Annotated in this window: 48 protein-coding genes, 4 pseudogenes and 2 riboswitches (2 of these 54 running past the window's edge); of the genes and pseudogenes, 25 read left to right on the top strand and 27 right to left on the bottom strand. The window is 73.6% G+C overall.

From position 1 onward, the window contains the following. Both ET471_RS09250 and galK read left to right on the top strand, forming a co-directional pair. A protein-coding gene (locus tag ET471_RS09250) for an Mrp/NBP35 family ATP-binding protein (protein ID WP_129187705.1) crosses the window boundary here: on the top strand, nucleotides 1-435 show its end. It extends 690 nt beyond the left edge of the window; the window shows 435 of its 1125 coding nt (coding positions 691-1125); the start codon falls outside the window, past its left edge; its stop codon occupies nucleotides 433-435. Between the two features lie 142 nt (nucleotides 436-577). Beyond that, nucleotides 578-1864 carry a galactokinase gene (galK, locus tag ET471_RS09245; RefSeq protein WP_129187703.1) on the top strand — a complete coding sequence of 429 codons (1287 nt, stop codon included), beginning with the start codon at nucleotides 578-580 and terminating at the stop codon, nucleotides 1862-1864. 134 nt (nucleotides 1865-1998) lie between these two features. Here galK and ET471_RS09240 read toward each other — a convergent pair whose 3' ends face one another. From ET471_RS09240 to chvE, 7 genes are all read right to left on the bottom strand, one after another. Beyond that, complete coding sequence (locus ET471_RS09240; RefSeq protein ID WP_129187702.1) at nucleotides 1999-2823, bottom strand: exodeoxyribonuclease III; 825 nt, start codon at nucleotides 2821-2823, stop codon at nucleotides 1999-2001. Nucleotides 2824-2872: 49 nt separating this feature from the next. After that, nucleotides 2873-3349 (bottom strand): VOC family protein, encoded by a 477-nt coding sequence (locus tag ET471_RS09235; protein WP_129187701.1) that lies wholly within the window; start codon nucleotides 3347-3349, stop codon nucleotides 2873-2875. Between the two features lie 166 nt (nucleotides 3350-3515). Continuing rightward, entirely contained in the window at nucleotides 3516-4394 is an 879-nt protein-coding gene (locus tag ET471_RS09230; RefSeq protein ID WP_129187700.1) for a bifunctional methylenetetrahydrofolate dehydrogenase/methenyltetrahydrofolate cyclohydrolase, read from the bottom strand. Next, entirely contained in the window at nucleotides 4394-5686 is a 1293-nt protein-coding gene (glyA, locus tag ET471_RS09225; protein WP_129187699.1) for a serine hydroxymethyltransferase, read from the bottom strand. The genes ET471_RS09230 and glyA overlap by 1 nt, the downstream gene beginning before the upstream one ends. Before the next feature lie 63 nt (nucleotides 5687-5749). Then, a riboswitch (ZMP/ZTP riboswitch) is annotated at nucleotides 5750-5864 on the bottom strand. Between the two features lie 67 nt (nucleotides 5865-5931). Continuing rightward, nucleotides 5932-7104 (bottom strand): multiple monosaccharide ABC transporter permease, encoded by a 1173-nt coding sequence (mmsB, locus tag ET471_RS09220; RefSeq protein ID WP_129187698.1) that lies wholly within the window; start codon nucleotides 7102-7104, stop codon nucleotides 5932-5934. Then, nucleotides 7101-8723 carry a multiple monosaccharide ABC transporter ATP-binding protein gene (mmsA, locus tag ET471_RS09215; protein WP_129187697.1) on the bottom strand — a complete coding sequence of 541 codons (1623 nt, stop codon included), beginning with the start codon at nucleotides 8721-8723 and terminating at the stop codon, nucleotides 7101-7103. The genes mmsB and mmsA overlap by 4 nt, the downstream gene beginning before the upstream one ends. A 152-nt stretch (nucleotides 8724-8875) precedes the next feature. Then, on the bottom strand, nucleotides 8876-10003 hold the full coding sequence (gene chvE / locus ET471_RS09210; RefSeq protein WP_129187696.1) for a multiple monosaccharide ABC transporter substrate-binding protein: 1128 nt from the start codon (nucleotides 10001-10003) through the stop codon (nucleotides 8876-8878). A gap of 218 nt (nucleotides 10004-10221) precedes the next feature. On the opposite strand from chvE, the gene ET471_RS09205 reads away from it, so the two are divergent. Both ET471_RS09205 and ET471_RS09200 read left to right on the top strand, forming a co-directional pair. After that, a complete protein-coding gene (locus ET471_RS09205) occupies nucleotides 10222-11403 on the top strand; it encodes an ROK family transcriptional regulator (RefSeq protein WP_129187695.1) in 1182 nt (393 codons plus the stop codon). Continuing rightward, the gene (locus ET471_RS09200; RefSeq protein WP_242496219.1) at nucleotides 11400-12194 is read left to right on the top strand and encodes an ATP-binding cassette domain-containing protein; all 795 of its coding nucleotides are present in this window, start codon (nucleotides 11400-11402) and stop codon (nucleotides 12192-12194) included. The genes ET471_RS09205 and ET471_RS09200 overlap by 4 nt, the downstream gene beginning before the upstream one ends. Nucleotides 12195-12197: 3 nt before the next feature. On the opposite strand, the gene ET471_RS09195 is transcribed toward ET471_RS09200, so the two are convergent. Then, nucleotides 12198-12731, bottom strand: coding sequence for a GNAT family N-acetyltransferase (locus tag ET471_RS09195; RefSeq protein WP_129187694.1), 534 nt, complete (start codon nucleotides 12729-12731; stop codon nucleotides 12198-12200). A 59-nt stretch (nucleotides 12732-12790) separates the two neighbouring features. On the opposite strand from ET471_RS09195, the gene purU reads away from it, so the two are divergent. Continuing rightward, entirely contained in the window at nucleotides 12791-13651 is an 861-nt protein-coding gene (gene purU, locus ET471_RS09190; RefSeq protein ID WP_129187693.1) for a formyltetrahydrofolate deformylase, read from the top strand. Nucleotides 13652-13702: 51 nt separating this feature from the next. Here the strand turns inward: purU and pulA are convergent. The 3 genes and pseudogenes from pulA to ET471_RS09175 all read right to left on the bottom strand — a co-directional run. Next, nucleotides 13703-16546, bottom strand: a pseudogene (gene pulA / locus ET471_RS09185) (pullulanase-type alpha-1,6-glucosidase); the annotation flags it as partial. 7 nt (nucleotides 16547-16553) lie between these two features. Then, nucleotides 16554-20141 (bottom strand): ATP-binding cassette domain-containing protein, encoded by a 3588-nt coding sequence (locus ET471_RS09180; protein WP_129187692.1) that lies wholly within the window; start codon nucleotides 20139-20141, stop codon nucleotides 16554-16556. A 75-nt stretch (nucleotides 20142-20216) separates the two neighbouring features. Continuing rightward, a pseudogene (locus tag ET471_RS09175) lies at nucleotides 20217-21202 on the bottom strand (malate dehydrogenase). Nucleotides 21203-21477: 275 nt separating this feature from the next. On the opposite strand from ET471_RS09175, the gene ET471_RS18840 reads away from it, so the two are divergent. Continuing rightward, nucleotides 21478-22494, top strand: a complete 1017-nt coding sequence (locus ET471_RS18840; protein ID WP_129187691.1) for a glycoside hydrolase family 11 protein — start codon at nucleotides 21478-21480, stop codon at nucleotides 22492-22494. Nucleotides 22495-22624: 130 nt separating this feature from the next. Next, nucleotides 22625-23647 (top strand): MIP/aquaporin family protein, encoded by a 1023-nt coding sequence (locus tag ET471_RS09165; protein WP_129187690.1) that lies wholly within the window; start codon nucleotides 22625-22627, stop codon nucleotides 23645-23647. A 73-nt stretch (nucleotides 23648-23720) separates the two neighbouring features. Here the strand turns inward: ET471_RS09165 and ET471_RS09160 are convergent, their stop codons facing one another. Then, complete coding sequence (locus ET471_RS09160; RefSeq protein WP_129187689.1) at nucleotides 23721-24095, bottom strand: DUF3017 domain-containing protein; 375 nt, start codon at nucleotides 24093-24095, stop codon at nucleotides 23721-23723. A 96-nt stretch (nucleotides 24096-24191) separates the two neighbouring features. Here ET471_RS09160 and ET471_RS09155 point away from each other — a divergent pair, with 96 nt between their 5' ends. After that, the gene (locus ET471_RS09155) at nucleotides 24192-25691 is read left to right on the top strand and encodes an NAD(P)/FAD-dependent oxidoreductase (RefSeq protein ID WP_129187688.1); all 1500 of its coding nucleotides are present in this window, start codon (nucleotides 24192-24194) and stop codon (nucleotides 25689-25691) included. Between the two features lie 103 nt (nucleotides 25692-25794). On the opposite strand, the pseudogene purH reads toward ET471_RS09155, so the two are convergent. Together purH and ET471_RS09145 are read right to left on the bottom strand one after the other, a co-directional pair. After that, nucleotides 25795-27413: pseudogene (purH, locus tag ET471_RS09150) on the bottom strand (bifunctional phosphoribosylaminoimidazolecarboxamide formyltransferase/IMP cyclohydrolase). A gap of 48 nt (nucleotides 27414-27461) precedes the next feature. Then, nucleotides 27462-27559, bottom strand: a riboswitch (ZMP/ZTP riboswitch). Between the two features lie 118 nt (nucleotides 27560-27677). Continuing rightward, a complete protein-coding gene (locus tag ET471_RS09145) occupies nucleotides 27678-28949 on the bottom strand; it encodes an MFS transporter (protein WP_165350460.1) in 1272 nt (423 codons plus the stop codon). A gap of 81 nt (nucleotides 28950-29030) precedes the next feature. On the opposite strand from ET471_RS09145, the gene ET471_RS09140 reads away from it, so the two are divergent. Beyond that, the gene (locus ET471_RS09140) at nucleotides 29031-29597 is read left to right on the top strand and encodes a helix-turn-helix domain-containing protein (RefSeq protein ID WP_207207245.1); all 567 of its coding nucleotides are present in this window, start codon (nucleotides 29031-29033) and stop codon (nucleotides 29595-29597) included. 9 nt (nucleotides 29598-29606) lie between these two features. Here ET471_RS09140 and purN read toward each other — a convergent pair whose 3' ends face one another. The 4 genes from purN to sucC all read right to left on the bottom strand — a co-directional run bounded on the left by purN (nucleotide 29607) and on the right by sucC (nucleotide 33807). Continuing rightward, on the bottom strand, nucleotides 29607-30248 hold the full coding sequence (gene purN / locus ET471_RS09135; protein ID WP_129187686.1) for a phosphoribosylglycinamide formyltransferase: 642 nt from the start codon (nucleotides 30246-30248) through the stop codon (nucleotides 29607-29609). Nucleotides 30249-30348: 100 nt separating this feature from the next. Then, nucleotides 30349-31551 (bottom strand): cell division protein PerM, encoded by a 1203-nt coding sequence (locus ET471_RS09130; protein WP_129187685.1) that lies wholly within the window; start codon nucleotides 31549-31551, stop codon nucleotides 30349-30351. Nucleotides 31552-31682: 131 nt separating this feature from the next. Continuing rightward, nucleotides 31683-32579 (bottom strand): succinate--CoA ligase subunit alpha, encoded by an 897-nt coding sequence (gene sucD / locus ET471_RS09125; protein ID WP_129187684.1) that lies wholly within the window; start codon nucleotides 32577-32579, stop codon nucleotides 31683-31685. Nucleotides 32580-32616: 37 nt separating this feature from the next. Next, the gene (sucC, locus tag ET471_RS09120) at nucleotides 32617-33807 is read right to left on the bottom strand and encodes an ADP-forming succinate--CoA ligase subunit beta (protein WP_129187683.1); all 1191 of its coding nucleotides are present in this window, start codon (nucleotides 33805-33807) and stop codon (nucleotides 32617-32619) included. 193 nt (nucleotides 33808-34000) lie between these two features. On the opposite strand from sucC, the gene ET471_RS09115 reads away from it, so the two are divergent. From ET471_RS09115 to ET471_RS09105, 3 genes are all read left to right on the top strand, one after another. Then, nucleotides 34001-34648: a DedA family protein gene (locus ET471_RS09115; protein WP_165350459.1), complete on the top strand. Its 648-nt coding sequence runs from the start codon at nucleotides 34001-34003 to the stop codon at nucleotides 34646-34648. Between the two features lie 144 nt (nucleotides 34649-34792). Beyond that, on the top strand, nucleotides 34793-35002 hold the full coding sequence (locus ET471_RS09110; protein ID WP_129187681.1) for an RNA polymerase subunit sigma-70: 210 nt from the start codon (nucleotides 34793-34795) through the stop codon (nucleotides 35000-35002). Next, nucleotides 34999-35565, top strand: coding sequence for a Clp protease N-terminal domain-containing protein (locus ET471_RS09105; protein WP_207207244.1), 567 nt, complete (start codon nucleotides 34999-35001; stop codon nucleotides 35563-35565). The genes ET471_RS09110 and ET471_RS09105 overlap by 4 nt, the downstream gene beginning before the upstream one ends. A gap of 81 nt (nucleotides 35566-35646) precedes the next feature. Here the strand turns inward: ET471_RS09105 and ET471_RS18540 are convergent, their stop codons facing one another. The 3 genes and pseudogenes from ET471_RS18540 to pcrA all read right to left on the bottom strand — a co-directional run bounded on the left by ET471_RS18540 (nucleotide 35647) and on the right by pcrA (nucleotide 40053). Continuing rightward, nucleotides 35647-36087, bottom strand: coding sequence for an SDR family NAD(P)-dependent oxidoreductase (locus ET471_RS18540; protein WP_280949936.1), 441 nt, complete (start codon nucleotides 36085-36087; stop codon nucleotides 35647-35649). After that, the gene (locus tag ET471_RS18535; RefSeq protein WP_242496218.1) at nucleotides 36084-37454 is read right to left on the bottom strand and encodes a YjiH family protein; all 1371 of its coding nucleotides are present in this window, start codon (nucleotides 37452-37454) and stop codon (nucleotides 36084-36086) included. Before ET471_RS18535 ends, ET471_RS18540 begins: the two co-directional genes overlap by 4 nt. Next, a pseudogene (pcrA, locus tag ET471_RS09095) lies at nucleotides 37451-40053 on the bottom strand (DNA helicase PcrA). Before pcrA ends, ET471_RS18535 begins: the two are co-directional and overlap by 4 nt. A 100-nt stretch (nucleotides 40054-40153) precedes the next feature. On the opposite strand from pcrA, the gene ET471_RS09090 reads away from it, so the two are divergent. Further along, nucleotides 40154-40495, top strand: coding sequence for a hypothetical protein (locus tag ET471_RS09090; protein WP_129187679.1), 342 nt, complete (start codon nucleotides 40154-40156; stop codon nucleotides 40493-40495). Nucleotides 40496-40500: 5 nt separating this feature from the next. On the opposite strand, the gene ET471_RS09085 is transcribed toward ET471_RS09090, so the two are convergent. Together ET471_RS09085 and ET471_RS09080 are read right to left on the bottom strand one after the other, a co-directional pair. After that, nucleotides 40501-40980 (bottom strand): DUF456 family protein, encoded by a 480-nt coding sequence (locus ET471_RS09085; RefSeq protein ID WP_129187678.1) that lies wholly within the window; start codon nucleotides 40978-40980, stop codon nucleotides 40501-40503. 36 nt (nucleotides 40981-41016) lie between these two features. Then, the gene (locus ET471_RS09080; protein ID WP_129187677.1) at nucleotides 41017-41385 is read right to left on the bottom strand and encodes a hypothetical protein; all 369 of its coding nucleotides are present in this window, start codon (nucleotides 41383-41385) and stop codon (nucleotides 41017-41019) included. Nucleotides 41386-41674: 289 nt separating this feature from the next. On the opposite strand from ET471_RS09080, the gene ET471_RS09075 reads away from it, so the two are divergent. The 10 genes from ET471_RS09075 to cobA all read left to right on the top strand — a co-directional run bounded on the left by ET471_RS09075 (nucleotide 41675) and on the right by cobA (nucleotide 51750). Beyond that, entirely contained in the window at nucleotides 41675-41860 is a 186-nt protein-coding gene (locus ET471_RS09075) for a hypothetical protein (protein WP_129187676.1), read from the top strand. Continuing rightward, entirely contained in the window at nucleotides 41860-43011 is a 1152-nt protein-coding gene (locus ET471_RS09070) for a YeiH family protein (RefSeq protein WP_129187675.1), read from the top strand. The genes ET471_RS09075 and ET471_RS09070 overlap by 1 nt, the downstream gene beginning before the upstream one ends. A gap of 83 nt (nucleotides 43012-43094) precedes the next feature. Next, entirely contained in the window at nucleotides 43095-44813 is a 1719-nt protein-coding gene (locus ET471_RS09065; protein WP_129187674.1) for a nitrite/sulfite reductase, read from the top strand. 245 nt (nucleotides 44814-45058) lie between these two features. Beyond that, nucleotides 45059-45760: a phosphoadenylyl-sulfate reductase gene (locus tag ET471_RS09060; protein ID WP_129190843.1), complete on the top strand. Its 702-nt coding sequence runs from the start codon at nucleotides 45059-45061 to the stop codon at nucleotides 45758-45760. 23 nt (nucleotides 45761-45783) lie between these two features. Next, nucleotides 45784-46716 carry a sulfate adenylyltransferase subunit CysD gene (gene cysD, locus ET471_RS09055; protein WP_129190841.1) on the top strand — a complete coding sequence of 311 codons (933 nt, stop codon included), beginning with the start codon at nucleotides 45784-45786 and terminating at the stop codon, nucleotides 46714-46716. Further along, on the top strand, nucleotides 46716-48023 hold the full coding sequence (locus tag ET471_RS09050; RefSeq protein WP_129187673.1) for a sulfate adenylyltransferase subunit 1: 1308 nt from the start codon (nucleotides 46716-46718) through the stop codon (nucleotides 48021-48023). The genes cysD and ET471_RS09050 overlap by 1 nt, the downstream gene beginning before the upstream one ends. A gap of 53 nt (nucleotides 48024-48076) precedes the next feature. Continuing rightward, nucleotides 48077-49174 (top strand): ABC transporter substrate-binding protein, encoded by a 1098-nt coding sequence (locus ET471_RS09045; protein WP_129187672.1) that lies wholly within the window; start codon nucleotides 48077-48079, stop codon nucleotides 49172-49174. Nucleotides 49175-49177: 3 nt separating this feature from the next. Next, on the top strand, nucleotides 49178-49924 hold the full coding sequence (locus ET471_RS09040; RefSeq protein WP_129187671.1) for an ABC transporter ATP-binding protein: 747 nt from the start codon (nucleotides 49178-49180) through the stop codon (nucleotides 49922-49924). Continuing rightward, the gene (locus ET471_RS09035) at nucleotides 49914-50834 is read left to right on the top strand and encodes an ABC transporter permease (protein ID WP_129187670.1); all 921 of its coding nucleotides are present in this window, start codon (nucleotides 49914-49916) and stop codon (nucleotides 50832-50834) included. Before ET471_RS09040 ends, ET471_RS09035 begins: the two co-directional genes overlap by 11 nt. Before the next feature lie 133 nt (nucleotides 50835-50967). Further along, nucleotides 50968-51750: a uroporphyrinogen-III C-methyltransferase gene (gene cobA / locus ET471_RS09030; RefSeq protein ID WP_129187669.1), complete on the top strand. Its 783-nt coding sequence runs from the start codon at nucleotides 50968-50970 to the stop codon at nucleotides 51748-51750. A 3-nt stretch (nucleotides 51751-51753) separates the two neighbouring features. On the opposite strand, the gene ET471_RS09025 is transcribed toward cobA, so the two are convergent. Together ET471_RS09025 and ET471_RS09020 are read right to left on the bottom strand one after the other, a co-directional pair. Beyond that, nucleotides 51754-52431 carry a LuxR C-terminal-related transcriptional regulator gene (locus ET471_RS09025; protein ID WP_129187668.1) on the bottom strand — a complete coding sequence of 226 codons (678 nt, stop codon included), beginning with the start codon at nucleotides 52429-52431 and terminating at the stop codon, nucleotides 51754-51756. Continuing rightward, a complete protein-coding gene (locus tag ET471_RS09020; protein ID WP_129187667.1) occupies nucleotides 52428-53999 on the bottom strand; it encodes an ATP-binding protein in 1572 nt (523 codons plus the stop codon). The genes ET471_RS09025 and ET471_RS09020 overlap by 4 nt, the downstream gene beginning before the upstream one ends. A gap of 213 nt (nucleotides 54000-54212) precedes the next feature. On the opposite strand from ET471_RS09020, the gene ET471_RS09015 reads away from it, so the two are divergent. Together ET471_RS09015 and ET471_RS09010 are read left to right on the top strand one after the other, a co-directional pair. Further along, on the top strand, nucleotides 54213-55811 hold the full coding sequence (locus ET471_RS09015) for a PspC domain-containing protein (protein ID WP_129187666.1): 1599 nt from the start codon (nucleotides 54213-54215) through the stop codon (nucleotides 55809-55811). An 88-nt stretch (nucleotides 55812-55899) separates the two neighbouring features. Beyond that, a complete protein-coding gene (locus ET471_RS09010; protein WP_129187665.1) occupies nucleotides 55900-56652 on the top strand; it encodes a hypothetical protein in 753 nt (250 codons plus the stop codon). Between the two features lie 77 nt (nucleotides 56653-56729). On the opposite strand, the gene ET471_RS09005 is transcribed toward ET471_RS09010, so the two are convergent. Together ET471_RS09005 and guaA are read right to left on the bottom strand one after the other, a co-directional pair. Next, on the bottom strand, nucleotides 56730-57308 hold the full coding sequence (locus ET471_RS09005; protein ID WP_207207243.1) for an aromatic ring-opening dioxygenase LigA: 579 nt from the start codon (nucleotides 57306-57308) through the stop codon (nucleotides 56730-56732). Between the two features lie 109 nt (nucleotides 57309-57417). Beyond that, nucleotides 57418-57500, bottom strand: the end of a protein-coding gene (gene guaA, locus ET471_RS09000) for a glutamine-hydrolyzing GMP synthase (protein WP_129187664.1). The gene runs 1501 nt beyond the window's last position; only the last 83 of its 1584 coding nucleotides appear in the window; its start codon lies off the right edge, out of view; its stop codon occupies nucleotides 57418-57420.

Below are 57500 nucleotides of genomic sequence, written 5' to 3'. Positions count from 1 at the left end.
GGCGACATCGCCATCTCCGTGGCGCAGCTGCTGCCCGGCTCCGAGATCGTCGTCGTCACGACGCCGCAGGCGGCCGCGGCCGAGGTCGCGGAGCGCGCCGGCTCGATCGCGCTGCAGACGCACCAGGGCGTCGTCGGCGTCGTCGAGAACATGTCGTGGCTGGAGCAGGCCGACGGGTCGCGCCTGGAGGTCTTCGGCTCCGGCGGCGGCTCGCGCGTGGCGGAGTCGCTCGGCAGGGCGCTCGGCACGGAGGTGCCACTCCTCGGCCAGGTGCCGCTCGACCCCGCCGTCCGCGAGGCCGGCGACGACGGCACCCCCGCCGTGCTCGCCGCTCCGGACTCCCCCGGCGGCCGCGTGCTGCGCGACGTGGCCCGCAGCCTCGCCGCCCGCAAGCGCGGCCTGGCGGGCATGCGCCTGGGAGTCACGCCGGCCTGATCCCCCGCGCGGCCCGCCCCCGCGGACCCGGCGCGCCCGGTCCGCGCCCACGTCCACGACGGCGCTGAGGTCTCATGCCGCCACCTGGGCGGTCCACCTGGAAGACTGCAGGCACGCATCCCCCGTCATCAGGAGATCCCGTATGTCCGCACCGCAGTGGCTGCCCGCGTGGGACCGTGCCGAGGGCACCGAGCGTGTCCGCGACCTCTTCGCCCGCACCTTCCATGACGACAGCGACCTCGGCCCGGTCCCCGGGACCCCGGACGGCGTCTGGTCGGCCCCGGGCCGCGTGAACCTCATCGGCGAGCACACCGACTACAACGCGGGCCTCTGCCTGCCCACCGCGCTGCCGCACCGCACGTTCGTCGCGCTGGAGCGGCGCGACGACGACGTCGTGCGCATCGCGTCGGCGCAGACCGACGAGCCGTGGACCGCGCGCCTCGCCGACGTCCACCCGGGTGCCGTGCACGGCTGGGCCGCGTACGTCGCGGGTGTCGCCTGGGCGCTGCGGGAGGCCGGCTACGCCGTCGGCGGGTTCGACGCCGTCATCGACTCGTGCGTGCCGTTCGGGGCGTCGCTGTCGAGCTCGGCGGCGATCGAGTGCGCCTTCGCGGCCGCGCTGTCCGACGTCTTCAGCCTCGGCCTCACCGACGACGACGCGGGCCGCACCGCGCTGGTGGACGCCGCGCGCCGCGCGGAGAACGAGATCGCGGGCGCGCCCACGGGCGGGCTCGACCAGTCGGCCGCGATGCTCTGCGACGAGGGCCAGGCGCTGCTGCTCGACTTCCGCCCGGGCCTGGCCCCGGCGGACTTCGCGCAGCACGTGCCCTTCGACCTGGCCGCCGTCGGGCTGACGCTGCTGGTCGTGGACTCGCGCGCCCCCCACCAGCTCGTGGACGGGCAGTACGCCGACCGCCGCGCCTCGTGCGAGACGGCAGCGAACTACCTCGGCGTGCAGGACCTGCGGGAGATCGCGCCCGCGGACCTCGACGCCGCGCTGGACCGCCTGGCGGAGTACGACGTCCAGGACAGCCTGCGCCGCCGCGTGCGGCACGTGGTCACGGAGACGGCCCGCACCGCGGAGCTCGTCGACCTGGTCCGCGGCGGCCTGGGCACCGGCGGCGTGCCCGACGAGGCCGTCGTCGCGCGTGTCGGGGAGCTCATGAACGCGTCGCACGCCTCGCTGCGCGACGACTACGACGTCACCGTGCGCGAGACGGACCTCGCCGTGGAGGCCTCCATCGCGGCGGGGGCGATCGGCGCCCGCATGACGGGCGGCGGGTTCGGCGGCTCGACCATCGCGCTCGTCCGCGTCGCGGACGTCGAGCGCGTCGCCGAGGAGGTCGCGGCCGCGTTCGCCGCCCAGGGGCTCACGGCCCCGGCGTTCCTCCTCGGGCCGCCGTCGGCGGCGGCGGGACGGGACGCCTGAGCCTCGTCCTGGAGCGACGTCGCGGGGCCCACGGCACGTCCTGGGTCCCGCGACTCCGCGCAGGATGACGGGCGCTGCGCTCGCCGGACGACGGGCGCAGCCCCCGCAGGACGACGGGCGCGCTGCCCGCTCGGCTACAGGTCGTACGTGGCGACGACGGGTGCGTGGTCGCTCCAGCGCTCCTCGTACGTCGGCGCCCGGTCGACCTCGACCTTGAGCGCGCGCGGCGCGAGCGCGGGGTTCGCGAGCTGGTAGTCGATGCGCCAGCCCGTGTCCTTCTCGAACGCCTGCCCGCGCCACGTCCACCACGTGTAGGGGCCGGGACCCTCGCCCCCGTGCGCCCGGCCGAGGTCCGTCCAGCCGAGCTCGCCGAACCAGCGGTCCAGGTACGCGCGCTCCTCGGGCAGGAACCCCGCGTTCTTGAGGTTGCCCTTCCAGTTCTTGATGTCGACGCATCGGTGGGCGATGTTGAGGTCGCCGGCCACGAGCGCCGGCGTCGTCCCCGCGCCGAGCTCGGCGAGCCGCGCTGTGACCTTCTCCAGGTAGGCGTACTTCTCGACCATCTTGACCGGGTTGTCCGCCGGCCACGTCGAGCCGGAGTGGATGTAGGCGGACACGACCGTCACCAGCCCACCGCCGGGCACCTCGAGGTCCGCCTCGACCCACCGCCCGGTGTCGACGGGCGGCTCCGCGCCGCCGTCGGGGTGGTGCGCCGACAGGCCGACGCGCACCGCGTGGACGGGGAGCCGGGAGGCGACGGCCACGCCGGCGCGCCCCTTGATGTCGCTGGCCTGCTGCGCCACGTGCCACCCGTCGAAGAACCCGTCGAGCACGGCGTCCGGCGCGCGGACCTCCTGCAGGAGCAGCACGTCCGGCGCGCGGTCGGCGATCCAGCGGTCCATGCCCCGCCGCATGGCGGCCCGGACTCCGTTGACGTTGGCGGTGGCGACGGTCAGCACGCGCAGGATTCTGCCCTACGCCACCGACACGCGGCCCGCCCGGGCCGGGTCAGGCGCGCGCGGCGGCCTCCAGCGCGGCGATGTCCAGCTTCGTCATCGTGAGCATCGCGGCCAACGCCCGTTTGCTCCCCTCGGAGCTGTAGTCGCCGAAGATCTTCTCGATCTCCTTCGGCACCACCTGCCACGAGACCCCGAACCGGTCGGTCAGCCAGCCGCACTGGCCGGGCTCCCCGCCGTCAGCGGTGAGCGCCTCCCAGTAGTGGTCGACCTGCTCCTGGTCGTCGCAGTCGACGACGAAGCTGAACGCCTCGTCGAGCGTGAACGCCGACCCGGCGTTGATCATGTCGACGGGCATCCCGTCAAGCTCCATGTTCACGATGAACGGCTCCCCCTCGGCGACGTCGGGGACGCCGGCGGGTGCGTTCACGACGTGGGTGACCCGCGAGTTCGGGATGACGCTCGCGTAGAACGCGGCGGCCTTCTCGGCGTCCTTCGCGAACCACAGGTGCGGCCTGACGATGCCCATCTCCACAGCCCTCCGCCCATCGATCCAACCACTGTCACCCGTTCGGACGACACCGACCGCGACAACTCATCGCACGACGCACGAGCGACCCTGGATGTCCGGGTATGGGGTGCCATACCCGGACATCCAGGGTCGCTCGGCGGGGGTCAGGCGGGGTCAGGCGGGGTTAGGTGAGGCGTTCGGCCGTGTCTACCACGTTCGCGAGCAGCATCGCGCGGGTCATCGGGCCTACGCCGCCCGGGTTCGGGGAGTACCAGGCCGCCACCTCCAGCGCCGACGGGGCTACGTCGCCGACGACGCGGGACTTGCCCGTCTCCTCGTCGACCTCGCGCGAGACGCCGACGTCGATCAGGATCGCGCCCGGCTTGACCATGTCGGCCGTGACGATGCCCTTGACGCCCGCCGCCGCGACGACCACGTCGGCCTGCCGCACCAGGTCCGCGAGGTCGCGCGTGCCGGTGTGGGTCAGCGTGACGGTCGCGTTGACGGCCCGGCGCGTGAGCAGCAGGCCGATGGGCCGACCCACCGTCACGCCGCGCCCGAGGACGACGACGTGCTTGCCCGCGAGGTCGACCCCGTGCCGGGCGATGAGCTCGATGATGCCGCGCGGCGTGCACGGCAGCGGCGAGGTGATCTCCTCGTTGACGCGCAGCACCAGGCGGCCCAGGTTGGTCGGGTGCAGTCCGTCGGCGTCCTTGGCGGGGTCGACGAGCTCGAGCACGCGGTTCGTGTCGATGCCCTTCGGCAGCGGGAGCTGCACGATGAACCCGGTGCAGGCCGGGTCCTCGTTGAGACGACGCACGGCCGCCTCGATGTCCTCCTGCGTGGCGTCCCCGGGCAGGTCCTCACGGATCGAGGCGATGCCGACCTCGGCGCAGTCCTTGTGCTTCCCGGCCACGTACCACTGCGAGCCCGGGTCGTCCCCGACGAGCAGGGTGCCGAGGCCCGGCACGACGCCGCGCTCGGCGAGCGCCGCGACACGGTCCTTGAGCTCCGCCTTGATGGCCGCCGCGGTGGCGGTGCCGTCGAGCTTCTGGGCGACCATCAGTACTGCACCAGGTCCGGGTACAGCGGGAAGTCCGCCGTGAGCGCGTCCACGCGGGCGCTCAGCGCGTCGACGTCGGCGGCCGCACCGTCACGCAGCGCGACGGCGATGATGTCGGCCACCTCGGTGAACTCGGCGTCGCCGAAGCCGCGCGTGGCGAGCGCCGGGGTGCCGATGCGCAGGCCCGAGGTCACGCGCGGGGGGCGCGGGTCGAACGGGACGGCGTTGCGGTTCACGGTGATGCCGGCGTCGTGCAGGAGGTCCTCGGCCTGCTGGCCGTCGAGCGCGGACCTGCGCAGGTCGACGAGCACCAGGTGCACGTCGGTGCCGCCGGTCAGCACGGACGCACCCGCGGCCGCGACGTCGGGCTCCGAGAGCCGCGAGGCGATGATCTGGGCGCCGCGCAGCGTGCGCTCCTGACGGTCCTTGAAGGAGTCCGACGCGGCGATCTTGAACGCCACGGCCTTGGCGGCCACGACGTGCATGAGCGGGCCGCCCTGCTGGCCCGGGAAGACGGCCGAGTCGATCTTCTTCGCCCACTGCTCCTTCGAGAGGATGAAGCCGGAGCGGGGGCCGCCGATCGTCTTGTGCACCGTGGACGACACGACGTCGGCGTGCGGCACGGGCGACGGGTGCAGGCCCGCGGCCACCAGGCCGGCGAAGTGGGCCATGTCCACCCAAAGCTTGGCGCCGACCTCGTCCGCGATCTCGCGGAACGCGGCGAAGTCGAGGTGGCGCGGGTAGGCGGACCAGCCCGCGATGATGACCTCGGGACGGTGCTCGATGGCCTTCTTGCGCACCTCGTCCATCTCGACGCGGTACGTCTGCGGGTCGACGCCGTACGAGGCGACGTCGTACAGGCGGCCCGAGAAGTTGATCTTCATGCCGTGCGTGAGGTGGCCGCCGTGGGCCAGCTCGAGGCCGAGGATGCGGTCGCCGGCCGTGGCCAGCGCGTGCAGCACGGCGGCGTTGGCCTGGGCGCCCGCGTGCGGCTGCACGTTGGCGTGCTCGGCGCCGAACAGGGACTTGGCGCGAGCGATCGCGAGGTTCTCCGCGACGTCGACCTGCTCGCAGCCGCCGTAGTAGCGCTTGCCGGGGTAGCCCTCGGCGTACTTGTTGGTGAGCACCGAGCCCTGCGCCTGGAGGACGGCGGTGGGCACGAAGTTCTCGGACGCGATCATCTCGAGGGTGTCGCGCTGGCGGGCCAGCTCCCCGTCGAGGACGGCGGCGATCTCGGGGTCGACGTCGGCGATGTTGCCGGTCAGGAGGGGGTCGGGGGTGTGTGCGCTCATGAGCGTCTCCCTGCTGCGGAGCACAGCGGACGCGCGCCGCTGTGACGGACGGTGGACATGGCGACCCCGGGCCCAGGCGTTCGACCCGTCGTCTGCACAGCGTTGTCGCTCCCTGGTGGTGACCCACCCGCCCCGGTGCCTGTGGACCCACGGGGCTGCGCCAGTCGCGACCGTCACAGGGTAACGCACCGTGCCCGGCGACCACAGGGGTGGCGCCGGGCACGGTGCGTGAGGTGCGGTACAGGTCAGACGAGCGCGCCCCGGCGCTTCGAGACGATGTCGAGCGCGACGGCGGCGAGCAGCACGAGGCCCTTGATGGCCTGCTGCCACGCGGGGTCCACCGCGAGGATCGACAGGCCCATGTTGAGCACGCCCATGATGAGCGCGCCGACCATGGCGCCCGAGATCCGGCCGACGCCGCCCGTGACGGCGGTGCCACCGATGAAGCAGGCGGCGATGGCGTCGAGCTCGAAGTTCTGGCCGGCGGCGGCCACACCGGAGCCGGCGCGAGCCGTCGTCGCGATCGCGGCGACCGCGGCGAGGAGGCCCATGTTGACGAAGATCTGGAAGTCGGTGCGCTTGGTGTTGACGCCCGAGAGGATCGCGGCGTTGCGGTTGCCGCCCACGGCGTACACGTGCCGGCCGAACCGCGTGCGGTTCAGCACGAACGTGAAGCCGAGGATCAGGACGCCGACGACGATCAGGATGATCGGCGTGCCGCCGGTCGAGAGCGACAGGCGCCAGGCGACCAGGCCGATCAAGACGGCCATGACGACGTTCTTGGCGACGAACGCGCCCCACGCCTCGGTGTGCAGGCCGTGCGAGATCATCGCGCGGCGCGCGCGGAGCTGCGAGAAGACCAGGCCGACGATCGCGATGGCGCCGATGACGATGGTCACGACGTCGAGGTTGCCGGCGAAGCCGAGGAAGTTGGGCAGCGAGCCGTTGCCGATCTGGTTGAACGACGGCGACCCGGTGGCCACCGTCTGGCCCACGAGCAAGATCGCGAGGCCACGGAAGAGCAGCATGCCCGCGAGTGTCACGATGAACGCCGGGACCCCGACGTAAGCGATCCAGAACCCGTGCCAGCAGCCGACGAGGGCGCCGACCACGAGGGCCGCGAGGATCGCGACCGGGACGGGCCAGCCCCAGTGCGCCAGCATGATCGCCGTCAGGCCGCCGATGAAGGCGACGACGGAGCCGACCGACAGGTCGATGTGCCCGGCCACGATGACCGCGACCATGCCGATCGCGAGGATCATCACGTACGCGTTCTGCTGCACGAGCGCCGCGATGTTGTTCGGCATGAGCAGACGGCCGTCGGTCTGCCACTGGAAGAAGAGGACGATGACGATGAGGGCGCCGACGATGCCGTACTGACGGACGTTGCGGCCCAGCGCTTCGCGGATGACGTTCATTCCTGGTTTCCTTCCGTGGCCGCGGCCGAGCGAGCGGGGGCCTTCTCCATGGTCATGTAGCGCATGAGCTCTTCCTGCGTGGCGCGCGCGCGCGGCACCTCGCCCGTGATCCGGCCCTCGGCGACCGCGTAGATGCGGTCGCACGTGCCGATGAGCTCGGGGAGCTCGGACGAGATGACGATCACGGCCTTCCCGGCGTCGGCGAGGGCGTTGATGATGCCGTAGATCTCGTACTTCGCGCCGACGTCGATGCCACGCGTCGGCTCGTCGAGGATGAGGACGTCGGGGTCGGTGTTGACCCACTTGGACAGCACGACCTTCTGCTGGTTGCCGCCCGAGAGCTTGCCGACGAGCGCCTCGACGTTCGGCGTCTTGATGCGGAACTCCTTGCGGTACTTCTCCGCGACGACCTCCTCCGCGCCGGGCTTCATGACGCCCCAGGCGCTCGAGACCTTGCCGAGCGCGGAGGCCGAGATGTTCTCGCGGATCGTCTGGATGAGGTTCAGGCCCAGGGCCTTGCGGTCCTCGGTCGTGTACGCGATGCCGTGCCGGATCGCGTCGCCCACGCTGCGGATCTGGATCTCCTGGCCCCGCTTGTACACGCGGCCGGAGATGTTCGAGCCGTAGGTGCGGCCGAAGAGGCTCATCGCGAGCTCGGTGCGCCCCGCGCCCATGAGCCCCGCGAGGCCCACGATCTCGCCCGCGTGCACCGTGATGTTCGCGCCGTCGACGACCTTGCGCTCCGCGTCGATGGGGTGGTGGACCGTCCAGTCCTCGATGCGCAGCATCTCCTCGCCGATCGTCGGCGTGTGGTCGGGGAAGCGCGCGTCGAGCGGGCGGCCGACCATGCCACGGATGATGCGGTCCTCGGTGATGGGCTCCGGGCCGTGGAAGTCGAGCGTCTCGATGGTCTGGCCGTCGCGGATGACGGTGACGCGGTCGGCGATCGCGGCGATCTCGTTGAGCTTGTGGCTGATGATGATCGACGTCATGCCTTCCTTGCGGAAACCGTCGATGAGGCCGAGCAGGTGTGCGGAGTCCTCGTCGTTGAGCGCCGCGGTGGGCTCGTCGAGGATCAGCAGGTCGACGTTCTTGGACAGCGCCTTGGCGATCTCGACGAGCTGCTGCTTGCCGACGCCGATGTCGAGCGGCGTGAGGTCGGCGTTCTCGGTGAGGCCGACCCGGCGCAGCAGCTCGGTGGCGCGCGCCCGCGTCTGGTGCCAGTCGACCAGGCCCTTGGGGCCCTGCTCGTTGCCGAGGAAGATGTTCTCGGCGAGGGACAGGCGCGGCACGAGCGCGAGCTCCTGGTGGATGATCACGATGCGGGCGGCCTCGGAGTCGCGGATGCCGCGGAAGCGCACCTCCTCACCGTTGTAGACGATGTCGCCCTCGTAGGTGCCGTGCGGGTACACGCCCGACAGCACCTTCATCAGGGTGGACTTGCCCGCCCCGTTCTCGCCGCAGATGGCGTGCACCTCGCCCCGGCGCACCGTGAAGGTGACGTCGGAGAGAGCCTTGACGCCGGGGAACTCCTTGACGATGTTGCGCATCTCAAGGATGAGATCGGCACTCTCGCCCGAGCGCGGCTGCTCGGTGGTCGCCGTCGTGTCCGTGGTCATGACCAGTCTTCCTCGTCGAAGCTAGACGCCCTTGCTCGCAAGGTAGCGCGCCGCTTGAGCTCTTGCCGGTGGGGTGGTCCGGGGCGCGTGCGTCCCGGGCCGCAGCGCTGGGTCCGGGGCGGTGCGCCCCGGACCCAGCGCGTGGGTGTGGCTCAGAGGCCGTGGACGGCGTCCGCCTTGAGGAAGCCGGAGTCGATCAGCTTCTCCTGGATCTGGTCGCGCACGACGACCTGAGGCTCGAGCAGGAACGCGGGCACGACCTTCACGCCGTTGTCGTAGCTCTCGGTGTCGTTGACCGACACCTCCTCGCCGGCCACCATCTGGCCGACCATCTTGGCGACCTGGTCGCCGAGGGTGCGGGTGTCCTTCCAGACCGTCATCGACTGGGTGCCGTCGATGATGGACTGCACGTTGGCAACGTCGCCGTCCTGGCCGGTCAGGATCGGGAAGCCGTCACCGGCGGTGTAGCCGGCGCCGAGCAGCGCCTGCGTGATGCCGAGGGCGAGCGAGTCGTTCGGGGACAGGACGACGTCGACCTTCTTGCCGTCCGTGTAGAACGAGTTGAGGCGGTTCTCCATCTCGGACTGGGCCGTGGCCGAGACCCAGCCCTGGATGCCGATCTGCGTCCAGCCGTCGATGTTCGCCGGGACCTTGCCCGAGGGCGAGACGAGCTTGCCCGAGTCGAAGTACGGCTTGAGGACGTCGAACGCACCCTTGAAGAAGAAGCGTGCGTTGTTGTCGTCCGGCGAGCCGGCGAAGAGCTCGATGTTGAACGGGCCGGCCGCGTTGTCGAGGTCGAGCTGGTCGACGATGAACTTGCCCTGGAGGGTGCCGACGAGCTCGTTGTCGAACGTGGCGTAGTAGTCGACGTTCTCGGTGCCGTTGATCAGGCGGTCGTAGGCCAGGATCTGGATGCCGGCGTCGGCGGCCTGCTGGAGGACCGGGCCGAGCGCGGTGCCGTCGATGGCCGCGATGACCAGGACGTCGGCGCCGTCGTTGATCATGTTCTGGATCTGCGAGATCTGCTGGTTGACCTGGTTGTCGGCGTACTGCAGCGACGTCTGGAAGTCCTGCTTCTTGAGCAGGCCCTCGAGGTGGGCTCCGTCGTTGTTCCAGCGCTCGAGCGACCGGGTCGGCATGGAGATGCCGATCAGCGTGTCGCTGGGGGCAGCGCTGCCGTCCCCGCCGGCGTCGCCGGTGCGCTCCGAGGAGCACGCGCCCAGCGCGCCGAGGGTGAGCGTGGCGGTGGCGATCGCCACCAGCTTGCGCCAAGACCTCATCGTCTATGTCCTTCTTCGTTGGAGAGTGGTGACGGCCGTCTGGCCGACTGTCAAGCCGACTGTCGCCGTGGTGACGACAGTGTGACCAGGCGAGAACCTAACCCTCCTGCGTTCGACTTTCAACGCCAAGGAGGCCTCGCTGGCACTCTGAGATCGAATCGTGCTCAAAATGCCTTCAGGCTTCGAACTCAACGACCAACGGCGGTACCCTCGGCCTCGTGCCCCGGGACAACGTCGCGTCCCCCGGTTCGCAGACATCCCTGAGGGAGGCGAACCGGAGCCGGATCGTTGCTGCGGTCAAGCGGTTCGGGGGCCTCACCCAGGTGGAGCTCGCCGCCGCGACCGGCCTGTCCGCCGCGACGGTCTCGACCATCGTCAAGGAGCTCGCCGCCGCCGGGGTCGTCGAGACCGCGACCACCTCGCGCTCCGGCCGCCGCGCCCTGCGCGTCACGATCGCCCGCCAGGCCGGCCTCGTCGCCGGGGTCCACGTCGGCCCGCGCAGCCTCGCCGTCGCGCTCGGCGACCTCGCGCACGACGTCGTCGCCGACCAGACGCTCCCCCTGCCGGTCGACCACCGCGCCGACACCACGCTCGACCGCGCCGCGCTGCTCGTCGTCGACCTGCTCGAGAAGGTCGGCGCCTCCCTGGACGACCTGCTGTCCGTCGGCGTCGCACTGTCCTCCCCCGTCGACGCCGGGACCGGGCTCGTCACCGTGCGCGGCGCCCTGCGGGGCTGGGACGACGTCGCCGTCGGGCAGGTGCTCGAGAAACGGCTGGCCCGGCCCGTGCACGTCGACGCCGACGCCTCGCTCGGCGCGCTCGCCGAGCACCGGCTCGGCGCCGGCCGCCACACGCGCGACCTGCTCTACGTCCGGCTCTCCTACGGCACCTCGGCCGGGCTCGTGCTCAGCGGGCGGCTGTACCGGGGCGGCTCCGGCACCGCCGGGCAGCTCGGGCACGTCCAGGTCGACCCGACCGGCCCCATGTGCCGGTGCGGCAACCGCGGCTGCCTCGACACCGAGGTGGGCGAGACGGCGCTGCTCGACCTCGTCCGCCCCGCGCTCGGCGAGGTCACGCTGCGCGACGTCGTGCGCCGCGCCCGCGACGGCGACCCCGGCTGCGCGCGCGTCCTCGCCGACGCGTCGCGACGCGCCGGGCAGGTCGTCGCCGGGATCGTGACCGTCGTCGACCCCCAGCTCGTCGTCGTCGGCGGCGAGCTGGCGCAGGCCGGCGACGTCGTGGTCGGCGCCCTGAGAGAATCCGTGCGAAGGCACGCGCTGCCGCACCGCTTCAGCTCCGCCGACGTCGTCGCGGGGAGCCTCGGCACGCAGGCCGAGCTCATCGGGGCGCTCGAGCTCGCCCGCACCGAGACCGACGTCGTGGAAGGAGTCGCCAGGTGACCGAGCCTGTGACCAGGCCCGCCGAGACGCCCGTGCTCTCCCTGCGCGGCATCCACAAGTCCTTCGGGCACGTCGAGGCGCTCACCGACGTCGACCTCGACGTCCACCGGCACGAGGTCGTCGCGCTCGTCGGCGACAACGCGGCCGGCAAGTCGACGCTCGCGAAGATCGTGGCCGGGGTGCTCCAGCCCGACGCCGGGCTCGTCGAGATCGACGGCCGCCCCGTGACCATCCCGTCCGCCGCGGCCGCCCACGCCCTCGGGATCGCGACCGTCTTCCAGGACTTCGCCCTGTGCGACAACCTCGACGTCGTCGGGAACCTCTTCCTCGGCCGCGAGGTGCGCCGCCCCCGGCGCACGTGGTTCGGGCGCGACACCCGCCCCGGGCTCGCTGTCGACGACGCCGCGATGGAGGACGAGGCGCGCGAGCTCCTCGCGTCGCTCACCTCGCGCATCCCGTCGGTCCGCACGCCGCTGCGCGTCCTGTCGGCGGGGCAGCGGCAGACCGTCGCCATCGCCCGCACGCTGCTCGGGCACCCGCGCGTCGTCGTGCTCGACGAACCGACGGCGTCGCTCTCCGTCGCCCAGACGGCGGAGGTGCTCACCCACATCGAGTCGCTGCGCGAGCTCGGCCACGCCGTCATCCTCATCAGCCACAACATGGCGGACGTGCGCGCCGTCGCCGACCGCGTCGAGGTGCTGCGCCACGGCCGCAACAACGGCAGCTTCCAGGCGTCGCGCGCCAGCTACGAGGAGATCCTGGCGGCCATCACGGGCGCGACGCGGGCGTAGCTCTCAGCCGGGTCGGCTGTCGGCTGAGCCTGCGGTTCCGCTCCGGGCCTCGACCTCGTGCAGCACGCGGCGCAGGTACGTGTACGTCAGCGCGCCCGCCGTCTCGTCGTGGTGCTGCTCGAAGCCGTGCTTCGCGTACATCGAGATGTTCTCCTTGGAGTCCTTCCCGGTGAACACCCAGATCTCCGTGACCGCCTCGGGCAGGTACGGGATGATCGCGAACAGCAGCGACGTGCCGATGCCGCGGCCCTGCATGTCGGGCGCGACGGCGAGGCGGCCGAGCGTGGCCTTGTTCTCCTCGAGCTCCACGCGGATCGACCCCACGAGCCGGGGGCCCTCCCAGGCGCCGACCGTCACGACGTCGTCGCGCGCGAGGTCCGCGCGCAGCTCCGCGAGCGTCTGCGTCAGCGGCGGGATGAACGGGTCGTTGTACTGCTGCGCCTCGGTGACGAACGCGGCACGGCGCAGGGTGAGCAGCTCACCCGCGTCCGCGTCCGGGACGAGCGTGATCCGGGAAGCCTGCGTGGCGTCGGTCATAGCGCACATCCAACCAGGCGGAGGCCGTCGGGTGCGCGCGATGGCCGTACCTTGGTCCCGTGACCGACGCCACCACCCCCACCGAGTGGGTCCTGACGATCTCCTGTCCCGACGGCCCCGGCATCGTCTCCGCGATCACCGGGGCGCTCGCCGCGCGCGGGGACAACATCACCGAGTCGCAGCAGTTCGGCGACCCGACGTCCGGGCTGTTCTTCCTGCGCCTCCAGGTGGTCTCGTCCGCCACGCGCGAGGAGCTCGTCGCGGCGCTCACCCCCGCGTTCGAGGGCTTCGGCATGACGTGGCAGCTCGACGTCGTCGGGCGCCGGATGCGCACGCTGCTGCTGGTCAGCAAGGCCGCGCACTGCCTCGTGGACCTGCTGTACCGCGAGCGGTCGCAGGGCATGCCCATCGACGTCGTCGGCGTCGTCGGCAACCACCCGGACCTGGCGGACATCGCCGCGTTCTACGGCAAGCCGTTCCACCACATCCCCGTGACCAAGGACACCAAGGCCGAGGCGGAGGACCAGCTCCGGGCCCTGGTCGAGGAGCTCGACGTCGAGCTCGTGGTGCTGGCGCGCTACATGCAGATCCTCTCCGACCAGCTGTGCCGCGACCTCGCGGGCCAGGTCATCAACATCCACCACTCGTTCCTGCCGTCGTTCAAGGGCGCGCGCCCGTACGCGCAGGCGCACGAGCGGGGTGTGAAGCTCATCGGCGCCACGTCGCACTACGTGACCGGCGACCTCGACGAGGGGCCGATCATCGAGCAGGACGTCGAGCGCGTGGACCACTCGCGCGCCGTGGCCGACCTCGTCGCGATCGGCGAGGACGTCGAGCGCGCCACGCTCGCGCGGGCCGTGCGCTGGCACGCGGAGCACCGCGTGCTGCTCGACGGGCGCCGGACGGTCGTCTTCCGCTGACGCGACGCGGCGGGTTCCCCGAGGCCGGGCGGCCCCGGGGAACCCGGGGCGTCACTTCTGGAGCAGCACCGCCACCGTGCGCGGCGGGACCGTGACCGTGCCCGTCGTCGCGTCGTACGTCGTCGTGCGGACCACCGGGTCGGCGCCCTGCTGCTGGACCGGCGACAGCGCGAACCTGCGGCCCGCCAGGGCCGGGACGGTCTGCGTCGCCGACGACGGCGAGGCGTTGAAGACCACGAGCGCGCCCTTCAGGGCCGGGTCCACGTCCGGGCCCACCGTGTCGTCGATGAGCATCGTGATGACGCCCGGCGTCGCGGACGGGCCGGCCAGCGGGAAGCTCACCTTCGCGTTGACGAGGTCGGCCGACCCGAGGCGGAACAGCCGCGTCGAGCTGCGCAGGCGCAGCAGGTCGAGCGCCTGGGCCTGCGCGGCGGCGATGTCCGCGGGCGCGGGCTTGAGCGCCGGGTCCGCCAGCAGGGGGCCCTCGAGCTCCCAGCGGTCCCCGTTGTCCGCCTGCATCGGCAGGCCGCGCGCGAACCCGTTGTCCTGGCCGGTCCAGTCGATCGCGTTGAACCAGTCGCCCGAGTCGTACGAGTTCTTGTCGAGCGACTTGGAGCGCAGCAGGTCGGTGCCCGCGTGCCAGAACGACGGGGTCTGGGCCAGCGCGGTCGTCGCGAGCGAGACGGTGTTCATGCGCACCCGGTCCGCCATCGGCGTGCCGACGGGTAGCTTGAGGATGCCCAGGTCGAACAGGGTCTCGTTGTCGTGGGCGTCGACGTAGGTGACGACCTCCTCGGGCGAGTCCGCGTAGCCTGCGGGCTGGCCGTTGTAGTCGAGCTCGTCGCCGCGCTTCGTCTCCCCCGCGCCGGTGACCAGGGTGAACGACCGCAGGTTGCCCGCGAGGCCCAGCTCGACCAGGTCGGTCTGGTGCCGCAGGTCGGCCAGCTCGTCGTCGCCACCGTCGTTGACCGTGCCGGCGTTGCCGCGGGACGACGGGAGCCCGTTGGGGTCGGTGTACAGGCCCGTGCCGAAGCCCTGCTTGAACACGGTGCTCCCGTCGACGGGCGAGCCGCCGTGGACCGCGTCGCGCAGGCGGTCGGTGAACGTGCCGATGCCCGTGCCGCCCAGGTTGCCCTGCGTGGCCTGCTCGAACAGCGCCCCGCCGGCGACCTCGCCGAAGTCCCACCCCTCGCCGTACAGGTACACCTTCGACCCGTCGACGCCGTCCTTCGTGACCGTGAGCGCATCGAGCGCGGCGCGCACGTCGAGCATGTTCTGCCGCGAGTGGTGGCCCATGAGGTCGAAGCGGAAGCCGTCGACCTTGTAGTCGCGGGCCCAGGTGACCACCGAGTCGACCATGAGCTTGCCCGCGAGGGCGTGCTCGGTGGCGATGTTGGAGCAGCACGTCGAGGTCTGCACGGCACCCGTGGCCGGGTCGAGGCGGTGGTAGTAGCCCGGCACGACCCGGTCGAGGACCGAGGTGGGCGCCTGGCCGTCGGCGGCGGTGTGGTTGAACACCTGGTCGAGCACCACCTGCAGGCCCGCCTGGTGCAGCGCGCCCACCATGGTGCGGAACTCCGCGGTGCGCTGCCCGCCGTCGGCCCGGACGGCGTACGAGCCCTCGGGCGCGGACCAGTGCAGCGGGTCGTAGCCCCAGTTGAAGCCGTCGGTCGCCTGGGCCGCGGCGACGGCGGCCTGCTGCTGGGACGAGTCAGGGGCGAAGCCGCTCAGGTCGCCCGGTGACCGCTGCGCGGCGCGGTCCTCGGGGACCGTCGCGATGTCGAACGTGGGCAGCAGGTGCACCGTCGTCATGCCGGCCCTGGCCAGCGCGCGCAGGTGCGTCATGCCGGCCGAGCCCTGCTGCGCGAACGCGAGGTAGGTGCCGCGCAGCGGGGCGGGCACCGTCTCGTCGGAGATCGAGAAGTCGCGCACGTGCAGCTCGTAGATCGTCTGGTCGACGGGGCGGACCTTGGGCTGCGGGGCCTTCTCCCACGCCTGCGGGCGCCACGCCTTGTCGTCCAGGTCGATCGCGACCGAGTGCGTCGAGCCGGTCGTGAGCGCGACCGACGACGGGTCGGTGACGACGTTCGTCTCGACCTGCCCCGTAGCCGGGACGTAGACGCGCACCTCGTAGCGGTAGCGCACGCCGTCCCAGTCGAGCTTCTTGTCGGCCGCCTTGCCGTCGACCGTCCAGGCGCCGTCGGCCTGCCGCTGCGCGGGGAAGCGACGGGGTGCGTCGACGAGCGACGCACCGGCGGGCCAGGCGAGCAGCGTGACGTCCTGGGCGGTGGGCGCCCAGAGGGCGAAGGAGGCTCGGTGGCCGCTGTTGTCCCAGGTCACACCGAACGTACGTTTCGCGGAATCGCCGCTGTACAGGTCGTCGAGGACGCCGGGGAGCTGCACGCCGGTGGCCGCCGTGAGCGTGGCCCCGTCGACCCGGGTGAGCATCAGCTGACCGGTGAGGGCCCTCTCGAGCTCGGCCCGGGAAGCGCCGGGTTCCAGCGTCAGCGGCACGTCCCCGGCGAGCGCCGGGAAGTCCGCCGCCACGTCTCCCGGGACGGCGTCGGCCGGCTCCAGGGCGTACGACGTCGCCCCCTCCGGCACGCTCAGCGCACCGTCGACGACGGCGAGGCCGCCCTCCGGGGCCGACCACAGCGTCCACGTCGGCCCCGCACCCAGCGAGGCGGGCGCGAGCACCAGGCCCGAGCGCACCCAGTGCGCGGCCTGCTGCCCCGTGCCCGCGAGCGGCGGGTTGCTGACCTCGACCGTCAGCTCGTGCGTCATCATGACGCCAGTGAACGCGACTTGCTGGCCGCCGGCCACGGAGAACGCGCCGTTCGCACCGTCGCGCGCTCCCCCGGCGCCGTCGTTCTCTGCCAAGGAGAGGCCGTGCGACCGGGCGTCAGCCGGCCAGGTGCCCCCACTGCGAGGCCAGGTCGCGCCACGGGCCCGTAGCCGCGACCGTGCCGCCCACGAGGACGACGACGCGGTCCGCCCGCGCGAGCGCCGCGTGCTTCGACGTCGACCCCAGCACCGTGGTGCCGCGCTCGCGCAGCGACTCCCACAGCTCGATCTCCGTCGCGGCGTCGAGCGCCGACGACACGTCGTCGGCGAGCAGCACCTCGGCGTCGGCCGCGAGCGCCCGGGCCAGCGCGAGGCGCTGCACCTGGCCGCCCGAGAGCCGCACGCCGCGGTGCCCGACGAGCGCCTCGGGTCCGCCCGCGTCGGCGACGTCGCGGCTCATGCGGGCCACGTCGAGCGGGCCCTCGATCGCGCGCGACGAGTGGTCGAGCCGCACGTTGTCCGCGAACGTGCCCGAGAGCACGCGCGGCACCTGCGCGACGTAGGCCACCCGGCCGGGCCGGAGGAACTCCTCCGGGTCGGCGACGCGGGCGCCGTTCCACAGCACGGAACCGTCGTGGTGCACCAGGCCCGCGAGCGAGGCGAGCAGGCTCGACTTGCCCGACCCGACCTGGCCGAGCAGCAGCACGAGCTCGCCGCGCTCGACGGTCAGGTCGACACCCTCGACGCCGATGGTCCCGTCGTCGTGCAGCGCGGAGACGCCGCGCAGCTCGAGGCGCTCCAGCGGCTCGCGCACCGGAGCCGTGACCGCGGGCGCGGTGCCCGCGACCAGGTCGACGCCCGGCGGCGGCGTCGTGAGGTCGGCGCCGTCGGCGAAGCTCGCCGTGGCGCGCAGCCAGGCCCGCGTGCCGGGCGCCTCGGTGACGACCGCACCCGCGACGACGCCGAACCAGCCGAAGCCGGTCACGGCCGAGGCGACGAGCAGCGTCGTCGGGAGGCTCCACGACCCGCGCAGCAGCATGTACCAGGCGGCGACCAGGCCGAGCTGGATCATCACCGTGGGCACGCCGTCGAGCACGGCCTGGATGCGGTGCTCGAAGATCGCGGCCCGGACGCGGCCCGCGTCCACGTGCCGCAGGTGCGCGTGCACCTGCGGGATACGGGCGGCGAGCTTGACCGTGCGTGCCGCGTCGAGGCACGACACCAGCGCGCGGCCGAACCGCGCCCGCGCCGTCGAGGAGCGGGCGACGGAGCGCCCCGCCACGGACCGGCCGGCCGTCGCGGCCAGCGCCGACGCCGTCATGACGGCGAGCAGCACCGCGCCGGCCTGCCACGACCCGCCGAGCACCGCGGTGACCACCACGATGGCCAGGCCGTTGGCGAAGTCGACCCAGCGGTCCGCGTACCGCACGAACCGGTCGGCGTCCATGGAGCGCGCGACGATCTCGCCCGGCGGCGTCGGCGGCAGGCGGCGCTGCTGCGTCTGGCCGGCCATGACGACCATGCGCACGCGCAGCAGCACCTCGACCCACCAGCGCGGGTAGATGTAGATGGCCCGCGCGAGCACGACGGGGTTGACGAGCAGCATCATGACGAGCAGCACCGTGAGCGCGACGGTCCCGCCGCCGGTGCGCAGCGCGTCGACGACGTGCCCCCACAGGAAGCCGGTGATCGCGCCCTGCGCGGACAGCAGGCTGGAGACCAGGAACCCGACGCCGCCCGCGAGGCCCCACCACGGGCGCACGCGCAGCTGCCTGACCACCGCGCGGGCGAGGCTCATGCCCTCGCGGGGTGCGCGGCGCTCCGGCGGGGTGCCGGTGCGGCGGCGGCCGCCGACGGACTGGGGCTCGGCCGGCTTCTCACCCCCGGCGGGCTCGTCCACGACGGGGACCTCGTCCACGACGGGGACCTCGTCCACCTCGTCCGGGTCGCCCTCGAGCAGCCCCGACCTGCCGGCCTCCAGCAGCGTGCGGAACCGTCCGGGCTCCGCGGCGAGCTCGGCGCGCAGGCCCTGCTGGACCACGCGGCCGCGCTCGAGCACGGCCACGAGCTCGGCGCGCTCGATGGTCGAGAGCCGGTGCGCGACCAGCACGCCCGTGCGGCCGTGCAGCAGCCGCTCGGACGCGGCCACGACGCGGGCCTCGGTGAGCGGGTCCATGCGCGCGGTCGCCTCGTCGAGCACGACCACCTGGACGTCGCGCACCAGCAGGCGCGCGAACGCGACGAGCTGCTCCTCGCCCGCGGACAGGCGCGTGCCGCCCGGGCCGAGCAGCGTCTCGAGCCCGTCGGGCAGGCCGGCGACCCAGTCGTCGAGCCCGAGGTCGTGCACGGCGGCCTCGACGACGCCGGGGTGGGCGTCGTCGAACAGCGTGATGTTCTCGCGCAGCGTGCCGGCCACGAGCTCGGTGCGCTGCGTGACGACGCCGACGGCCGCGCGCAGCTGCTGCAGGTCGAGGCCGACGACGTCGGCCCCGCCGAGGAGCACGGACCCTGCGGGCGGCTCGACGCCGCGCGAGAGCATCGACGCGAGCGTCGACTTGCCCGACCCGGTGCGCCCGACGAGCGCGATGGTGTGACCGGCCGGGACGAGCAGCGAGACGTCCTGCAGCGCGAAGGTGCCCTCGTCGTACGCGAAGTGCAGCCCGCGCACCTCGAGGCCCAGCGGCCCGGACGGCACGGGGTCGCCGCCCACGGGCTCCGGCTCGACGGCGAGCATCTGCCGGATGCGCGTGACGGCCCCCAGGCCCTCCTGGATGTCCGGGAGGTGGTGCACGAGCTGGTCGATCGACCCGACGAAGCCCGACGTGATGAGGAACAGCGTCACCAGGCGCGCGATCGACAGGTGGTCGCTCGACGCGAGCGCGACACCGGTGACCGCGACGGCGGCCAGCACCGCCGCGAGCAGCAGCCCGCTGCGGCGCAGCAGGCGAGTCTCGACGTGGAGCACCCGCTCGAAGAGCCGGTGGCACGCGGCCGACAGCTCGGCGAGGCGGCGCACCGCGAAGGGCTGCCCCAGGCTCGTGCGCAGGTCGTCGCGCGCGGCGACGGCCTCCTCGAACGCGGCGGCGTGCTCGGTCCAGGCGGCCTCCTCGACCACCTTGCGCTTCGTGATCTCGCCCAGCAGCGGCCGCGCGACGAGGAACACGACGACGGCCAGGGCCGGGAAGATGCCCCACGCGGGCGCCCAGGTGAGTCCCGCGACGACCCACATCGGCACGACGCCGAACACGGTGCGCCCGGCGCCCCACAGCTGCATGCGCACCAGGAACCCGACGGCGCGCGTGTCGTCGTCGACGCGGTCGAGGATCTCGCCCACGGCGGTCGCGCCCAGCTCGTGCAGGGGCTGGTGGAGGGCGGCCGTGAGCAGGTCGGCACGCAGCCTGCCCTCGGCGCGGTCGACGACGCCGGCCCAGGCGATCCGCCCGGCGGTGTCGAGCAGCGCGCCGCCGACGACGCACCCGGCGAGGAGCGCGAGCGTCGTCGCGGTCGGGGTCTCGGCCATGCGGCCGGCCGCGACCGTGCCGAGGGACGCCGCGACCGTGGCGATCGCGAGCGCGGCGAGCGACAGGACGCTCGTGACGGACCGGACGCGCCGCCAGTCGAGGCGGCGGGCAGGGTCGGTCGCACGGGCCGGCTGCGGGGTGGCCGCGGACAGACCTGTGTCAGGGGAAAGGGTGCTGGTGGACATCACCGATGACAGTAGGCGTGACCACCCACAACCCCCGCAGCTTTTTCGGCGGCGGCGCCCGCTGAGCGGCCCCGCTCAGATCAGCCCGAGCGCCCGCACCGCGTCCCGCTCCTCGATCAGCTCCGCGATCGACGCGTCGATGCGGGCCTGCGAGAAGGCCCCGTGCTCGAGCCCCTCGACGACCGTCCAGCCCTTGCCGTCGCTCGTCACGGGGAACGAGCACATGAGCCCGTCGGGTACGCCGTAGTGGCCGGTGGACCAGACGGCCGCCGAGGTCCACTCCCCTCGGGCGTGCCGCCGAACCAGTCGCGCACGTGGTCGATGGCGGCGTCGGCGGCCGAGGCCTGCGACGACGCGCCGCGCGCCTCGATGATCGCGGCGCCGCGCTGCGCGACCGTGGGGATGAAGTCGTTCGCGAGCCAGTCGGTGTCGGCGGCGAGCTCCGCGCCGGGGCGTCCGGCCACCTGGGTGTGGAACACGTCGGGGTACTGCGTGCCCGAGTGGTTGCCCCAGATCGACATGCGGCGCACCTGCGACTGGTGGACGCCCGCGTGCTTCGCGAGCTGCGCGATCGCCCGGTTGTGGTCCAGGCGCGTCATCGCGCTGAACCGCTCCTTGGGCACGTCGGGCGCGTTGGACGCCGCGATGAGCGCGTTGGAGTTCGCCGGGTTCCCGACGACGAGGACGCGGACGTCGTCGGCGGCGGTGTCGTTGAGGGCCCGGCCCTGGGGGGCGAAGATCGCCCCGTTGGCCTGGAGCAGGTCGGCGCGCTCCATGCCCTTGCTGCGGGGGCGCGCGCCGACGAGGAGGGCGACGTTGGCCCCCTCGAACGCCTGGCGCGGGTCGTCGAAGATGTCGATCGAGGCGAGGTTCGGGAACGCGCAGTCGTCGAGCTCCATGGCGACGCCCTCGGCGACGCGCAGCGCGGCGGGGATCTCCAGGAGACGCAGCCTGACGGGGGTGTCGGAGCCGAGGAGCTGGCCCGCGCCGGTGCGGAACAGCAGCGAGTACCCGATCGACCCGGCGGCCCCGGTGACGGTGACGGTGACGGGTTGTGTCATACGGGTCACTCTGTCCCACGCGGCCCCGGGAAGCCAGGGGTGGTGTCGCTCACCGGGGCGTGTCGTCCCGCGAGCCGGCGAGCAAATGTGACCTTGATTACGCGCATCCGTTGACTTATTCACCCGCTCTCGCCAGACTGGACCCCGCGGACGACGGTCCGCGCGTCGAGGACGCTCGACGCGTTCGGCGCCCCGGGTCGATGTCGACCGGGCCGCCGGCAGCTCCTTGCGTCGCAACCATCCACAGTGAACAGCACCGCACAAGGGAGTCAACGATGACGAAAACGATTTCGACGACGGCTTCCCGGCCGTCGTCGCGGCACGGGCGCCTGACCCGGGCCCTCGCCGCGGTGGGCGCCTCGCTCGCCATGATGGTGGCCGGCGTCGTGGCCGCGCAGCCGGCCGCCGCGATCGGCACCGGCACCGGGTCGGACGGCGGGTACTTCTACTCGTTCTGGACGGACTCGCCCGGCACCGTGACCATGAACGGCGGCTCGGGCGGCAGCTACTCCACCTCGTGGAGCAACACCGGCAACTTCGTCGCCGGCAAGGGCTGGTCGACGGGCTCGGCGCGGACGATCACCTACTCGGGCTCGTTCAACCCGTCGGGCAACGCCTACCTCGCCGTCTACGGCTGGTCGCACAACCCGCTCGTCGAGTACTACGTCGTCGACTCCTGGGGCACCTACCGCCCCACGGGCACCAACATGGGCACCGTCACCACCGACGGCGGCACCTACGACATCTACAAGACGACGCGCACCAACGCGCCCTCGATCGAGGGCACCAAGACGTTCACGCAGTACTGGAGCGTCCGGCAGTCCAAGCGCGTGGGCGGCACCATCACGATGGCCAACCACTTCAACGCGTGGGCGTCCAAGGGCATGAACCTGGGCACGCACGACTACCAGATCGTGGCCACCGAGGGCTACCAGTCCTCCGGCTCGTCGAACATCACGGTCGGCTCGTCGGGCGGCGGCACGACGACGCCCCCGAGCGGCGGCGGCACCACGACCCCGCCGCCGTCGGGCGGCTGCACCGTCTCGGTGAGCAAGGGCTCCGACTGGTCCGACCGGTTCAACGTCAACCTCTCCGTCTCCGGATCGAGCACCTGGAAGGTGTCGATCAAGCTCGCCAGCGGCCAGACGCTGCAGAGCTCGTGGAGCGCGTCGGTGTCCGGCACCTCAGGCACGCTGACGGCCACGCCGAACGGCTCCGGCAACAGCTTCGGGATCACCGTCTACAAGAACGGCAACAGCACCGTCCCCACGGCGACCTGCTCGACGAGCTGACGGGCGCCTGACGGGAGGCGGGCCGGAGGGGACCGCGTCGCGACCCTCCGGCCCGCCTCTCGACAATCCCCCAGGGCCGGACTGTACGGTGCCCCAGACATCACCGGACGATCACCGAAGGACCTTCGCAATGTCCCAGGACTACGCCGCCCCCGCCGGCGTCTACCAGGCCGACGACGCCGTCGACGCCCCGGCCGAGGCCCCCTACTCGCTCGCGACCCGCATGGCTGCCGAGGCCTTCGGCACGTTCATCCTCGTGCTCGGCATCGTCGGCACCGCGACGTTCAACTTCCTCAACACCCAGGGCACGATCCTCACGGTCGCCCTGGCCGGCGGCATCATGCTCCTCGCGGGCATCGCGGCCGTCGGGCACGTCTCGGGCGGCCACTTCAACCCGGCCGTGACGTTCGCCCAGGCGCTCGCCGGCCGCTTCTCGTGGAAGGACCTGCTGCCGTACTGGGTCGCGCAGCTCGTGGGCGCCACGGTGGCCGCCGGCGTCATGTGGGCGGTCATCCCCAGCACCCTCGTGACCGCGATGGGCCTCCAGGGCCGCGGCGACGTGCTGCTGCGCACCGCGAACGGCTGGGGCTCCGCCTCGCCGCTCTCGGGCCTCACGCAGGCGCAGGCGACGTTCCCGTTCCTCAACGCGCTGATCATCGAGGTCGTCATCGCCGCCGTGTTCGTCGGCGTCGTCCTCGCCGTGACGGGCAAGCGCGCCCGGGTGCCCTACCCGGCCGTCGTCATCGGCCTCACGCTCGCGGCGCTGCACATCATCTCGTGGCCCATCACGAACACGTCGTTCAACCCGGCGCGCTCCTTCGCGTCCGTGGTGTTCGCCGGCGACGGCACCGCCTGGAAGCAGCTGTGGCTGTTCGTCGTCGCCCCGCTGGTCGGCGCCGGCCTCGCCGCGCTCTTCACGCTGGTCTTCGCGCCGGCGACGTCGGTCGCGTCGAGCGAGGTCGTCGACGAGATCGAGGAGACCTACGAGATCTCCCCTGCCGACGAGTCGGCCGAGTCGGCGGGCTCCGCTCCGGAGGTCGCGGACGAGGCGCCCGTGGCGGAGCAGGTCGCCGAGCCGGTCGCGAACGCCGCGGCCGACGACGTCGCCACCCCCGAGGGCGGCACGGACGAGCCGGAGAAGCCGCAGGCCTGACGCCTGACGCAGCCGCGGCCCTCGTCGTCGTCCCGCGGGACGACGACGAGGGCCGTCGTGCGTCGCGGACCGGTCAGCCGAGGTACGGCACCGTGACCGCGAGGACCAGGATCGCTGCCGCGGTGGCGAGGTACAGGAACGCGTCGATCGTCTTGGACCGCACGGCGATGCCGGCCGCGTGGGTGGCTCGGGGCGCGACCGCCCGCCACGTCCCGGCGACGCCCAGCGTGACGGCGACGGCGACAGCCCCGAGCCGCGCGCTGACGAAGGTGCCGAGGACGGCGGCCGCGGACACCCCCACCACGGCCAGCACGAGCCCGCCCTTGACGCTCGGTCCGCGGTACCCCGGCGGCGTCGGCCGCGACGACGTCGGGCCTGACGACGTCGGGCCTGGCGTCGGTCCCGGTGGCGGGACGGCCGGGCCGGGGAAGAGGGGGCGCTGGTCCACGGCGAGAGCCTACCGGCGCGCCGCACCGGCCTCCGCGCGCGTGGCTGCTCCGCGCCGGGGCCCGTCCGCCGTCGTCCTGCCCGCTAGCGTGAGGACGTGCCTCGCCCCGCGCCCCGCCGCTTCCCCACGATCCCCGTCCCGCCGCTGCCGGCGCCGGTGCCGCCGCGCAGCGTCGTCGTCGTCGGCGCGGGGCTGGCCGGGGCGCAGACGGTCGGCGCCCTGCGCGAGCACGGCTTCGACGGGCACCTGACGGTGCTCGGCGCCGAGGGCGTGCCGCCCTACGACCGCCCGCCGCTGTCCAAGGAGCTCCTGACCCGCCCTGCTCCGGTGTGGCTGCACGAGGACCTGGGCGTCGACGTCGCCGCGCTCGCCGACGACGCCCGGCTCGCGGACCACGCCACCGCGCTGGCGGTGACGGCCGACGGCGTCCGGGTCACGACGGCGTCCGGCACCGTCGTCGAGGCGGACGCCGTCGTGCTCGCCACGGGCTCGACGCCCGTGCGCCCGGCCGGCTGGGAGTCCGCATGGACGCTGCACACGGCCGACGACGCCGCCCGGCTGCGGGCGGCGCTGCGGCCGGGCCTGCGGCTCGTCGTCGTGGGCGCGGGGTGGGTCGGCGCGGAGGTCGCCGGGGTGGCAGCCGGCGAGGGGGCCGAGGTCACCGTCGTGGAGGCCGCCGCGACGCCGCTGGAGCGGCAGCTCGGCACCGTGGTCGGCGCGCACCTCGCACCCTGGTACGCCGCCGCCGGGGTACGCCTGCGCACGGGCGCGCTGGTGACGTCTGTCGACGCGGGCGGCGTCTGGCTCGACGACGACGGCGAGGAGGTCCCGGGCGCCGAAGGCCACGCGGACGACGCGCCGGGGGGCGGCGGCGTGGACGCCGGAGCCGAGACCCGACGTGGCGAGCGGATCGACGCGGACGTCGTCCTCGCCGCCGTGGGCGTCCGGCCTGCGACCAGGTGGCTGGCAGGGACCCTGCCGCTGGACGCGGCGGGTCGGCTCCGCGTGGACGCCGCCGGGCGGCTCACGGGGCACGCCTCCCCCACCGATCCCGCGGGGCGGCTGGCTCCGGCCGCCCTCAACCGCGTCTGGGCCGTGGGCGACGTCGCGGTGCGCGAGCATCCCGTGTTCGGTCCGGTGCCGGGCGGGCACTGGTCGGCAGCCCTGCACGACCCGGAGGTCACCGCCCGCGCGATGCTCGGCGTCGACCCGTCGCCGTCGGACCCCGAGGAGCTGCGAGCCCGGTTCGGCCTGGCGCCGGTGACACGGCACGCGCCATACGTGTTCTCCCGCCAACTCGGGCACGACCTCGCGCTGCTGGGCCTGCCGACGCCTGCCGACGCCGTCGTGCTGCGCGGCGACCCGGCCGCAGGCCCGTGGGCGGCGCTCTACCTGGAGCGCGCGCTGGACCGCCACGCGCAGATGACGCCGGAGGGCCACCCCGTGGGGCTGCTGCGCGCGGTGCTGCTCGTCGACTCCCCGCGCGAGGTGGGCGCGGTGCGCCGCCTCACAAACGGCCCGGCCCCGCTCCACGTCGACCTGACGCTCGCGCTGGACCTGACGCGCCGCCTGCGCGACGCGGTGCTCCCCCGCTGAGGGTCAGCCCGGCAGTCCGTCGTCAGACCGGCAGCCCGAGGGCACGGTGTGACGACGAGCTGCCGGGCTGACCGGCGCCTCGGCGCGTCAGTGTGTCGGCGCGTCAGTGGGCGAAGTGCCGCGTGCCCGTGAGGTACATCGTCACGCCCGCCGCCGTCGCGGCGGCGACGACCTCCTCGTCGCGGATCGAGCCGCCCGGCTGGACGACGGCGCGGACGCCGGCGTCGAGCAGCACCTGGAGGCCGTCGGCGAACGGGAAGAACGCGTCGGACGCGGCGACCGCGCCGCGGGCCCGCTCGGCGTCGCCCGCGAGGGTGTTGGCGCGCTCGACCGACAGGCGGCACGAGTCGACGCGGTTGACCTGGCCCATGCCGATGCCGACGGCGGCGCCGTCCGCGGCGAGCAGGATCGCGTTGGACTTGGCGGCGCGCACGGCCTTCCACGCGAAGGCGAGGTCTGCGAGCACCTCCGGGGAGGCCGGCTCGCCGGCGGCGAGGGTCCACGACGCCGGGTCGTCGCCCGCGGCCTGGAACTCGTCGCGCTCCTGGACCAGCACGCCGCCCGAGACGGGTCGCACCTCGGTGCCGCCGCGCGCGGGCGGCTCGGCGACCAGGAGGCGCAGGTTCTTCTTGGCCTGGAGGATCTCGAGCGCCTCGGGCTCGAAGCCCGGAGCCACGACGACCTCGGTGAACACCGGGGCGATCTGCTCGGCCGCGGCCTTGGTGACGACGCCGTTGGCGGCGATGACGCCGCCGTAGGCGCTGACCGGGTCGGTCGCGTGGGCGCGGCGGTGCGCCTCGGCGATGTCGGCGCCCACGGCGATGCCGCACGGGTTGGCGTGCTTGATGATCGCGACGGCGGGGCCCTCGTGGTCCCAGGCGGCGCGCCAGGCGGCGTCGGCGTCGACGTAGTTGTTGTACGACATCTCCTTGCCGTGCAGCTGCTGCGCGGCGGCGAGACCCGTGCCCGTGCCGTCGACGTAGAGCGCGGCACCCTGGTGCGGGTTCTCGCCGTAGCGCAGCGTCGCGGACCTGGTCCAGGAACCGCCGGTGAAGTCGGCCCAGCCGTCGGCGGCGGGCACGTACTGGTTCGCGAACCAGTTCGCGACCGTGACGTCGTACTCGGCGGTGTGCGCGAACGCGGCCGCCGCGAGCGCCTTGCGCTGCGCGAACGTGAAGCCGCCGGCGTTGACGGCCTCGATGACGGCGGGGTAGCGCGCCGGGTCGACGACGACGGCGACGGAGGGGTGGTTCTTGGCGGCGGCGCGGACCATGGAGGGCCGCCGATGTCGATCTGCTCGACCATGGTGTTCTCGTCGGCACCCGTGGCGAGCGTCGCGGCGAACGGGTAGAGGTTCACCACGACGAGCTCGAACGGCTGGATCTCGAGCTCGTCCAGCTGGCGCAGGTGCTCGGCCTTGCGGGAGTCGGCGAGGATGCCGGCGTGCACGCGCGGGTGCAGCGTCTTGACGCGCCCCTCGAGGCACTCGGGGAACCCGGTGAGGTCCTCGACGCGCGTGACGGGCAGGCCGGCGTCGGCGACGGTCGACGCCGTCGAGCCGGTGGAGACGAGCTCGACGCCGGCGGCGTGCAGCGCGGTGGCGAGCTCGACCAGGCCGGTCTTGTCGAAGACGGAGAGCAGCGCGCGGCGGATCGGGCGCTGGGAGTCGTCCGCGAGGACGACGTCGGGGGCGGTCGAGTGGACCTTGTCGATGCCAGACATAGGGGCTCCTGTGGTCGGCGGTCGTTCGGGCGTGAGCACTTCGAAGGACCCCGGCGCCCAGGCGGGCGGCGCACGAAGGCGAGCGACACGTGGTGTCGAGGCCGCTCCCCGGTGGTGCCCCACCTTCGCCAGTCACGGCCGCTCGGAATTCTACGCGGCGCCCCTGAGGACCGGCACCGTCATGTCGGTCACTGCCGCGAGCCAGACCGGCAGTCCGTCGTCAGACCGTCACCCCGGGCGCACGGTCTGACGACGAGCTGCCGGTCAGGCCTCGGCGTCGTCGGGCAGCGCGTCGGCCGCCCACGTGTCCGGGGTGCCGATGCCGGCCGCGGCGCGGGTCGCGGCGAAGGCCGCGACGGCGACGGCGAGCACGCCCGCGAAGACCCACAGGGTGACCTGGAGCCCCGTCGCCGCGAGGAGGCCGCCCGCGAGGGCGGGCGTGAGCGGCGCGGAGAGCAGGTACGACAGGCTCATGACGGACGCGAGCCGCCCCTGGAGGCGCGGCGGCGTGACCGCCGCGACGTAGCCGGACGTCCCGGCGTTCGCGGGGCCGAGCGGGAGCACGGCGAGCGCGGTGAGCACCACGTACGCGGTGTAGGTGTGCAGGGCCGCCATCGCGACGAAGCACACCGCGATCCAGGCGAGCGCCGCGACGAGCACGGTCCCGACGCGCACGCGGCGCAGCACGGCGGGCGCGAGCACCGCCCCGCCGAGCATCGCCGCCCCGGCCACGGTGTCGATGAGAGCGATGAGCAGGGGCTCGGTGTGCTGCCGCACGAGGTCGAGGTTCACGGCGACGAGCAGCCCGTTGACGGTGAGGTTGATGAGCGGCGAGAGCAGCAGCGCCACGCGGAAGAAGCTGCGCGACCACACGAAGCGCAGCCCCTCCCGCAGCGCCTCGACGGGGTGGGTCTCGCGTTCCGTGGCGACGTCGGCGCTCAGCGGGACCCGCACGAACGCCGTGCACACGGCGACCGCGACGTGCGCGACGGCGGCGGCCGCGACGGGGAGGAACCGCGTGAACCCGTAGAGCAGGCCGCCGAGGGGCGCCGCAGCGAGGGTCGCGACGGCGGACCTGCCCTGCACGGCGGCCATGGCGGTGGGCATCTGCTCCGGCGTGACGACGGCGCGCAGCGCGCCGGACTCGGCGGGCCCCTCGAGCGCCGTGACGAGCGACGCCGCGAACAGCACCGCGGCCAGGTGTGCGGCGGTGAGGTGGCCCAGCACCCCCGCGACGGCGACGCTCGCCCACAGCACGGCCCCGACGAGCGCGGCGCCGATGATGAGCCGGCGCCGGTCGACGCGGTCGGCGACGACGCCGGCGGGCAGCGCCGCGAGCAGGGCGCCGACCTCCCCCACGGCGGCGACGAGCCCCGCCCGGGCGACCGACCCGGTGACCTGGAAGGCGATGAGCGGCACCGCGAAGGCACCGATGCCGGCGCCGACGAGCTGCGTCGTCTTGCCGGACATGAGCAGCAGGTACGGGCGGTTGTGCCGCAGCTTCGTGGGGGCCGCGGCGTCGAGGATCGTGGACATGCCGGCGACGCTACTCGCGCACCATCTATTGCGCAATAGTTCTTGCGCATGGGTTCTTGCGCTTCTTGATAGACTGTGTCCATGTCGACGTCGATGCAGGTCAACACCCGCGAAGCCTTGCGCGCCCTGGCCCATCCGTTGCGGATGAAGATCCTGTTCCAGCTCGAGACCGACGGTCACGGCCGCGCCGCCGACCTCGCACAGACGCTCGGCGAGCCCGCCAACTCGGTCTCCTTCCACCTGCGTACCCTCGCCAAGGCCGGCCTCGTCGTCGAAGCCCCTGAACTGGCCCGCGACAAGCGCGACCGGGTGTGGCGCGCCGCGGCCGAGACCTACAACGTCGCCCCGGGCACCCCCGGCATGGACGTGCTCGTCCGCGGCTACGTCGAGTGGTTCCGCAGTGCGTTGAACCAGCGCGCACGGGAGCCGGACCAGGCGCGGACGAAGATCCGCTTCGCCCAGGTCGCGCTAACCACGAACGAGGCACGCGAGCTCTTCGCCGAGCTCGACGCGGTCGTGGAGCGCTTCTCCGAGCGGGCGGCCGCGGCCGCCCGCACGACGCCGCGGGAGGCCCGCGAGATCCACAACGTCGTCACCGGCGTCGGGCCGAGCGCGCTCCCGCAGGACGACAAGCCCGCGGCATCCTGACGCGAGACCTCAGCCGATGACGGCGCGGCCCTCGTCGATCCGCAGGCCCTCGCGGGCGATGCGGCCCACGGTCTCGACCAGCAGGGCGCGCTCGGCGACCTTGATGCGCTCGTGCAGCGTGGCCTCGTCGTCCCCGTCGAGCACCGGGACGGCCGCCTGGGCGAGGATCGGGCCGGTGTCCACGCCGGCGTCGACGACGTGCACCGTGCAGCCGGTGACCTTGACGCCGTGGGCGAGCGCGTCGCGCACGCCGTGAGCGCCCGGGAACGCGGGCAGCAGCGCGGGGTGCGTGTTGACGACGCGACCCGGGAACCGGTCGAGGAAGCCGGGCGCCAGGATGCGCATGAACCCGGCCAGCACGACGAGGTCGGGCCGGAACACGGCGACCGCCTCGGCGATCCCGCGGTCCCACGCGGCGCGGTCCTCGAAGTCGGCGGGCGCGACGACGGCGGACGCGATCCCGGCCTCGCGCGCGAGGTCGAGCGCACCGGCGGCCGGCTTGTCGGTCACGACCCCGACGACGCGGGCACCGAAGGCGGTGGCGTCGTGCGCCGCGAGGAGGGCAGCGAGGTTGGACCCGGCGCCCGAGGCGAGGACGACGAGCCGCGCGGCCGAGGTGGCGTCGACGGGGTGACCGGAGGGCGTCTGCACGAGGCGAAGCGTAACGGGCGGCGGCGCGCGCCCGGGGCCGGGCCGCGTCGCCCGGCGCCCCGGCCCCCGGGCGACGCGGCAGGCGACCGGCCGGCTCAGGTCACTCCGCGTGTGCCCGCCGCGTGACGAGGAGGTACGCGGGCACCACGACGAGCGCCGCCCCCACGAGCACCTCCGCGGCGACGAGACCGCCCGCCACCAGGGGGTCGGCCCCGACGACAGCGAGCCGCCCGGACCCGGCCGACCCGCCCGCCCAGAGCTGCAGCACGACCGTGGCCACGCCCGCCGCGCCGGCCGTCCCGCCCAGCACCCAGGCGATGTCCGCCCACTGCACGAGCGACGGCTCGAGCCGCCGCCACGCGAACCAGCCGGCGAGCGCGCCGCAGAGCAGCACGACCACGGGCGACGCCGACCCGAGCGGCCCGGACCACCCCGGCCCGGGCAGCGCGCCCAGCACCGGCAGCGCGGGCAGCGGCCCGTCGACGACGCCGCGCGTCGAGAACGACGTCCCCGCCCCGACGGCGAACCCGGGCCCGGCGATCCACGCCGACGCCCACACGACGAGGTTCGGCACGACCGCGAGCTGCGAGACCGCGAGCACGATCCCCCCGATCCAGCCGGGGGCCAGCGCCGTCAGCACGTCGTCGGACACGGTGCGGCCCGCGAGCATCCAGACGGCCACGAGCCCCGCGCTGACCGCGGTGAACGCGGCGAGCGCGACGGCCCCCGCCCGCAGCCCGAGCCGCAGGACGGGCGGCAGCACGCCCATCGTGCGCTCGGCGACGTCGGCGATCGCGGGCGCCTCGGGCTGCGTCAGCGTGCCGAGCACCATCCCGCCCCCGCCGACGACGACGGCGCCGAGCGCGGCGAGCGCGAGCCCGACGCCGCGCACCCCGCCGGCCGCGGCCGCGCCGACGGTCACGACGAGGTACGTCGACGCGCCCGCGACCACCGCGGCCTGCGACGCGATCGCCGACCGCTTGGCGCTGACGTACGTCGCGAAGAGCGCGAGGGCGCCGATGCCGAGCGGCACGATGCTCAGGTCGCCGACCGGCACGCCGTGGCCCAGGAGCCAGAGGCCGCCCGCGACGCGCCCGGCGGCCGCCCACGGCACCTCGGCGGCGCCGGCGTCGGGCGCCCCGAGGAGCGCGACGACGGCGAGCAGCAGCAGGAAGACGAAGCTGAGGACCATGCCCTGGACCACGGACCACACGCCGGACATCGCGGGGGCGACCCGCGCGCTCCGCGTCTCGACGGCCTCGGACGTGCCTTCGACGGTGCGGGGTGCGGTGCGGGTGCTCACCCCTCGATGGTGCCGTTCCCCACGGTAGCGGTGGCGGTCCCACTCCGGGAGGGGCGAAGGTCGGTCGTCTCGCGGGACGACGACGGCGCCCTGGGTCGCGGGGACCCAGGGCGCCGTCGTCGGGTGCGGGATCAGACCGCGGCGAGGACCTCGCGCAGCAGCGCGGCCGTCTCGGACGGCGTCTTGCCGACGCGCACGCCGACGGCCTCGAGGGCCTCCTTCTTGGCCTGCGCGGTGCCGGCCGAGCCGGAGACGATGGCGCCGGCGTGGCCCATCGTCTTGCCCTCGGGGGCGGTGAAGCCGGCGACGTAGCCCACGACGGGCTTGGTCACGTGCTCCTTGATGTAGGCCGCGGCGCGCTCCTCGGCGTCGCCGCCGATCTCGCCGATCATGACGATGGCCTGGGTCTCGGGGTCGTTCTCGAACGCCTCGAGCGCGTCGATGTGCGTGGTGCCGACGATGGGGTCGCCGCCGATGCCGATGGCGGTCGAGAAGCCCAGGTCACGCAGCTCGTACATCATCTGGTAGGTCAGCGTGCCCGACTTGGACACGAGGCCGACGGGGCCCTTGCCCGTGATGGTGTGCGGCGTGATGCCGGCCAGCGACTCGCCCGGCGTGATGATGCCGGGGCAGTTCGGGCCGATCATGCGGGTGCCCTTGCCCTGCAGGTAGGCCCAGACCTCGGCCGTGTCCTGCACCGGGACGCCCTCGGTGATGACGACGATGAGCGGCATCCCGGCGTCGACGGCCTCGATGGCGGCGTCCTTGGTGAACGCCGGGGGCACGAACAGCACGGACACGTTGGCGCCCGTCTCGGCCATAGCCTCTTCGACGGTGCCGAACACGGGGAGGACGACCTCGTTGCCCTCGTGGTCCTTGTGCGTCACCGTGGTGCCGGCCTTGCGGGCGTTGACGCCGCCCACGATCGTGGCGCCCGAGTCGAGCATGAGGGCGGTGTGCTTGGCACCCATGCCGCCCGTGATGCCCTGGACGATGATCTTCGAGTCCTTGTTCAGGTAGATCGACATTGCTTCGCTTTCAGGTCTCTGCGTTCGGCGGGCGGGGTCAGACGGCGGCCGGAGCGGCGGCGGCAGCGGCCAGCTCGGCGGCCTTCTCCGCGCCGCCGTCCATGGTCTCGGCGAGCGTGACGAGCGGGTGGTTCGCCTCGCGCAGGATCGCGCGGCCGAGGTCCACGTTGTTGCCGTCGAGGCGCACGACCAGCGGCTTGGAGGCCTCGTCGCCGAGGATCTCGAGCGCGCCCACGATGCCCTTGGCGACCTCGTCGCACGCGGTGATGCCGCCGAACACGTTGACGAACACCGACTTGACCTGGGGGTCGTTCAGGATGACGTCGAGACCCGCGGCCATGACCTGCGCGTTGGCGCCGCCGCCGATGTCGAGGAAGTTGGCGGGCTTCACGCCGCCGTGGTTCTCGCCCGCGTAGGCGACGACGTCGAGCGTGGACATGACCAGGCCCGCGCCGTTGCCGATGATGCCGACCTCGCCGTCGAGCTTGACGTAGTTGAGGCCGTGCGCCTTGGCCTTCGCCTCGAGCGGGTCGGAGGACGCCTTGTCCTCGAGCTCCTCGTGGTCGGGGTGGCGCACCTCGGAGGCGTTGTCGTCCAGCGTGACCTTGCCGTCGAGGGCGACGATCGCGCCGTCCTCGGTGCGGACCAGCGGGTTCACCTCGACGAGCGTGGCGTCCTCGGCCGTGAACACGCCCCAGAGCTTCTGGATGACGGCGGCGACGTCGGCGTGGAGCTCCTCGGGGAAGTTCGCGGTGGCGACGATCTCGGCGGCCTTGGCGTCGTCGATGCCCACGATGGGGTCGACGACCACGCGGGCCAGCGCCTCCGGACGCTCGACGGCGAGCTGCTCGATCTCCATGCCGCCCTCGACCGAGCACATGGCCAGGTAGCTGCGGTTCGCGCGGTCCAGCAGCACCGAGAAGTAGAACTCCTCGGCGATCTTGGCGCCCTCGGCGATCATCACGCGGTGGACCGTGTGGCCCTTGATGTCCATGCCGAGGATCTGCTCGGCCTTCTCGGCGGCCTCGGCCGGCGAGTGGGCGAGCTTGACGCCGCCGGCCTTGCCGCGGCCACCCGTCTTGACCTGGGCCTTGACGACGACAGTGCCGCCACCCAGCTTCTCGGCCGCTGCCCGGGCCTCTTCCGGAGTCGTCGCGACGACACCGCCGAGCACGGGGACCCCGTGCTTCTCGAACATGTCGCGCGCCTGGTACTCGAACAGGTCCACCCTGCTGCGTCCTTCCGTCCTCGGGACGATGTCTCGACGTCAAGACATCGCGGCAAGGGTAGCCCCGCCTCCGTCGTGCGCAGAACCCCGGACCGGGGAACGGAACGTGACGGGAGCCACGCCGCCGGGCGCGGGCCGGTCACCCAGCGCTCCGCGGGCCGGCCGACGCTCGCGCGCTGCCTACGATCTGGGGGTGAATCTGGTCGGCGGGCACGTGCTGCTCTTCGTGGCCGTCACGGTCGGGTCGGCCATCCCGTTCCTGCCGACGGGAGAGATGGTCAGCGGGGCCGCGGCCCTCGCCCACGGCTCGCGGGCCGACGTCCTCGTCATCTTCCTCATCGCATGGATCGCCTCCGTGCTCGGCGACACCGTCCTCCTGCTGGAGGCACGGCTCGGCGCCCGACGCCTCCGCGGGTGGATCGACCGGCGGGCGTTCGCGGCGCGGGTCCACCAGGCTGAGCGCAAGCTCCACCTCAACGCGTTCAGCGCCGTCGTCACCGGGCGGCTCGTGCCCGGCGGTCGGGCGCCCGTCATCATCGCCCTCGGCCTCGGCCGCTACCCGCTGCGGCGCTTCGTCGCGTACGACGTCGTCGCCTGCGCCGTCTGGGCCGCCGTCTACGCGGGGCTCGGCTCGCTCGGCGGCCGGATCGCCGACCACCCCGTCTGGGGGGCGGCCATCGCCGTCGTCTTCGCGGTGCTGCTCGGTGCTCTGGTGCAGCAGGGCACCCGGTTCTCGCGCTGGCGGCAGACGCGCCGGCTCGCCCGCCTGGGCCGCGAGCGCCGCACCGCCGACGGGCCGCGGAACGCGGCGCCCGCTCACGGGTCGGCGCAGACCCGGTAGCGATCGGGACGTGCTCTGCGGATCGGACCGTGCGATCAAGCGCACGCTCCGATCCCGACCGCACGTTCCGATCGCCGACGACGCCGCACGCCCTTACGTCAACGTGGGTTGACAGCAGCCCGCGCGTCAACCTATGTTGACGGCATGGACAGTCAGCAGACCCTCGTCGGCGCAGCCGCCGGCGACGACCCTCAGCAGGGCCTGCGTGCGGTGCGGGCGTTGCGCGAGCTCGCCGACCGGCTCGAGGTCCTCCAGGTGCGCCGCGCCCGGTCCCTCGGCTGGTCGTGGGAGCAGATCGCGTCGGCGCTCGGCGTCAGCAAGCAGGCCGCGCACAAGAAGCACGGGAAGGCATGACCATGTTCGAGAGGTTCACCCAGGACGCCCGCCTCGCCGTGATCGAGGCGCAGACGGTCGCGCGCGAGACGCGCTCCACGCAGATCGACACCCGCCACCTCCTCGCGGTGCTGCTCGAGGCCGACGGCCCGGCCCGCTCCGCCGTCACCGGGGCGGGGCTCGACGCCGGCGACGTCGCGCGGCGCGCCCGCGCGACGATCGCGTCGGAGGACGACCTCGACGGCGCGGCCCTCGCCGCGCTCGGCATCGACCTGGACGCCGTCCGGGAGAAGGCGGACGCCGTGTTCGGGGAGGGCGCCCTGGACCGCGCCTCCTCCGCCGGGCGCACGGGGCGCCGGGGGCACCTGTCCTTCACCCAGGACGCCATGAAGGCGATCGAGCTCGCGCTGCGCGAGGCGATCCGGCTCAAGGCGAAGACGATCGAGACGCGGCACCTCCTGCTCGGCATCCTGCGCGCGGACTCCCCCGGCGGCCGGATCCTCGCGGCCGCCGCCGCCGAGTCCGGCGTCGACCTCCCCGCGCTCCGCAATGCGCTGGAGCGCACGGCCGACGCCGCCGCCTGACGACGCGACCCGCCCGACGCGACCGCCGGGCGGCGGTCTCACGCCGGGCGCCGCGTCGGGGCAGCGCCGCGACCGGGTCCGTCAGCGCGCCGTCCACCCGCCGTCCACCGGCAGCGTCACGCCCGTCACGAGCGACGACGCCGGCGACGCCAGGTACACCACCGCCGACGCGACCTCCTCCGGCCGCCCGACGCGGTGCAGCGCGGCGACGCGCTCCTCGACGTCGGCGCGACGCTCCGGGTCGCCGAGCACGCGCGCGGTGCCGTCGGTCTCGACGAACGTCGGCGCGACGGCGTTGACGCGGATGCCGAGCTCGCCCCACTCGACGGCGAGGCACCTCGTCAGGTGGACGACGGCGGCCTTGGCCGTGCAGTACGAGGCCTCGCCGGGCAGGGCGACGAGCCCCGCCTGCGAGGCGATGTTGACGATCGCGCCGCCCGTCCCTCCGTCCCGCGCGATCCGGGCGAAGTGCTGCGAGAGGAAGAAGGTCGAGCGGACGTTGAGCTGCCAGACGGCGGTCAGAAGACCAGCCAGACGAGCCCGGCCAGCACCGGGATGGCGACGAGCGTGCGGATCAGGAAGACCGCGAAGAGCTTGCCGAGGTTCAGCGGCATCCTCGACTTGAGGATGGTCACGCCCGTCTCGGTCATGTAGACGATCTGCACGATCGACAGGGCGCCGAGGACGAGCTGCGTGGTGCGCTCGGCGTCGCCGAGCAGCAACGAGGGCAGGAACATGTCGGCGAACCCGATGAGCGTCGCGGGCGCGTACGTCATCGCGTCGCCGATGCCGAAGAGGCCCAGGTACCAGCCCATCGGCGTCGAGAGCCACTGGAAGACCGGCGTGAACTCGAAGATCGCGACGGCGATGGTGCCCCACGCGAGGATGAGCGGGATGAGGTCGGCGTAGATGTCGACCCAGGTGCGCAGTCCCGTCACGGCGACGTCGCGCAGGCGCGTCCGCGACGCGCGCTCCGTGGCGAGCCGCAGCCCCCAGCGGGCCGCCGGGACGCCGTCGGGGACGGCCTCCTCGGCCTGGGTGCGCGAGGCGTCCGCGGGCGAGCCGTCCACGAACGTGTCGGGCAGGCCGCGCAGCGGCCAGATCCGTGGCGTGACCAGCGCGAGCAGGACGCAGACGACGCAGATGATGAGGTACCAGGGCAGGAAGTCGTCCTCGATGCCGATGAAGCCGGCGACGACGAACGAGAACGGCAGGGACACGAAGGCGAAGTTCGTGCAGATCACGGCGGCCTCGCGCCCCGTGTAGTACCCCTTCTCGTGCTGGCCGCGCGTGAGGATGACGGACGCGACCGACGAGCCGAACCACGACGCCATGAGGTCCACCGAGGACCGCCCCGGCAGCGTGAACAGGCGCCGCACGGTGCGCGCGACGAGCGCGCCGGCGAACTCCATGACGCCGAAGTCCGTGAGGATCGGGATGGCGAACCCGAGGAACACGAACACGGCGATGAGGTGCGCGGCAACCCCCTGCATCACACCGCCGGTGTCCGGGGAGACGATGACCTCCGGCCCGACGCCGGTGAAGATCATCCACGCGAACACGGCCGCGAAGACCCGCGAGACGACGTACACCGGACCGGTCCTGAACGCGTGCGCGAGCACGGACCCCTCGCGGAACGTGGGCCGCGCGAGCGCGAGGACGACCGCCCCGAGCGCCGACACGGTGGTCACCGCGAGCAGCAGCAGCACGGCGACGTCGACCTCGCCGTGCCGCAGCACGGTGGACTCGAACCAGCCGATGGCGATGCCGAGCGGGATGTTGAACGTCCCGTCGCCCGTCGGGATCGGGGCGAGGAAGAGGAACAGGCCGAGCGCGGAGAAGACGACGAACCGCGCGACGGCCCTGCCGGTCACCTCGGTGGTGCTCACAGCTTCGTGACCGGCGAGTACCGCAGCAGCAGCCGCTTCGTGCCGTCAGAGCCGAAGTCGATCTTGGCCACGGCGTTCGGGCCGGCACCCTCCACCGCCACGACCTTGCCGAGCCCGTAGGCGTCGTGCGTCACGCGGTCCCCCACGGCGAGCGCCGGGATGTCCGCCTCCTTGCGCGGGGTGGCGCTGCCGAACCTCGCGCCCGTGCTCTCGCTCGCGGCGCTCTTGGGCCGCCCGATGCGGCCCGGCCCGTAGCCGCCCGTGGTGCCCGACGACGACCGCTCGCCCCAGGTGGACGATGCGCGGCCGCCCGACCCGCGCGACCCCCATGCCGAGCCGCCCCCGCGCAGGTACTGCGTCGAGGACTCCTTGCGCCGCCAGTCCCACAGGTCCTCGGGCACGTCGCCCAGGAACCGCGACGGCGGCATCTCGTTCGCCATGCCCCACGCCGACCGCATGCCCGCGCGCGAGACGTAGAGCCGCTCGCGCGCCCGCGTGATGCCCACGTACGCGAGCCGGCGCTCCTCGGCGAGCTCGGTGTCGTCGTGCAGCGACCGCATGTGCGGGAACGTGCCGTCCTCCATGCCGGTGAGGAACACGACGGGGAACTCCAGGCCCTTGGCCGTGTGGAGCGTCATCAGGGTGACGACGCCCTGGTCGACCTTCGGTTCGTCGCCGTCCGCGACGTCCTCGGCCGGGATCTGGTCGGAGTCCGCCACGAGCGAGACCCGCTCCAGGAAGTCGTCGAGCGACCCCTCGGGGTCGGTCTCGCTGAACTCCGTCGCGACGGCGTGCAGCTCGGCCAGGTTCTCGACGCGCGAGGCGTCCTGCGGGTCGTCGGAGGCCCGCAGCTCGGCGAGGTAGCCGGTCTTGTCGAGCACGGCCCCGAGGACCGACGCGGGCGGGTCGCCCGCCTCGACCATCGCGCGCAGGTCGCGCACGAGGTCACGGAAGACCCGCAGCGGGTTGAGCGTGCGCGTCGACATGCCGGGCACGTCCTCGGCCCGCTCGACGGCGGCCCCGAACGAGATCCGCTCGCGCTCCGCGAACGCCGCGAGCAGCGCCTCGGCCTTGTCCCCGAGACCGCGCTTGGGCACGTTGAGCACGCGGCGCAGGTTGACGTCGTCGTCGGGGTTGGCCAGGGCGCGCAGGTAGGCGATGGCGTCCTTGACCTCGCGGCGCTCGTAGAACCGCGTGCCGCCGACGACCTTGTACGGCAGGCCGACGCGGACGAGCACCTCCTCCAGCGAGCGCGACTGGGCGTTGGTCCGGTAGAAGATCGCGACGTCGCCCGGGCGCACGCCGTCGGAGTCGCCGAGGCGGTCGATCTCCTCGGCGACGAAGCGGGCCTCCTGGTGCTCGTCGTCGGCGACGTACCCGACGATCTGCGCGCCCGCCCCGGCCGCGGTCCACAGCCGCTTGGGCTTGCGGTCGGCGTTGCGGCTGATGACGGCGTTGGCCGCGGTGAGGATGTTCTGCGTGGAGCGGTAGTTCTGCTCCAGCAGGATCGTGGTCGCGTCGGTGTAGTCCTGCTCGAACTCCTGGATGTTGCGGATCGTCGCACCGCGGAACGCGTAGATGGACTGGTCGGCGTCGCCGACGACGGTGAGCTCGCCGGGCTCGAGGTCCGACCCCCGCCGGTCGCGACGCCCGCGCCCGCCTCCCCCGTCGCGGCGCCCACGAGCTCCTTGACCAGCACGTACTGCGCGTGGTTGGTGTCCTGGTACTCGTCGACGAGCACGTGCCGGAACCGGCGCCGGTAGTGCTCGGCGACGTTCGGGAACGCCTGGAGCAGCTGCACCGTCGTCATGATGATGTCGTCGAAGTCGAGCGCGCTGGCCTGCTGGAGGCGGGCCTGGTAGCGGGTGTAGACGTCGGAGAGGACGGGATCCTTGTCGCCCTGGTCGGCGTAGTCCTCGGGGGTGACGAGCTCGTTCTTGAGGTCGCTGATCCGGTTGCTCAGGCCCCGGGCCGGGTACTTCTTCGGGTCCAGGTTGAGCTCGCGCGTCACGAGCGTGACGAGCCGCTGGCTGTCGGCGGCGTCGTAGATCGAGAAGCTCGACCGCAGCCCCAGCACCTTGTACTCGCGGCGCAGGATGCGCACGCACGCCGAGTGGAACGTCGACACCCACATGCGCGACGCCGCGGGCCCGACCAGGTGCTCGACGCGCTCGCGCATCTCGGCCGCGGCCTTGTTGGTGAACGTGATCGCCAGGATCTCGCCCGCGCGCGCCCGCCCGGTGGCCAGCAGGTAGGCGATGCGGTGCGTCAGCACACGCGTCTTGCCCGACCCGGCGCCGGCCACGATGAGCAGCGGCGTCCCGTGGTGCTCGACGGCGGCGCGCTGCTGCGGGTTGAGCCCCTCGAGCAGCGCCTCGGGGTCCAGGTGGGCGTAGGGGCCCCGCCGCTGCGGCTCCTCGTCGTCGTCGGGCCGGGGCCCGACGGCGGTGGCGGCGTCGCGCACCCAGGAGGGGGCGCCGGCGGCCGCGCCGTCCTCCCACGCGTCCCAGCGGGGGGCGGTCGAGGGCAGGCGCGCCGTGTCGTCGGAGACGGCGGCGCCGAACCCGGGCAGGGGCAGGTGATCGAAGAGAGAAGTCATCGCAGGCCCAGCCTAGGCGGGCCCACCGACGAAGAGGGCCGCGCGCCCCCGGGGGTGCCCGCCGACGGCGAGGATCGCGCGACGCGGCTACCGTCGAAGGATGGCTGAGATCATCCTGGAGCTCGCGTCGGTCGCCACGCGGGCCGGCGCCACGATCTCCTACGGCGACAAGGTCGTGATCGACGGGGCCGAGGCGGTCCCGGTCGCGCTCGCGGTCTACGGCTTCGGGGGCGGGTCGGCCGGCCCGTCGGCGGCGGACCCCGAGCACCAGCAGGGCAGCGGGGGCGGCGGCTGGTCGGTCTCGGTGCCGGTCGGTGCGCTCGTCACCCGGGGCGGGTCCGTGCGGTTCGTGCCGAACGTCGTCGCGGTGCTCGGGGTGTCCATCCCGCTGACGTTCGTGGCGGGCTTCGCGGTGTCGCGCGTCCTGAGCGCGCTGCGCTGAACTGACTACGTGAGGAACAGCCCGACGATCCAGATCGCGGTCGCGAGCAGGCCGCCGGCGAGCTGGACGAGGATCGTGATGCCGGTCGCCTGGAGGGCCGCCTTGGTGGCGGTCCAGGCCGCCGCCCGCGAGCGCCGCCGGCGCAGCTCGAGCAGGTAGACGGCGAGGGCGAAGAAGAGGAACAGGCCCACCACGGGGACGACGAAGAACCCGACGACGCCGGCCACGCCAGCCCAGGCCATCGTCGTGAACGGCACGTCGGCCTTGCGCAGGTGCCGCCCGGCGAGCAGCCACTGCCCGAGCTCGGCGAGCGCGACGACGACGGCGGCCGCGGTGAAGACCCACCACGCGCCGCCGCCGGTCTGCCACGCCCACACGCCGACGGCGCCGAGCACCAGGACGTTCCCGGGCAGCACCTGGACGACGGTGCCGGCCAGGCCGACGAGGATCGCCAGCCCGACGAGCAGCTCGCCGGTGACGCTCACCGACGCCCCGCCGTCGTCACCGCCGCACGCACCGGATCACCAGAAGACGGCGACGACGATGTTGACCAGCACGAGCGCGCCGATGGCGTGCTTGAGGCCGGGGGTCACCGCGCCGGTGCCGTTGTCGGCCTTGCGGCCCTGCCGGCGGGCGAGGAACGCGAGCACGGCGATGACGAGCGCCACGCCGAGCTTGACGCCCAGCTTGGTCCGGTCGATCCCCTCGGGCCCGGCCGTGCCGGACTCGATGAGGCCCATCATCACGACGCCGGCGACGACGGCCGTCGCCGCGCCGTGGAACACGCCCCGGTACAGGCCGGGCGTGCGCAGGGACGCGAGGTAGCCGCCGAGCACGATGGCCCAGCCGACGAAGTGCAGGACGACGAAGACGTTGTAGAGGAAGTCCACCGTCGCAGGGTACCGGGGCACCGTCGTCCCGAGGCGAGACGGCGGTCCGCGACGGTGACCGGTGAACGGGACGGGTGTCCAGCATTCGAACATTCATAGCGACCGTCTTGCCTATCCATAGATCAGACCGCAATCTTTGTCCCATGCCACGCATGTGCTTCCGCCGCCCCACCCCGGAGATGTGTCTCTAGGGCGGCGCCTGCCTGCGCGCACCCCGGTCCTGGGGAGCGGAGCGGCCGCCGCCCGCCCCGCTGATCGAGCCCCATCGCCCGGAAGAGGTACCACCGACATGTCTGCACCCGCTCGGCCCGAGGACGTCGCACCCGACGTCGCCGCGCAGCCCGCCACCCCCGAGGCCACCGTCGCCACCGCCCGCCGCATCCACCTCAACGAGGACTGGGCCGCGACGGTCGTCGGCCTCGCGCTCGTCGCGCTCGGCCTCCTGTCCCTGCTGCCCGAGGGGCTGGTGGCCTGATGAGCACGTCCGCCACCGCGAAGAACGCGCCCCGTCCCGCCTCGCTCGAGGACTCGGTCGTCCAGACCGGCTCCCGGCTCGGCCCGCTCTACACCGTCGTCGGCCTCGTGGTCCTGCTCGCCCTCGCCTGGGCAGCCCGCGAGCTCTCCGCCGACGTCCCGGTCTGGTTCGAGGGCACCGCCCTGGAGGGCGTCGCCGGGGCGATCGAGTACCCCGTCTACGCCATCGCGCTGGGCCTGCTCGGCAACCTGGTGCTCTCGCTCGCGGGCGTCCGGGACCGCCTCGCGGCCGCGTTCCGCACCGAGCTGTTCATCAAGCTCGGGCTGGTGCTGCTCGGCGCCACGATCAACTTCGCCACCATCACCAAGGCGGGCGGCCCCGGCATCCTCCAGGCCGTCCTGCTCATCACGCTCGTGTTCGGCTTCACGTGGTGGCTGGGTGGGCGCCTCGGCGTCGACGCCAAGCTGCGCGCGCTGCTCTCGTCGGCCGTGTCCATCTGCGGCGTGAGCGCGGCGATCTCCGCGGCAGGCGCCGTGCAGGCCAAGCGCGAGCAGCTCGCCTACGCCGCGAGCCTCGTGATCCTGTTCGCCCTGCCGTCGATCTTCGTGCTGCCGTGGCTCGCCGACGTGCTGAACCTGACCCCGGCCGTGGCCGGCGCCTGGATCGGCGGGAACATCGACACCACGGCGGCGGTGACGGCCTCCGCCGCGATCGCGGGGGACGACGTGCTGAAGATCGCCGCGATCGTCAAGGCCTCGCAGAACGTGCTCATCGGCGTCGTCGCGTTCCTGCTCACCGCGTACTTCGCCTTCAAGGTGGAGCGCACGGAGGGCGCCGCGGCCCCCAAGGCGTCGGAGCTGTGGACGCGGTTCCCGAAGTTTGTCCTCGGCTTCATCCTCGCCTCCGCCATCGCGACCGTGTACGTCGGCAACGTCGGGGCGGACGCCGCGGCGCCCGACCTGGCGGTCATCAAGGCGCTCAGCACGGTCTTCTTCATCATCGCGTTCGTGTCGATCGGCCTCGAGTTCCGGCTGTCCGGCGTGCGCGAGGCGGGCTGGCGCCCGCTCGTCGTCTTCGGCTCGGCGGCGGTGTTCAACCTCGTCGCAGGACTCGCCCTCGCGAGCCTGCTCTTCGCCCACGTGACGTTGTGACCCCAGGGGCGGGCCCCTCCGCGCAGGGGCCCGGCCCGGGACGCCACGACACCGCTCCACCCGCCACCCGAGAGGGGACCTGCATGTCCACCACCGCGAGCCCGCCCCCCGCACGGGCTGCCGTCCGCCCGCCGCGCGCGGGCCGGCCCAACGGCCAGTGGAAGGTCGACGGCACCGAGCCGCTCAACGCCAACGAGGTCTTCAAGCAGGAGTCGGCGCCCCTCGGCGTCCGCGAGCGCATCGAGGACGTCTACGCGAAGCACGGCTTCGACTCCATCCCGGACGACGACCTGCACGGCCGGTTCCGCTGGTGGGGCCTGTACACGCAGCGCAAGCCGGGGATCGACGGCGGCCGCACCGCCACGCTCGAGCCGCACGAGCTCGAGGACCGCTACTTCATGCTCCGCGTCCGCTCCGACGGCCAGGCGCTGAGCCCCGCGGCGCTGCGCGTGCTGGGTGGCATCTCGACCGACTTCGCCCGCGGCACCGCGGACATCACGGACCGGCAGAACATCCAGTACCACTGGATCTCCGTCGAGGACGTCCCGGAGATCTGGCGTCGCCTGGACACCGTGGGCCTCGAGACGACGACGGCGTGCGGCGACTCCCCGCGCGGGTTCCTCGGCTCGCCCGTGGCCGGCATCGCCGCGGACGAGATCATCGACCCGACGCCCGCGATCCTGGAGATCAAGCGCCGCTACATCGGCGACCCGGAGCTGGCCAACCTGCCGCGCAAGTTCAAGACGGCCATCACGGGCCACCCGAGCCTCGACGTCGTGCACGAGATCAACGACATCTCGCTCGTGGGCGTGGTCCACCCCGACCTCGGCCCCGGCTACGACCTGTGGGTGGGTGGCGCCCTGTCGACGACGCCGCGTCTCGGCGAGCGCCTCGGCGTGTTCGTCACGCAGGAGCAGGCCGCCGACGTCTGGCACGGCGTCATCCGCATCTTCCGCGACTACGGCTACCGACGGCTGCGCAACAAGGCCCGCCTGAAGTTCCTCCTGGCCGACTGGGGCACCGAGAGGTTCCGCCAGGTGCTCCAGGACGAGTACCTCGGCTACGCCCTCCCCGACGGCCCCGCGCCGGCCGCGCCGACCCGCCCGAGCGACCACGTGGGCGTGCACGAGCAGAAGGACGGCCGCTTCTACGTGGGCGCGGCGCCCGTCGTCGGGCGCGTGGGCGGCAACACGCTGACGGGGCTCGCCGACCTCATCGAGCAGGTCGGCGCCGAGTCGGCCCGCCTCACGGTGCACCAGAAGGTCGTCGTCCTCGGCGTGCCGGCCGACCGCGTGGACGAGCTCGTCGCGGGCCTCGAGCCGCTCGGCCTCACCGCCCGCCCGAGCCTCGTGCGCCGCTCCACGATCGCTTGCACGGGCATCGAGTTCTGCAAGCTCGCGATCGTCGACACGAAGGACACCGCGGCCGCCGCGATCGCCACGCTCGAGGAGCGTGCGGGCGACGTCCTCGCGTCGCTCGACACGAAGCTCGAGATCAACGTCAACGGCTGCCCCAACTCGTGCGCCCGCATCCAGACGGCGGACATCGGCTTCAAGGGCCAGCTCGTCCTGTCCGACGACGGCGAGCAGGTGCCCGGCTTCCAGGTGCACCTGGGCGGGGGCCTGACGTCGGCGGACCGCGAGGAGCCCGGCCTGGGCCGCACGGTGCGCGGCCTCAAGGTCACGGCGGACGGCCTGGCCGACTACGTCGAGAAGGTGGTCCGCCGCTTCGCGGCCGACCGCGAGCCGGGCGAGACGTTCGCCCGGTGGGCGCACCGCGCGGACGAGGAGGCGCTCCGGTGACGGCGGAGGTGCAGCGGAGGGTGGAGGCGAGGAACGAGCATCCGCCCGCAGCGGAGCCGCAGCCGTCACCGGCACCAGGCACGGTGACGGCGGAGGTGGGCGACTCCGCGTCCTCGCTGCTCGCCGCGACGGGCACGACCGGCGCCCTCGGCCCGCGTGAGCGGTTCCTCGCGCGCGAGGCGGCTCGCGCTGCCCACGCCGAGGGACGTGCCGCCCGCGCGCGCGTCAAGCGGTCCGAGGCCGAGCTGCGTGCGATCGCCGTGCGCGGCGCGACGGAGCTCGGCGGCTCCGGCATCGGGGCGGCGGACGAGGCCACGGCCGAGCAGGTCGTCGCCTGGGTCGTCCGCGAGCTCGGCGGCGACCTGGCCGCCGTCGCCTGCTCGATGGCGGACGCCGTCCTCCCCCACGTCGTCGCGCAGGCGCTGCCGTTCGTCGACGTCCTGTTCCTCGACACCGGCTACCACTTCTCCGAGACCGTGGGCACGCGCGACGCCGTCGCAGCGACCATGGACGTCACCGTCGTCGACGTGCTCCCTCGCCTCACCGTGGCGGAGCAGGACGCCGAGCACGGCAAGGACCTGTGGGCCCGCGACCCCGCGGCCTGCTGCGCGATGCGCAAGGTCGAGCCGCTCACCCGGACCCTCGCCGGGTACGAGGTGTGGTTCACGGGCGTGCGCCGCGACGAGGCGCCGACCCGCGCGAGCACCCCGCTGGTCACGTTCGACGAGAAGAACGGCCTCATCAAGGTCAACCCGCTCGCCGCCTGGTCGAGCGACGACCTGTACGGCTACGCAGCCCGGAACGGCGTGCTGCTCAACCCGCTGCTCGACGACGGCTACCCGTCGATCGGCTGCGGCCCCTGCACCCGCCGCGTCGCCCCGGGCGAGGACCCCCGTGCGGGCCGCTGGTCCGGCTTCGACAAGACCGAGTGCGGGCTGCACACGTGACCGCGTCAACCCTGGAAGGCACGATGTTCCCCGCAACGCGAGCGACCGCCACCACCAGCCTCTCCCTCCTCGACGCCCTCGAGAGCGAGGCGATCCACGTCATCCGCGAGGTCGTCGCGGAGCTCGAGCGCCCCGTGCTCCTGTTCAGCGGCGGCAAGGACTCGATCGTCATGCTCCACCTGGCGGTCAAGGCGTTCGCCCCGGCACCGGTGCCGTTCCCGCTGCTGCACGTCGACACGGGCCACAACTTCCCCGAGGTGCTCGCGTTCCGCGACCGCACCGCGGACCGCCTGCGCCTGCGCCTCGAGGTCGCGAAGGTGCAGGACTACATCGACGACGGCCGCCTGCGCGAGCGCGCCGACGGCACCCGCAACCCGCTGCAGACCCGGCCGCTGCTCGACGCCATCGAGGCCGGCAAGTACACCGCCGTGTTCGGCGGAGGCCGTCGTGACGAGGAGAAGGCCCGCGCGAAGGAGCGCATCTTCTCGCTGCGCGACGAGTTCGGGCAGTGGGACCCGCGCAACCAGCGCCCCGAGCTGTGGAACCTGTACAACGGCCGGCACCGCCCAGGCGAGCACGTGCGCGTGTTCCCGCTGTCCAACTGGACCGAGCTCGACGTCTGGCGGTACATCGCCCGCGAGAACATCGAGCTGCCCAGCCTGTACTACACGCACGAGCGCGACGTCTTCGACCGCGACGGCATGCTGCTGGCCGTCGGGCCGTACGCGCAGCCGCGCACCGCCGCCGAGCGCGCGTCGGTCCGCTCCGAGAAGGTCCGCTACCGCACCGTCGGCGACATGTCCTGCACCGGCGCCGTCGAGTCGATCGCCCTGACGGTCGACGACGTCGTCGCCGAGATCGCCGCCACCCGCATCACCGAGCGCGGAGCCACGCGCGCCGACGACCGCATGTCGGAAGCCGCCATGGAGGACCGCAAGAAGGAGGGGTACTTCTGATGGCCACCGCCACCCTGGACACCACCACGACCCTGCTGCGCATCGCCACCGCCGGGTCGGTCGACGACGGCAAGTCCACGCTCGTGGGCCGCCTGCTCTTCGACTCGAAGTCCGTGCTGAGCGACCAGCTCGACGCCGTCGAGCGCGTCTCACGGGACCGCGGTCACGAGGGCACCGACCTCGCTCTGCTCACCGACGGCCTGCGCGCCGAGCGCGAGCAGGGCATCACAATCGACGTCGCGTACCGCTACTTCGCCACGGCGAACCGCTCGTTCGTGCTCGCCGACTGCCCCGGCCACGTGCAGTACACGCGCAACACGGTCACGGGCGCCTCGACGGCCGACGTCGTCGTGCTGCTCGTGGACGCGCGCAAGGGCCTGCTCGAGCAGACGCGCCGCCACCTGGCCGTGGCCGCGCTGCTGCGCGTGCCGCACGTGGTCGTCGCCGTCAACAAGGTGGACCTCGTCGACTGGTCGCAGGACCGGTTCGACTCGATCGCCGCCGACCTGCGCACCGCCGCCACGACCCTCGGGGTCGCCCACGTGCACGCCGTCCCCGTCTCGGCGCTGCTGGGCGACAACGTCGTCGACCGCTCGGACAACACGCCCTGGTACGGCGGCCCGAGCCTGCTCGAGCTGCTCGAACAGCTGCCGAGCAGCGACACGTCCGACGACGCCGCGCCCTTCCGCCTGGCCGTGCAGCACGTCGTGCGCCCGCAGTCCGGCGAGGACCGCTTCCGCGACTACCGCGGCTACGCCGGCCAGGTCGCCGCGGGCGTCGTGCGCCCCGGCGACGAGGTCGTGGTCCTGCCCGGGGGCCGCCGCACGACGGTCGCCGGCATCGACACCGCCGACTCGCTCGCCGCAGGCCTCGACACGCTGCCCGAGGCGTTCGCGCCGCAGTCGGTGACGATCCGCCTCGCGGACGACATCGACGTCGCGCGCGGCGACCTCCTCGCGGCCGCCGCCGACGCGCCCGTCCCGACGCAGGACGTCGTCGCGACGCTCGCCTGGCTCGGCGACAGGCCGCTGCACCCGCGCACGACCGTGCTGCTCAAGCACGGCACCCGCACCGTCAAGGCGCAGGTCCGCGAGATCGCGGGCCGCCTCGACCTCGACACGCTCGACGCCGCCGAGCTGCTCGCGGCCGAGTCGCTGACCCTCAACGACCTCGGCCGGGTCACGCTGCGCCTCGCGGCGCCCGTGCCCGTCGAGCCCTACGCGAGGGCGCGCCGCACCGGCGCGTTCCTGCTCATCGACCCCGACGACGGCGCCACCCTCGCCGCCGGCATGGTCGACGGAGCCTGAGTCCCCCGGCGCCGACCATGGCGACCGGACCCATCCCCCGAAGGAGAACCACGATGACGACGAAGACCCGCATCCCCGCCGCCCTGGTCGGGAGGGCCGCGTGCACAGCTCTGGGCATGGGGCTGGTCCTGGGCATGGCGGCGTGCGCCGGGCCGTCGTCCGCGACGGGCGGGGCGTCGAAGGACGAGGGCGCCGCGACCGAGGTGCACGTCGGCTACTTCGCGAACGTCACGCACGCGCCCGCCCTCGTGGGCGCGGCCGGCGGGTACTTCGCCAAGGAGCTGGGCTCCACGGCGCTGAAGACGGAGGTCTTCAACGCGGGCCCCGCCGAGCTCGAGGCGCTCAACGCCGGCGCGATCGACATCGCGTTCATCGGGCCGAGCCCCGCGATCAACGGCTTCGTGAAGTCGCAGGGCAAGGGCCTGAAGATCGTCGCCGGCGCTGCCTCCGGCGGCGCGTCGCTCGTCGTGCGCGACGGCATCGACACGCCGGAGGACCTGCAGGGCACGAAGATCGCCTCGCCGCAGCTCGGCGGCACGCAGGACGTCGCGCTGCGCGTCTGGCTCGCCGACCAGGGCTACACGAGCGACCTGCAGGGCGGCGGCGACGTCGCGGTGACGCCCACGGAGAACGCCCAGACGCTCCAGCTGTTCCAGAACGGCGAGCTCGACGGCGGCTGGCTGCCCGAGCCGTGGGCCTCGCGCCTGGTGCTCGAGGCGGGCGCGCACGTGCTGGTCGACGAGAAGGACCTGTGGCCGGACGGCCGGTTCGTCACGACGAACGTCATCGTGCGGTCCGACTTCCTGACCGACCACCCCGAGACCGTCGAGGCCGTGCTGCGCGGCGAGGTCGCGGCGATCAAGGCCCTCCAGGACGACCCGGCGGGCAGCGCGAAGCTCGTCAACGACGAGATCGCCAAGGCAGCGGGCAAGCCGCTGTCGCAGGACATCCTGGACTCGGCGTTCCAGAACATCGAGTTCACGGCCGACCCGATCGCCAGCACGCTCCAGACGCAGCTCGACCACGGAGTGAAGGCCGGCACCACGCAGGACGCCGACCTCCATGGCATCTACGACCTGCGCCTGCTCAACAAGGTCCTGGCCGCGGACGGCCAGGAGAAGGTCTCGGCCTCCGGGCTGGGCGAGGAGTAGCACATGACCACCACGTCCCTCGTCGACACGGGCTCCCTGACGGACGACGTCGCCGTGCGCCTCACCGGCGTCGGCAAGCGGTTCGCCGGCGGCCCGCCCGTGCTCGACGGCGTCGACCTGTCGATCGCCCCGGGCGAGCTCGTGTGCCTCATCGGCGCGTCCGGGTGCGGCAAGTCGACGCTCCTGAGCATCCTCGCCGGGCTCGAGCCGGCGACGGCGGGGGACGTGGTGGCCGGTCCCGCGGCCCTGATGTTCCAGGAGCCCGCGCTGCTGCCGTGGCTCACCGCCGCGAAGAACGTCGAGCTGGCGCTCAAGCTGCGCGGCGTGCCGCGTGCGGAGCGCACCGAGCGCGCCGCCGAGCTGCTGCACCTCGTGCGGCTCGACGGCGCCGCCGACAAGCGCGCCCACGAGCTGTCCGGCGGCATGCGCCAGCGCGTCGCCCTGGCCCGGGCGCTCGCCCAGGACCGCGACGTCCTGCTCATGGACGAGCCATTCGCCGCGCTCGACGCCATCACGCGCGACCTGCTGCACGACGAGCTCGAGCGCATCTGGCGCACCACGCAGCGCACCGTCGTGTTCGTCACCCACAACGTGCGCGAGGCCGTGCGCCTCGGCCAGCGCGTGCTGCTGCTCTCCTCGCGCCCGGGCCGCGTGGTGCACGAGTGGAACGTCGGAGACCAGGACCCCGTCCGGCTCACGGGCGAGATCACCGCCCGCCTGCGCGAGGAGATCAGCCGCCATGCCCACTGACGTCCCCACCTGGTTCACCTCCGGGCTCTCGACGGAGGACAAGGACAAGATCGCCGACGTGGAGGCCGGCCTCGATGCGCTCCAGACGCCCGACCGCGGCCGGAGCGGGGCTGCTGCCGCGCTCTCCGGGGCGCTGCGGCGCGCCTGGCCCCCGCTGCTCGCCGTCGCCGTCGTCCTCGTCGTCTGGCAGGTCGTGGTCTGGTCCGGTGTCCAGCCCATCTGGAACCTGCCCGGCCCCCGCGAGGTCGGTACGGCGATCAGCCGCGCGGCCCAGGACGGCACGCTGTGGGAGGCCCTCGGTACGTCGCTGTCGCGCGGCGTGCTCGGGTTCCTCGCGGCCGTCGCCATCGGCACGCCGCTCGGCATCGTGGTGGCCCGCGTGCGGTGGGTGCGCGTCGCGTTCGGCCCGATCATCACGGGCCTCCAGGTGCTCCCGTCGGTCGCCTGGGTGCCCGCCGCCATCATCTGGTTCGGCCTCTCCAACGGCACCGTCTACTTCGTCGTGCTCATGGGCGCGGTGCCGTCGATCATCAACGGCATCGTCGCGGGCGTCGACCAGGTGCCGCCGCTGCTGCGCTCCGTGGGCCGCGTGCTGGGCGCGAACCGGTGGAGCATGGTCACCGAGATCGTGCTGCCCGCCGCGCTGCCCGGCTACCTGGCCGGGCTCAAGCAGGGCTGGGCGTTCTCGTGGCGCTCCCTCATGGCGGCCGAGATCATCGCCGTCGGCGGCTCCATCGGCTTCGGCCTGGGGCAGTTCCTCGACCAGGGCCGCCAGCTCGCCGACATGGCGCTCGTCTTCACCGCGATCCTGCTCATCCTCGCCGTCGGCATCGCCGTCGAGCTGCTCGTGTTCGCACCGGTCGAGCGCGCCGTGCTGCGCCGCCGCGGCCTGCGCCCGGACGCCTCGTGACCGGACGCCTCGCGACCCGGCACCTCGCGAGCGGACGGGTCGTGACCCGACCGACCCGTGCGCGTCACATCGCCGAAACGTGCCCGGCCGATGCTGGGACGACGCCCGCAACCACCGGACCGGGGAGGTCTCGATGACAGGCAAGGTGTGGCTCGTCGGCGGCGGCCCGGGTGACCCCGACCTCATCACGGTCAAGGGCCTGCGCCTGCTCGAGGACGCCGACGTCATCGTCGTCGACCGCCTCGGGCCGCGCGCCCTGCTCGACACCCTGCCCCGCGTCCTGTCCGGGCAGACGCCCGTGATCGACGTCGGCAAGCAGCCCGGTCACCACCCGGTCCGCCAGGCCGAGATCAACGAGATCCTCGTCGAGCAGGCGCTCGCCGGGCGCAAGGTCGTGCGGCTCAAGGGCGGCGACCCGTACGTGCTGGGCCGCGGCGGCGAGGAGGTCGCGGCGTGCGTCGCGGCGGGCATCCCCGTCGAGGTGGTCCCGGGCGTCACGAGCGCCGTCTCCGTGCCGGCCGCGGCGGGCATCCCGCTGACGCACCGCGGCGTCGCGCGCGCGTTCACCGTCATCTCCGGGCACGACGACGTCTCCGGCCTGCTGGGCGGGGTACCGGGCGGCCCGGAGCACACCGTCGTGCTGCTCATGGCGATCGCCGGCCTGTCCCACACGGCGTGGGCGCTCGTCGCAGGCGGCCGCTCCGAGGACACGCCCGTCGCGATCGTCGAGGACGGCTACGGGCCGCGGCAGCGCACCACGATCGCCACGCTGGGCACGGTCGCGCAGGTCGCGGCCGAGGCGGGAGTGCGCAACCCGGCGGTCGTCGTCGTCGGCGACGTCGTCACGCTGGCGCCCGACTGGGTCGGCGAGGTCGCGGGCGGCACCCGGCTGTGGGCGACCCCGCAGCCGGCGTGATCCTCAGAGGATGTGGCGGGCCGCGGCCCAGCGCGTGAGCTCGTAGCGGCTCGAGAGCTGGAGCTTGCGCAGCACCGCGCTCACGTGGGTCTCGACGGTCTTGATCGAGATGAACAGCTCGCTCGCCACCTCGCGGTAGGAGTAGCCGCGCGCGATGAGGCGCATGACCTCCTGCTCGCGGCGCGAGAGGCGGTCGAGCTCGTCGTCGGCCACGGAGACCTCACCGGCCGCGGTGCCGAACGCGTCGAGCACGAACCCGGCCAGGCGCGGCGAGAACACGGCGTCCCCGCCGGCGACCTGCACGACGGCGCCCGAGAGCTCGCGCGCCGAGATGTTCTTGGTGACGTACCCGCGGGCTCCCGAGCGGATGACCGCGACGACGTCCTCGGCGGCGTCCGACACCGACAGCGCGAGGAACTTCGTCTCGCCGAGCAGGTCCGAGCACAGCCGGACCACCTCGGCGCCACCGCCTCCGGTGCCGCCGGGCAGGTGGACGTCGAGCAGCACGACGGGCGGGCGCATCTCGTGCACGACGGCGACGGCCTCATCGACCGTCGCCGCCTCCCCGACGACGGTGACGCGCTCGTCGAGGGAGGCGCGGACGCCGGCCCGGAACATGTCGTGGTCGTCGACGAGGACGACGGGCACGGGCAGGCTGACCTCGGCGGAGGGGGTCGTCACGGGCGGTCTCCTAGGGTGTCGGGCACGGCGTCGGTCCCATCATCGCCGCGCGCGCCGGTCAGGGGGCTGCCGTCGCGGCGCCCCTCGGTCGTGAAGCGTGTCGGGACCACTCCATCATCACCGGGTCGCGCGGTCTCGTCGGGCGCGGTCTCGTCAGGCGCGGTCCCCGGGGACGGCGCCGCGACCGTGCCCGCGCCGGCCGTGCTGTCGACCGTGCCCATGCGGGCCGGGCTGTCGACCGACGGCAGGGCGACGCGCGGCATGCGCAGCCTGACCTCGGTGCCCCAGCCGGCGCGGCTCGTGACCTCGGCGGTGCCGCCGCGGCGCCGGACGCGCCCGAGGATCGACTCGCGCACCCCGAAGCGGTCGGTCGCGATGTCGGCCATGACGAACCCGTCGCCGCGGTCGCGGACGAACACCTCCGCAGCCTGGTCGCTCACCTCGAGGTAGACCGTCACGGGCGGCCTCCCGTGCGCGACGGCGTTGACGAGCGCCTCGCGCGTCGCCTGGAGCAGCGCGGTGGTGGCCTCGGTGGGCACGCAGTCCCCGACGACGACGACGTCGATCGCGACGGCGGGGACGCTGCCCCCGTCCCATGCGACGTCGCCGCCGTGCTCCGCGGTGCCGCGGGGGCCCCGGGAGTCCGCGGCGGGCTTGCCGACGCGGCCGTCCTCGACCTGGGCGACGAGCTCGCGCAGCTCGGCCGCCAGCGAGGTCCCGGCCTCGCGGCGCTCCGAGTAGAGCCACTCGCGCAGCTCGCGCTCCTGGGCGCGGGCCATGCGCGCGACGCTGTCGGCGTCGTGGGCGCGGGACCGGATGAGGGCGAGGGTCTGGAGGACGGAGTCGTGCAGGTGGGCGGCGATGTCGGCGCGCTCGGCCTCGCGGGCGCGGGCGGCGCGCTCGTCGCCGAGCTCGCGCACCAGGCGCAGCCACCACGGGGCGAGCACGAGCGCGAACCCGACGAGCACCGCGAGCGCGGCGGAGGCGGCCTGGACGACCGCCCAGCCCCGGGTGTCCTGCCCCACGAGCAGCAGCGCGCCCGCGACGACGAGCACCAGGCCGCCCGCGGGGCGCGCCCACGTGGTCCACCGGCGTCGCTCCCCCGCCTCGACGCCGCGCTGGACGGCGTCGAGCTGCGACCACGCGAGCGCGAGGCCCCCGAGCGAGAGCAGCGCGGGCAGCAACCACGACTGACGCCACTCCCAGCCGGAACGCACCGCGACGAGGAACACGGCCGCGGCGAGCAGGACGGCGCCGATGACGATGTCGCGGAGCTGGAAGCGCGCGGCGACCTTCTCGATCCGCAGCCGCGGTGCGAGGCGCGACAGGGCGGCGGGCTCGGCCGCCTCGGCGGCGGCGCGCGGGTCGCCCGTGGGGATGGTGATCCACCAGAAGACGTAGACGGCGACACCGGAGCCGGTCAGGGCGAGCAGCGCCATGACCAGGCGCACCGCGCCGACCGGCAGGCCGAGGTGGGCGGCCAGGCCGGCGCACACGCCACCGACCCACCGGTCCGCCTCGGGGCGGCGCAGCGGCAGGCGCGTGCGGGGTGCGGTCGCTCGGCTCACGCCCTGATCGTGGCACGCCCGAGCGCCCGGAACGGCCCCCGGGGCGCAGTTTCAGGGTTCCGCGAACCCTCCCGAGGGGTGGTTCCAGGGTCGGTTCAGGGGTTCACCCAATAGAGCCGGGGGCGGCGTCACCGGCAGGATCGATGCCATGAGCACCAACCCGTACCCCCGCAGCCGGAGCCCGGCGCCGGCCAGACGCCCCCGGCGTCGTCGGTGCCCCCGCCGCCCGGCACCCCGCCCTACGACCCGAACCGTGGATCCGGCCAGGACCGCTTCTTCGACTCCATCCGTCGCACCGGCCTGTACCGCACCGAGGACCGCTGGGTCGGCGGCGTGGCCGGCGGCCTCGCCGCACGGCTCGGCTGGGACCCGCTGCTGGTGCGCGGCCTGCTCTTCCTCAGCTTCTTCCTCACGGGCATCGGCCTGGTCGCCTATGCGATCGGCTGGGCGCTGCTCCCGGAGCAGCGCGACGGCCGCATCCACCTCCAGCAGGCGTTCCGCGGCGACTTCAACGGGGCGCTCGTCGGCGCGGCGGTCGCGCTGATCGTCGGCCTCAACCGCGCCGACGGCACCTGGTGGAACGGTGGCTGGGGCGGCTGGGGCTGGATCGTCACCCTGTTCTGGATCGCCGTCTGGGTGACCATCGGCTGGCTGCTGGTGCGCTACCTGCGCGACCGGCGCCGAAACCGCGGCGCCGCGGGGGGCGGCGCGGCGGGCTACCCGCCCTACCCGACGCAGCCGGGCGGCGCGCCGTACGCGGCTCCTGCCTCGTCCAGCGCCTCCGCCGCCGACGCCGGTGGGTACGCCGCGTCGTCGACCCCGTCTGAGGGCGTGACCTCGCCGGTCCCGCCGACGACGCCGTACGCCCCGTTCGCCGCCGCGGTGCCCCCGACGCAGGCGGCGCAGCCGACGTCGTCGACGTCGTCGTACCACCACGGCAACGCCGCACAGGCCAGGGTCACGGCGGCGAACGCCCGGGCGGAGGCGGCACGGGCCCGTGCCGCGGCCAGCCGCGAGGAAGCCCAGGCGAGGGCGTTCGCGGCCCGCCAGCGGGCCGAGGCCCGCGCCGCGGAGCGCGCCTCGCGACCCGTCACGAAGAGCGCCGGCGCGGGGACCGTCGGCGTCGTCTTCGGCCTGATGCTGGTCGCCGGCGCGCTCCTCGCCGCGGCCGACCGGACCGGGTTCCGCTTCCCGTCCCCGTTCGACGGCAGCTACGACGCCGCGCTCCTGTGGGTCGGGGTGTCCCTGGTGATCGTCGGTGCCGCCGTCGTCGTCAGCGGCATCCGCGGCCGGTCGTCCGGCTGGCTCGGGTTCCTGGCGATCGTCGGCCTCGTCGTCGCGCTCCCCTGGAGCGTCACGGCGGGGAACGACGACTTCCGCGGCCTGCGGATCACGAGCGACGACGACGCCTGGGTCGGCGTGCGGAACGGCATCGACGTCAGCGAGGGCACCGTGACGCCCCGGTCGGTCGCCGAGGCCGAGCGCGGCTTCCGCGCCCAGTTCGGCGACCCGACGATCGACCTGTCGGGCCTGGACCTGTCGGGCGCGACCGTCGACGACCCCGTCGAGGTGCCGATCCGCCTCACCGCCGGCGACCTCACCGTCGTCGTCCCGCGTGACATCGCCGTCGAGGCCGACGTCCGGCTGCTCGCCGGCCAGGTGGTCTGGAGGGTCGACCCGGACGAGCGCACGCTCAGCCGCGTCGGCTCCAGCACCGCCCGCCTCCGCTCCGACGAGGCCGCCGACGACGGCGCGATCCTGCGCCTGCTTGTCTCGGCCGGTGCCGGCAACGTGACCGTCGAGGAGGGCTGATGCGGAGCGCAGCGGAGGCGAGGGCCGAGGAACGAGCCAGCCGCCGCAACGCAGCGCAGCGTCAGACCGTGAACACCAGGGAGAACTGATGAGCCAGAACCAGAACGACGAGCGTCCCCAGGACGCCGCCGAGACGATGGACGAGACCCAGCAGCTCGAGGTCGCGGGACAGCCGGACGAGACGCAGGTGCTCGACGCGGGCGACACGCAGCTGGTCGACGCGGGCGACACCCGGGTGCTCAAGACCGGGCCGGCCGCCGACGAGACCCAGGTGCTGCCGGCGCCCGCCGACCCCGACGAGCCGCTGTCGGTCTTCGACCAGCCGGCGACGACAGCCGCCTACACCGCGGCGTCGTACGGCGCCCCGGTGGGCCACGAGGCGCCGGAGGCCCCCACCTCCCAGGCGTCCGGGCAGACCGCGGGCTACGAGCCGGCCGGCTACACCGCGGCGTACGGCTCGACGGGATCCGCGCCGGGCTACGGCTCGGCCGGCTACGGCCCGACCGGACAGGGCGCGGCGGGCTACCCGGCCGGGGGCTACCAGACGGCCGCGTACCCCACCCAAACACCCTCGTACGTCACGCCCGGGTACGAGCCGATGACCTGGACCGCCCCGCCGAAGCCGCTGGTCAAGACGACCCCGCGCACCAGCACGATCGTGTGGGGCTTCATCATCCTGGCGATCGGCATCGGCGCGATCTCCGTCGCCGCGGGCGCGTCGCTCGACGTCGGCCTCGCGACGATCTGGCTGCTCGCGGCCGCCGGCGCGGTGCTGGTCGTCGCGTCCGTCGTCGGCGCGGCCCGGCGCCGCAACCGCGAAAGCTCTACGGCGGACGCCTGAGCGCTCGCGCTCCCACGACGACGGGCCCCGACCGCATCCGCTACGGTCGGGGCCCGTCGTCGTCAGGGGGAAGACGGTCAGGCGGGGGGCCTGCCGTCGTCGTCGACGGGCCGGTCCGGCTCCGCCGCCCGCGTCGCCGGGCCGGAGTGGCGGCCGTAGACGTCGGCGTCGGAGACGAGGCCGGCGGTCTGGGCGCCGGCCACGGTGATCTCCGGGCCGTCGGCAAGGCGGCGCAACGCGCTGCCGACCAGCAGGAACAGGACACCGAGCGCGATGACGAGCACGCAGATGCCGAACGACACGACGGACGTGAAGAGCGACGCGCGCAGGAACGACGCCGTCATGACGGTGTCGCGACGGGGGTCGTCCTGCGCGAGCTGGGCGTAGGTCTGCCCGTCGGTCGAGTTGAGGGCGTGCTGGTTGATGATGTCCGCCTGCGCGAACGCGGTGAGCGGGCCTCGGACGGCGTCACCCTGGAACATGCCGCCCAGGAAGGGGGCGTCGCCCGACACGGTGATCTTCTCGTTGGACAGCTGCGTGGCGACCAGGATCCACACGAGGATCCCCGCGACGATCATCACGACGCCCGCGATGATGGTGAACAACCCGATCCCGCGAACGCCGCGGGTCGGCCGAACTGTGACCGTGCTCGACATGGCTTGCTCCTCCCGGCTCGGATGCCGAGACTCACGCTAGTCGCGGCCGCAGCATCGCGCCTGGTGAGCGGGTACGCGCCGCGATCCGCAGCGCGTCACCCGGCCTGCGTCACTCCCACTCGATGGTGGCCGGCGGCTTCGACGTCACGTCGAGGACCACACGGTTGACCTCCCGCACCTCGTTGGTGATGC

Source organism: Xylanimonas protaetiae (genome assembly GCF_004135385.1).
GTDB classification, from domain to species: domain Bacteria; phylum Actinomycetota; class Actinomycetes; order Actinomycetales; family Cellulomonadaceae; genus Xylanimonas; species Xylanimonas protaetiae.
This window is presented reverse-complemented; position numbering and strand designations above follow the sequence as displayed.

Coding starts and splice junctions, on each gene's coding strand:
- glyA (WP_129187699.1), bottom strand. CDS start 5,686: ATGAGCGCACACACCCCCGACCCCCTCCTGACCGGCAACATCGCCGAC.
- ET471_RS09235 (WP_129187701.1), bottom strand. CDS start 3,349: ATGGGCATCGTCAGGCCGCACCTGTGGTTCGCGAAGGACGCCGAGAAG.
- ET471_RS09110 (WP_129187681.1), top strand. CDS start 34,793: ATGGACAGTCAGCAGACCCTCGTCGGCGCAGCCGCCGGCGACGACCCT.
- ET471_RS09180 (WP_129187692.1), bottom strand. CDS start 20,141: ATGTCCACCAGCACCCTTTCCCCTGACACAGGTCTGTCCGCGGCCACC.
- ET471_RS09195 (WP_129187694.1), bottom strand. CDS start 12,731: ATGACCGACGCCACGCAGGCTTCCCGGATCACGCTCGTCCCGGACGCG.
- ET471_RS09075 (WP_129187676.1), top strand. CDS start 41,675: ATGTCTGCACCCGCTCGGCCCGAGGACGTCGCACCCGACGTCGCCGCG.
- cobA (WP_129187669.1), top strand. CDS start 50,968: ATGACAGGCAAGGTGTGGCTCGTCGGCGGCGGCCCGGGTGACCCCGAC.
- ET471_RS09050 (WP_129187673.1), top strand. CDS start 46,716: ATGGCCACCGCCACCCTGGACACCACCACGACCCTGCTGCGCATCGCC.
- ET471_RS09165 (WP_129187690.1), top strand. CDS start 22,625: ATGTCCCAGGACTACGCCGCCCCCGCCGGCGTCTACCAGGCCGACGAC.
- chvE (WP_129187696.1), bottom strand. CDS start 10,003: ATGAGGTCTTGGCGCAAGCTGGTGGCGATCGCCACCGCCACGCTCACC.
- ET471_RS09090 (WP_129187679.1), top strand. CDS start 40,154: ATGGCTGAGATCATCCTGGAGCTCGCGTCGGTCGCCACGCGGGCCGGC.
- ET471_RS09145 (WP_165350460.1), bottom strand. CDS start 28,949: ATGTCCACGATCCTCGACGCCGCGGCCCCCACGAAGCTGCGGCACAAC.
- ET471_RS09040 (WP_129187671.1), top strand. CDS start 49,178: ATGACCACCACGTCCCTCGTCGACACGGGCTCCCTGACGGACGACGTC.
- ET471_RS09230 (WP_129187700.1), bottom strand. CDS start 4,394: ATGGTCGCCCAGAAGCTCGACGGCACCGCCACCGCGGCGGCCATCAAG.
- galK (WP_129187703.1), top strand. CDS start 578: ATGTCCGCACCGCAGTGGCTGCCCGCGTGGGACCGTGCCGAGGGCACC.
- ET471_RS09045 (WP_129187672.1), top strand. CDS start 48,077: ATGACGACGAAGACCCGCATCCCCGCCGCCCTGGTCGGGAGGGCCGCG.
- ET471_RS09010 (WP_129187665.1), top strand. CDS start 55,900: ATGAGCCAGAACCAGAACGACGAGCGTCCCCAGGACGCCGCCGAGACG.
- ET471_RS09065 (WP_129187674.1), top strand. CDS start 43,095: ATGTCCACCACCGCGAGCCCGCCCCCCGCACGGGCTGCCGTCCGCCCG.
- ET471_RS09005 (WP_207207243.1), bottom strand. CDS start 57,308: ATGTCGAGCACGGTCACAGTTCGGCCGACCCGCGGCGTTCGCGGGATC.
- ET471_RS09140 (WP_207207245.1), top strand. CDS start 29,031: ATGTCGACGTCGATGCAGGTCAACACCCGCGAAGCCTTGCGCGCCCTG.
- cysD (WP_129190841.1), top strand. CDS start 45,784: ATGTTCCCCGCAACGCGAGCGACCGCCACCACCAGCCTCTCCCTCCTC.
- ET471_RS18840 (WP_129187691.1), top strand. CDS start 21,478: ATGACGAAAACGATTTCGACGACGGCTTCCCGGCCGTCGTCGCGGCAC.
- mmsA (WP_129187697.1), bottom strand. CDS start 8,723: ATGACCACGGACACGACGGCGACCACCGAGCAGCCGCGCTCGGGCGAG.
- ET471_RS09105 (WP_207207244.1), top strand. CDS start 34,999: ATGACCATGTTCGAGAGGTTCACCCAGGACGCCCGCCTCGCCGTGATC.
- ET471_RS09035 (WP_129187670.1), top strand. CDS start 49,914: ATGCCCACTGACGTCCCCACCTGGTTCACCTCCGGGCTCTCGACGGAG.
- ET471_RS09070 (WP_129187675.1), top strand. CDS start 41,860: ATGAGCACGTCCGCCACCGCGAAGAACGCGCCCCGTCCCGCCTCGCTC.
- mmsB (WP_129187698.1), bottom strand. CDS start 7,104: ATGAACGTCATCCGCGAAGCGCTGGGCCGCAACGTCCGTCAGTACGGC.
- sucD (WP_129187684.1), bottom strand. CDS start 32,579: ATGTCGATCTACCTGAACAAGGACTCGAAGATCATCGTCCAGGGCATC.